This window comes from Ruegeria marisflavi (assembly GCF_025673445.1).
Lineage (GTDB): Bacteria > Pseudomonadota > Alphaproteobacteria > Rhodobacterales > Rhodobacteraceae > Ruegeria_B > Ruegeria_B marisflavi.
The window spans coordinates 110,235-165,763 of sequence record NZ_JAOVQN010000010.1 but is presented as its reverse complement, the minus strand read 5'-3'; the positions used below and the strand labels follow the sequence as shown (position 1 = coordinate 165,763).

Here is a 55,529-nt window from a genome sequence, read left to right as displayed (position 1 = left end):
GAGGTGCATGACAAGGACGACCTCGTCGCCTCGCGCGAGAGCCGCGACCTGGCCGCCGCCTTTGATGCCCCGGTACAGGCGCACCATGCCAAGGTCGACGCGATCGAGAATACCGATTTCTCGCTGACCGACACGGTGCGGCCGGGGGCTGCGGTGTCGTTTGGCGGCCGCAACTTCATCGTCTGCGTCTCGACCACCCGGTTCGAGGCCAATGGCAAGACCTATATGGGGATCTCGACACAGAGCCCGATCTACCTGGCGATGGCGGGATTGAAGGCGGGTGAGAGCTTTACCCATAACGGAGCCGAAGTCGTCATCGACGATGTCATGTGACACGGTCGCCCGGGTCCTGGCCGGCTATCGGTCGGCCGCACCCGGGTTGATCGCTCGGTTCGAGGCGCTGTCCTCGTCACAGATCCTTGCCCCGGTGGCCGATCTCTTGCCGCCGCCGCCGGGACCGGCGCTGGACATCGGGGCCGGGACGGGCCGCGACGCGGTCTGGCTGGCGCGGCAGGGATACCGCACCCGCGCCGTCGAGCCGGTGGCGTCCCTGCGCGCCGCAGGGCAGGCGCGGCACGGCGATATCATCGACTGGTTCGACGACCGTCTGCCGGACCTGCCCGTGCTGCGTTGCGCGGCACAGCGATACCAACTGGTGCTGGCCAATGGGGTGCTGCACCATCTGCCGCTCGCAGACCAGATCACCGCGATCGACAGCATGGCCTGTCTGTTGGCGCCGGGGGGGCGGTTGGTTCTGTCGCTGCGCCATGGGCCGACCCCGCCGGACCGGCCCGGGTTCGCCATCGACACGACCGCGCTGGTCCGATACGCGGAACGGCGTGGCCTCACCATCCTGCGTTGCCGCACTGGGTTGGCCTCGGCCCAACCGGAAAACCGGGCCGCCGGGGTCAGAAGGGACTGGGTGGTGTTTTCTCGCGAATGATCATCTGGGCGATGCCCGCGAAGATCAGATAGAGGCTGGTCACCACCAGCCCCCAATGCGCCCAGCTTTCGGGATGGAACCCGACCCAGGCCGCCCAGCCTGCAAAGAAGGTCCAGGCCAGCGCCATCGGCAGGGTCACCTTGCGCCAGCGCTCGGTTCGCACCGGATGCACGAATTTCAGCGGCAGGAACATCGCCACCGCCAGCACGGTCACCAGCACCAGGCTGACCCAGAAATTGGGCTCCAGCGCAAAGATCACCAGAACCACCATGTTCCAGCAGCCCGGAAAGCCGGAGAACGAGTTGTCCTTGGTCTTCATCCGGGTGTCGGCGAAATACATCGCGCTGGCGAATGTGATGACGATGATCGCGAACCAGCCGGTCCAGCCGTCCATCAGCCCGGATTTGAACAGGGCAAACGCGGGAATGAACACATAGGTCAGATAGTCGATGATCAGGTCCAACAGCACCCCGTCGAACTCGGGCGCATAGGTCTTGACGTGGTATTTCCGGGCCAGCGGCCCATCGATCCCGTCGACCACAAAGGCCACAACCAGCCAGAGAAACATCAGATCCCATTTGGCATCCACCGCCGCCAGCATCGCCAGCATCGAGAAGACGGCACCAGTGGCGGTGAAGAGATGGACGAAGAGGGCGCGGAGTTGAGGAGTCATGCCCTCCTCATGACGGAAAATCCGCCATCATGCAAACCGAGATCGCGGCCCGGCCCGCTTTGACGTCATGCTTTTGGGTGGGTGCGGTTGTAGACATCCATAAGATGCGCGGTGTTGACGGCGGTATAGGCCTGGGTTGTCGACAGCGAGGCATGGCCCAGCAATTCCTGGATCGCGCGCAGGTCGCCACCGGCCTCCAGCAGGTGGGTGGCAAAGCTGTGGCGCATCGCGTGCGGCGTGGCTGTCGAGGGCAGGCCAAGCTGCATCCGCGCCCGCGCCACCACCGCCTGGATGCTGCGCGCGTTGAGCGCGCCGCCACGGACACCGCGGAACAGTGGCGCAGCTGCCTCCTGAGGCCAAGGGCAGAGGCGCAGATAGGTGTCGACCGCGTCGCGCGCGGCGGGGATCACGGGCACCAGCCGCTCCTTGCCGCCCTTGCCGCGGATGCGCAGCGTCGCGGGCAGCGGCGCGTCACGCCCGGTCAGCGCCAGCGCCTCTGAGATCCGCAGGCCGCAGCCATAAAGAAGGGTCACCACCGCCATGTCCCGGGCGGCGACCCAAGGCTTGGCCGATTGCAACTCGACCGTGTCGATCATGGCGCGGGCGGCGTCTTCGGCCAGCGGGCGCGGCAGTTTCTTCTGGAACTTGGGCGCGCGGGTGGACAGCACGGCGGTTGGCTCGAACCCCTCGCGCTCGGCCAGCCAGCGGTAGAAACTCTTGACCGCCGACAGCTTGCGCGCCAGCGACCGGGCGCCGGTGCCATCGGCCCGCGTCCGCGCCATCCAGGCGCGCATGTCGGGCACCCCGATCCGGGCCAGCGCGCCCAGACCCTGGGGCGCGCCGTGATGGTCTGTCATGAACGCGATGAAATCGGTCACGTCGCCGCGATAGGCGGCGATGGTGTTCTCGGCCTGGCCCGCCAGCGCCGACCGGGTCTCCAGCCAGTGCTGGAGCGCGTCGCGGCAGGCGGGCGAGATCAGGCTCACGACAGCCAGCGGCGCATCGAGCGTTCGAACACACCGGCGAAGAACGCCAACAGGTCCGACCCCAGTTGCGGGGTGAACTGATGCGGATCCTCGGCCCCAAAGGCCAGCATGCCGGGCAGCCGCCCGGCGCCAAGATCAAGTTTCAGACAGGCCTCGGAGCGGATCCAGTCCGCCTGACGGCCATAGACCTGGCGCGACCCGGTCTGCATCTGCCGCAGGGTGACCTGCCGCGCGCCGGGGCCGCGCCCGCCGGTCAGGTAGCGTTCGATGAACCCCGGCTCGGCGACGCTCAGCACCTCGCCCAGCCGCTCCAGCGCCTGGCCCTGCTCGGGCTGGCCGCTCTCCAGCACCAGCCGCACCGAATCGACGCGCAGGATCTCGCCGATCTCGCCGCCGAGATCACGCAGGAAGGTCTCGAAATCGGCCGCCTCCAGCAATCGCAGTACCGCGCGGTGCACCTGGTTGGTGCCCGCGAGATTCTCATAAGCGGCGGCGATGACCGAACGGTGAGTGTCCTCCAGCCGGTCCAGCCGCGCCTCGAGCCGCTCCATCGCGATGCCGCGCAGGTCGATGATATTGCCGCCCATGGCGCGCTCGTTGGCGGCCACAAGCGCGTGCATGACATCCTTGTCATCCAGCACGGATTGCGGTTTGGCGAGGATCGCCTCGCGCAACATGTCGTCCAGTTTCGGGCTACTGCTCATTCCAGCCTCGTATTCTTGTTGGGCGGTTTTATAACACGGGATCACGGCTTTGCCGCTGAAAAAATCTACATCTGGGCAGATTTCTACCTGTGGATGCAACCCATGGGGCGGGCCGCTCCCGCCCGTCGTTGCCCGATCTGCCGATCGGGCGCCTCCCGTTGGGCCGGGCGCCGCGCTGCCGCGCGGCGCGCCGAAGAAAATTCGACGAATTTTCTTTATCCCGGTTCCGGGGGACGATCCGGTTAGAGGATCTTGATCCCCGCCGCCTTGATATCGGCCAGAAAGGCATCAAGCCCCTTGTCGGTCAGCGGATGGTTCACCATCGCCTTGATCACCGAGGGCGGCGCGGTGATCACATCGGCGCCGATCCGGGCACTGTCCAGGATATGGTTCACCGAACGGATCGAGGCGGCCAGAATCTGCGTCTCGAACCCGTAATTGTCATAGATGGTGCGGATATCCTCGATCAGCTCCATCCCGTCCAGGTTGATATCGTCGAGCCGCCCGATGAACGGAGAGATGAAGGTCGCCCCCGCCTTGGCCGCCAGCAGCGCCTGGTTGGCCGAAAAGCACAGCGTCACGTTCACCATATGGCCATCGTCCGACAGCACCTTGCAGGCCTTCAGCCCGTCCCAGGTCAGCGGCACCTTGACCGCGATGTTCCCTGCGATCTCGACCAGCTTGCGCCCTTCGGCGATCATGGTGTCTGCGTCGGTGGCGGTGACTTCGGCGGACACCGGCCCATCGACCATGGCACAGATTTCGCGGGTGACCTCGATGATATCGCGACCCGATTTCTTGATCAGCGAGGGGTTGGTGGTGACGCCATCCACCATGCCCAGGTCGTTCAGCTCGGCAATGGCGTCGATCTCGGCGGTATCAACGAAGAATTTCATGGATGCTCCTGTCAGCGATTCACGCGGGATTGCCCCTCTTAGCGCAGCCCGCCCCCGAGCGGGAGTCCCACCTGACAAATGAGAGAAGGCCCGGGCCATCGGACCCGGACCTTCTCGGACGGCTGCGTGAGTGGGGGTGCCGTCTTATCCCAAGACCGAGAACGGCTCCTCGACGCCAAAGAACACGCCCGCGTCGACCGCGATATCGGCCGCGTCGATCTTCTGGTTCAGAATGACGACCTGACCCACCTTGTCGCCGTCATGCGCGCCGCCATTGCCACCCTGGTTCGACACAAACGCCAGAATGGTGTCGACCTGGCCGTTGCCATCGAAATCGGCATAACTCGCGCTCTCCAGCTGCACTGTGTGCCCGCGGAACACCAGCGTGTCGCCCTCGGCGGCGTCGAAGTCGGTCACCACCTTGGTGCCGATGCTCTCGACCCAGTGATCATGCACATTTCCGTTTTCCCCGGCCACGCCGTTCATCGAATAGTCGATATTGCCGTTTGCACCCGTATGCTTGGCGATGATCTCGTCCTTGGCGTCGATCAGCCAGCGGAATTCGAACGTATCGGAACCACTGCCGCCTTGCAGGTAATCGGTGTCCTCGACCGGCTCATCCGCATTCACCAGCGCCCCGGCATCCTGTGCCGGAACCGCCTCTCCACCCCAGGAAAAGCCATAAAGCAGGTCGTCGCCATCACCGCCATAGAGCATGTCATTGCCCGCGCCCCCTTCGAGCGTGTCATTGCCCGCATCGCCATAGAGGGCGTCATCGCCCGAGCCGCCAAACAACAGGTCCTGCCCGGCATTGCCGTGCAGCTCGTCCGAGCCGTCGCCGCCATGCACCTCGTCGTCATTGCGCCCGCCCGACATCACATCGTCGCCCGATCCGCCGAACAGCAGATCGTTGCCGTCACTGCCCTTGATCAGATCGTCGCCTGCGCCGCCTTCGACCCTGTCATCGCCGGACCCGCCGTTCAGCGTATCATTGCCCGCGCCACCCTCGACCGTGTCATTCCCGGCCCCGGAATTGACGCTGTCGGCACCGTCCCCGGCGAGAACGATATCGTCGCCGCCATGCCCGTTGAGGGTGTCATTCCCGGCCAGACCTTCGATCAGGTCGGCGAACTGGGTGCCGTTCAGCTGGTTGGCGAATAGATCGCCCAGGATGTGTGCCATGGTGTGTTCCCGTCTGTTGAGTGTTGCCGGGCCATAGCTAGGCGCGCTCCCCCACCCCGGTCCAGATCGGGCGATATGCCAATTTATGACATATATATCAGCGGGTTATTTCCGGTCTTGCGGCGGCTTTCCGCCGAGCCCCACAGGCCGGCCTCACCCCTCCGGCAATTCCGAAAAGACCGTCTGGCTATGGCCATCCCGGCTTCCGGCGAAGGAGATCATCACCTCCGTGTTCCGCTCCAGTGGGGTTCCGAACACGTCGTGGTCATGGATGGCCAGAACCGCGATCTCACCCGCCGCATCGCGGACGGGGAACATCGACACCACGATGACACCCCCCACCGCGACCCTTCTTTGTTGCAGAAACGGGTTCAGCCGCAGCACGGCCAGCATCACCGCGCCGTCGAAAAACCCCCGCTCATCCAGCCTGTCCAGGACATGCCCGATCACATGCGCCCTGCCGAACAGAGACCCGCCTGCCTCGACGCCCTCATCGCCTTCCAACAGCGCCTCGCGCTCGAACCGTGGCGAACAGCCCAGCAGCCGGTGATCCCGGCCCCAGACCGCCACGGCCGAGCCGCTCTGCTCCAGCATCAACCGCATGGTCTGGTCCGGGCCTGCGCGGCCGGTTTCCAGCATCTCGTTCAGAATCGCCTGTTTCGCGGGCAGCGAGGGTTCGCGCGTGCCGCGCTCCCACCGGCTCACCGTCGATTGGTCGACGTTGAAATCCTGTGCCATCGCCTCTTGTTTCAAGCCGCGCCGGTGCCGGTAGGCGCGGCAGAGTTTTGCCCAGTCTTGCCCTTGCAGCAACATGTGCGGTACCCCGAACCAAATGAGACCGCCCGCTGCGCCCTGTCGATCCCAGGCCGCAGCCGCCGGGCGGTGTTGGCAGCAGGCTATCCGGGGGCATTCGGCAATGGAAGAAGGAGCGTTCTACGATGCCGGTTTCCTTGTCTCGGTCCTGACCACGCAACCGCTCGACCGTACCCTCGATTACAAGGCACCCGAAGGCGGCTGTTTCGCGGGCGCCTTTGTCGAGGTGCCGCTTGGCCCGCGCAAGGTGCTGGGCGTGATCTGGGGACCGGGCCGGGGCGATTTCGACCGCTCCAAGGTCCGTTCGGTGCTGCGGGTGCTCGATGTCCCGCCCATGCGCGAGGAAATGCGCGCCTTTCTGATCCGGGCCGCCGATTACACGCTGACACCGCTGCCCGCGATGCTGCGGCTGGCCACCCGTGCGCCGGGGCTGGGCGATCCGCCCTCGATGCGCAAGATCTACCGGCTGGGCGGGGCCGAACCCGACCGCATGACCGAGGCCCGGGCCCGCGTGCTCGCGGTGCTGCGCGACTATGGCGGGCTGGCCTTCACCCTGCGCGAACTGGCCGAGATGGCCGGGGTGACCTCGTCCGTGGTCAAGGGGCTGGTCAAACAGGGCGCCGTCCGCGAAGAGGACAGCCCCCGCGATCTGCCCTATCCGCATCTCGACCCCGATCTGCCCGGCAAGCCGCTGACCGAGGATCAGGCGGCCGCGGCCGACAGGCTGCGTGCCGGGCTGCGCAGCGGCAACTATGGCACCACGCTCCTCAAGGGCGTCACCGGCGCGGGCAAGACCGAGGTCTATCTCGAAGCGGTGGCCGAGGCGCTGCGCATGGGCCGTCAGGCGCTGGTGCTGCTGCCGGAGATTGCACTCACCGCCGTGTTCCTGACCCGGGTCGAGGCGCGCTTTGGCGCGCGCCCCGCCGAATGGCATTCGGGCGCGACCATGACCGAACGCCGCCGCATCTGGCGCATGGTGGGGCAGGGCGAGGCGCAGCTGGTGGTGGGCGCCCGCTCGGCGCTGTTCCTGCCGTTCCGCGACCTGGGCCTGATCATCGTGGATGAGGAACACGACACCTCCTACAAGCAGGAGGACGGCGTTCTTTACAATGCCCGCGACATGGCGGTGCTGCGCGCGGCAATCTGCGGCGCTCGGGTGGTGCTGGCCAGCGCCACGCCATCGCTGGAAAGCTGGGCAAATGCCGAGGCGGGCAAATACGAGCGGTTGGAGCTTTCGTCCCGGTTCGGTGCCGCCACCCTGCCCGAGATGCGCGCCATCGACATGCGGGCCGAGGCGATGACCCCCGGCACCTGGATCTCGCCCAGCTTGCGTGCGGCGGTGGCCGACCGGCTGGCCAAAGGCGAACAGTCGCTCCTTTTCATCAACCGGCGCGGCTATGCCCCGGTCACGCTCTGCCGCGCCTGCGGCCAGCAGATCGGCTGCGACCATTGCGACGCGCGCATGGTCGAACACCGGTTCCTGAAACGGCTCATGTGCCATCAGTGCGGCGAGACCAAGCCGATCCCCGACACCTGCCCTCATTGCGGCGCCGAAGGGCGGCTGGCCCCGGTCGGTCCCGGCATCGAACGGCTCGCCGAAGAGGCCGCCGCCAGTTTTCCCGAGGCGCGGCTGGCGGTGCTCAGCTCCGATCTCTTCGGCTCGGCCCGCGCCCTCAAGGAACGGATCGAACAGATCGCGGCGGGCGAGGCCGATATCGTCATAGGCACCCAGCTGGTTGCCAAGGGGCACAACTTTCCGCAACTGACGCTGGTAGGGGTGATCGACGCCGATCTGGGTCTGCAAGGCTCCGATCTGCGCGCCGCCGAACGCACCTTCCAGCTGATGCGCCAGGTGGCGGGCCGGGCGGGGCGCGCCGAGAAACCGGGCCAGGCGCTGTTGCAGACCTTCCAGCCCGACCACCCGGTGATCCGCGCCATCCTCGGCGGCGACGAGGAACGGTTCTGGCAGGCCGAGGCCGCCGAGCGGCAGACCGCGGGCGTGCCACCCTACGGGCGCATGGCCGGAATCATCCTGTCCGGCCCCGAGGCCGGGCCGGTCTTCGACCTCGGCAACGCGCTGGCGCGCAACGATGCGCCCCTGCGCCAGATCGGGGCGCAGGTCTTCGGCCCCGCACCCGCCCCCATCGCCCGCGTCCGGGGCCGCCACCGGGTGCGGCTCTTGGTCAAGGCGCCCAAGGGCGCGCCGCTGCAAGAAGCGATCGCCCGCTGGATCGCGCCGCTGCGCCTCAAGGGTGACCTGCGCCTCAGCGTCGATATCGACCCGCAGAGCTTTCTTTGACGCTTCGCGGGCCTTGAGCGCGTGCATGAGTATTTTTGACCAGAAAGAAGCAGCAGTCCGGTTCGGCTTCTTTCTGGTCAGCAATACTCCGGGGGTGAGGCCGAAGGCCGAGGGGGCAGCGCCCCCTGACCAGCCTCACCACGGCTACAGCAGCTGCTCATAGGCGCTCGTGGCCATCTGGCGCAGATCCTCGCGGGGCAGGGCGCCGGTCAGCACATATCCCAGCCCGCCATCGGCCCATTGCAGGCTTTCGGTCTGCCGGTCTCCGGCAAAGCGAAAGGCGCTGTCGCCCGCCTCTTGTTGCGCCACATAGAGGGTGATCCGCTGCCCTTGGGCATTCTCATACATGTAAAGCCCGGCGGCGCGCTCGCCCGCGGGCAGGATGCGCCCGCCCATCAGGGCAAAGCCCGAGGTTGACAGGTCCGGCGGGCTGACCGGCGCGCCGATGCGCTTGGACATCCAGCTGTCCATATGGTCGCGCTGGCTGGCCGGCACCTCGACCGGATGCACCACTTCGACGACATATGTCCTGTGCGCGGTCAGCGCCGCATCAGCCAGCGCCGGGGCGAGGGTGCCGGGCCCCAGTCGGGCATGCCCGGCCCAGCCGCCCACCAGCCCCAGCGCCAACAGGGCCATCGCCGCCAGCGCCTGTCGCAGCAGCGGTGCGCGCGGCGCCGGGGATGGGCGCAGGGCCTCGCGTAGCCGTGCGGGCACCGGTTCGGCGTGTGTCTCGCCATAAAGCGCGCGGATGTCCTCGTTCTGCCGCGCCCAGTCCAGCAGCAGCGCCTGCGCGCGCGGATCCTGCGCCAGCCGCGCCTCCAGCGCGGCACGCTCGTCCATTGGCAGCGCATCCTCGAAATAGGCGATCAGCTCTTCATCGCTCAGCGGGTCCTGGGTCATACGCCTTTACCCCTTTGGGCCGGGCCAGCAGAGGGTTCCCCGCGCCCGGTCATGGATCTCAGATTGGCCCGCGCGCGCGCCAGCCGTGACATCAGCGTGCCCTTGGGGATGTCGAGCGCCGCCGCCGCCTCGTCGAAACTGGCCCCTTCCAGCGCCACGAGCAAGAGCGCGCGGCGTTGATCCTCGGGCAGGCGGGCAATCGCGGCCTCGGTCTCGCGCAGGGCCATATGGCTGTCCTGCCCGGCGGGATGGGCCGGTTCCACCACCAGATCCTCGACCGCCACCAGATGGCCCGCGCGCGCCGCGCGGCGGCGCAGGTCGCGATGCCGGTTGATCAGGATGCGAAACAGCCAGGCCCTGAGCGCGCCGTCCGGGCGGCGGCCGGCAAGACCCGCCACCGCCCGTTCCAGACAATCCTGAACCAGGTCGTCGCCCGCCTCGCGGTCCCGCATCAGCGCATGGGCATAGCGGCGCAAGTCGGGGATCAGGGCTTCGATCTGGTCGAGGATCGCCATTCAACCGCTCCGTCGTCAGGGACGGGCCAGGTGCCAGATGCCCTTGACCCCATCACCGGTGATGTCACCGGCCTTGGCATCCTTGACCCAAGTGTAAAGCGGCATGCCCTTGTGGGTCCACTGGCGCGAGCCGTCAGCGCGCAGCACGATGCCGAACGCGCCCTGCGGCCGGGCGGTGTTCGCGGCCTCGAGCGGCGGCCATTTCGCCGCGCAATCGTCATAGCAGTTCGACACGGCGGGCGTGTCCTTGTCAAAGGTATAAAGCGACAGGCCATTGCCATCGGTCAGCACCGCGCCCTTGGCGGTGTCGCCGGTCTGGATCGCGGCGCCCGCCAGGGCGGATGTGGCAATGGCCAGCGACAGGGCGGCCAGGGCAAGGCTGGGTTTAAGGGTCATATCGGGTGTCCTTCTGATCTCATGCAACCGGCGCCTCATGCAACCGGCAGAACAAAGGACGCCACCGCGCCGTAAATAATCCCCGACCTCGCGTTTTCGTGATCGCGCGCCTAGGCGGCCCTGGAGCTGGTGGCGCGCTGGTCGATCAGGAAATCGGTGGCCATGGCCCCCACCCACATGAAAAACAGCGCCGCCCAGGCGGTACCGACAAAGATCGAACCGCCGGTCACGCCCGCACCAATCGCGCATCCACCCGCCAGCATGCCGCCGAACCCCATCAGCGCCGCGCCGATCATCGCCTTGCGCATGGTGACCGGCCCGTCAAAGGCCTGGATTTTCATCTCTCCTGCCAGCGCCGCCGCGATCATTGCGCCGATGAACACGCCCGGAACCAGCCCGACGTCGAACTCCAGTACCGCGTTGCGGTCGAGAAAGAACATCAGCGTATGCGCCGAGGGGCCGGTAAAGGTGGCGCTTTCGATCTGCACCGGTTCAAAGGCCACCTGGCTAAGCGCATAGGTCAGCACCCAGCCCAGCGCGACGGCAAACCCCACGCCCGAGGCAAAGACCAGCCTTGCGGCGCCAATCTCGTTGCGGCGCGCGATTACCAGCGCCACCACCGCGCACATCAGGCCCAGCACCAGACCGCCGTATTCCGGCAGGCCAAAGGTGGAGAGCAGGTTCATGTTGCGCCCGCCCTCGGTGATCCACAGCGCCGCCAGCTTGTCGCGCAGCGGCGACAACAGACCCGACAGGCTCATCTGCGCCACCACCGCAAAGATCAGCCCCGACACCACCGAGCGCAGGTTGCCGGTCGCCGCCAGCACCAGCAAGCGCCCCGAACATCCGCGCGCCAGCACCATACCGGCGCCGAACATCAACCCGCCGATGATCGCCCCCGACCAGCTGCCGGGCACCGCCATCATGCGGGCATCGGCGGAGTTCATCAGCCCGGTCAGCTGCGCCGCCTGCACCCAGACCAACGCGGTCGAAAAGGTCAGTAGCCAGACCGCCACCTTGTCGCCCATCTGGCCACGGGCAAACTCCACCGTGGCGGCACGCAGGCAGAAGCGGGACCGCTGCGCGGCAACGCCAAAGGTGATGCCGGTGATCAGACCGAACAGAGCGGCGGTGGGGGCTTCGCCGATGCGCTCGACAAGGCTGACGATATCCATGGCGGACTCCATCCGATTCCGGTTGATGACTTATAGAAACACATTCCGATGTTTGATTTGATTTATATCATCCCGGGCGCGAAAGCCCTGTACAAAACGGTCAAACCATGGCTCGGGACCGGTACAAAACGGTCAATTTGCAACCACGGCGGCGGTTCTGCGCATCGGCGCAAGGTCTGTGTGCGCCCCCGGCTTTCTGCTCGCCAAGGTCCTGGATTGGGCGTAGAGGAAATTTATGAGATCGCTCGTTCCCCTGTCCGAGGCGCAAAGCCTGCCGTTCTGGCGCCGCCCCATCACGCTTTTATTCGTGATGGCGATGACCATGCCCATTGCCTTCAACGCCTGGAGCGCGCTGCTCAACAATTTTGTGATCGAAGCCGCAAATTTCGACGGTGCCGACATCGGCCTTTTGCACACGGTGCGCGAGATCCCGGGCTTCCTGGCCATCGGCGTGATCGCCGTGCTGCTGGTGATGCGCGAACAGGTTTTGGGCCTTGTTTCATTGATCCTTCTGGGCGTCGCGACGGCCGTCACCGCGTGGTTCCCAAGCCTCGGTGGGCTTTTGATGGTGACGCTTTTCAGCTCGATCGGCTTTCACTATTACGAGACGGTCAACCAGTCGCTGCAACTGCAATGGCTGCCCAAGGACCGGGCGCCGCAGGTGCTGGGATGGCTGGTCGCCACCGGCTCGGCCTCGACGCTGGTGATCTATGGGCTGATCGTGCTGACCTGGGACCGGTTCGAGCTGAGCTATAACACCGTGTTCATGGCGGCAGGCGGGCTGACGGCGGTGATGGCTCTGTTCTGTCTTTTGGCCTATCCGCAGTTCGAGGCCCCGACCCCGCAGGTCAGGAAACTGGTGCTGCGCCGACGCTACTGGCTCTATTACCTGCTCCAGTTCATGGCGGGTGCCAGGCGGCAGATTTTCGTTGTATTTGCAGGGTTTATGATGGTCGAGAAGTTCGGCTTCGACGTCCATGAACTCACCGGCCTGTACCTGGTCAACCTGGTGATCAACATGATCGCGGCGCCGATGCTGGGCCGGGCGGTGGCGCGGTTCGGGGAACGGCGCACGCTGATATTCGAATATTCGGGGCTGGCGCTGGTCTTTGCCTGTTACGGCGGCATCTACTGGTTCGGCTGGGGCGTGATGATCGCGGCGGTTCTCTATGTGATCGATCATATCCTGTTCGCCCTGGCGCTGGCGCTGAAGACCTATTTCCAGAAGATCGCCGACCCTGCGGATATCGCCCCCACGGCTGCTGTGGCCTTTACCATTAACCATATCGCGGCGGTGTTCCTGCCGGTGCTGCTGGGTCTTTTGTGGGTGGTGTCACCCTCGGCGGTGTTTGGTCTGGCTGCTTTGATGGCACTGTGTTCCCTGGCGCTGTCACTGCTCATTCCCCGCCATCCCGAACCGGGCAACGAAACGGTGCTGTCGAAATACGCACCCGTCCCGGCGGAGTAGGCGCGGATGGAGCGGCGCGGGAGGTTCCTGAGCGGCTCGACCATGGGGCACGTGGTCCGGATGACCCTGACCGGCGCCATGGGCATCACCTTTGTATTTCTGGTGGATGCCGCCAATCTCTACTGGATCTCGCGGCTGGGCGAGCCGCGCCTGATGGCAGCGATTGGCTTTTCCTTTGCCATCCAGTTCCTGTCGGTCAGCGTTGGCATCGGGCTGATGATCGGAGCGGTGGCACTTGTCTCGCGCGGGATCGGGCAGGGGCGACGTGGCCTGGCCCGGCGACACGCCACCAGCGCGATGATGATCGCCTTTGGTGTCCAGAGCCTTGTTGGTCTGCTTATCTTTGTGTTTCGCGACCAGATCGTCGGCCTGTCCGGCGCAACCGGCGAGACGGCGGCGTTGGCGGCACGGTATCTAGCGATGACGGTGCCCTCGCTGGGCGTGATGGCGGCGGGAATGGTGGCCAATGGCGCGCTGCGCGCCGAAGGCGACGGGGTACGCTCGATGTCGGTAACCCTGACTTCCGGCGGGGTCGCGATGGTGATCGACCCGTTCCTGATATATGGTCTTGGCATGGGGCTGGACGGCGCCGCGCTGGGCGTCGTGCTGTCGCGCTTCGTCATGCTGGGGATGGCGTTTCGCTTTGCCACCGGGCCGCACGACCTGCTGGCGCGGCCCCGGCGGCGTGACGTGATGGGAACGCTTCGGCCGTTTATGGCGATTGCCGTCGCGGCGATCCTGACCCAATTGGCTGCTCCGGTCGGCAATTACATCCTGACCTCGGTCATGGCGCAGTTCGGTGATCAGGCAATGGCAGGCTGGGCGGTTGTCGGGCGGCTGACGGTCGTGGCCTTTGGCGGTATCTTCTCGCTGGCAGGCGCTATCGGCGGTATCTTTGGCCAGAACTTCGGCGCGCGCGAACACGCGCGTTTGCGGTCGACGTATCGGGACGCGGTGCTGTTCGGGGTTGGCTACACTCTGATCATGTGGGCGGTGCTCAGCGCGGCCGCACCGGGGATCGGCGCGGTGTTCGATCTGCAAGGCCCGGCGCAAGAGGTGCTGCGTGCCTTTACCCATGTGGGCGCGGGCGGTTTTGTGTTTGCCTCGCTGCTCTTCGTGTCGAACGCGGCGTTCAATGCACTTGGCAAGGCTCGCCGAGCAACGCTGACCAATTGGCTACGCGACGGAGTGCTGACGCTTCCGGCCGCGCTATGGCTTGCGGGTCTTTACGGGGCCGAGGGGGTGATCTTTGCCCAGGCGTTGTGCAGCCTGGTTGTCGGGCTGGGGGCGGCCTATTGGGGCTGGCGCTTCGTCATCGGGCTTGGCCGCCAGATGCTTCCACCGCTTGACCTTGCGCCGCCGCGGCCCTACGCGCATCCCGACAGATACAGGAGACGCTGATGCCCACCTTTACCGCGCTGACAACTCTGACCGGCAAATCCCAGGCCGAGGCGCTGGGCGAGGCCATGGAGAAGCTGACCCCGGAACCGACAGGCGTGGGCGTGTTTGAACTGGAGGATGACTCCGGCCTTTGGGAGGTCGGAGGGTATTTCACCGAAACACCCGACGCCGCCGGGCTGGCGCTGCTGGCGGCCGCGTATGGGGCACAGCCCTTTGTCGTGTCGGAACTGCCCGAGACGGACTGGGTCGCCCATGTCAAACGCGAACTGTCCCCGGTGGAGGCCGGGCGGTTCTTTGTTTATGGCAGCCATGATGCCGACAAGGTGACTGCCGACCGCATCCCGCTTTTGATCGAGGCGTCGATGGCCTTTGGTACTGGACATCACGGAACGACTCTCGGCTGCCTGCGCGCGCTCGATCGGTTGATCGCGCAAGGGTTCGAGGCGCGCAAGGTGGCCGATATCGGCTGCGGCACAGCCGTTTTGGCCATGGCCGCCGCACGGGTCTGGGACGGCGACATGCTGGCCTCGGACATCGACGCCGTCGCGGTCGAGGTGGCAGAGGCAAACCTGAAGGCGAACGGGATGGCGGGCAGGGTCACATGCCTGGAAGCAGCGGGATTTGATCATCCCGAGCTTGGCGCACATGCCCCCTATGACCTGATATTCGCAAATATCCTCAAAGGACCGCTTGTGGCCCTTGCCCCGGATGTCGCGGCGCATCTGCGCGAGGGTGGATACGCGATTCTGTCGGGTATCCTGAACGAACAGGCAGATGAAGTGATAGAGGTTTATTCACGGGTTGGAACCAATCTGGTGGAACGGGAAAAGATTGGTGACTGGACGACGCTGCTGCTGTCCAAAAATGTCGCAATTTAGTCCAGTTTTAGAGGCATTTTAGGCGTAGGTCTTGGTTTTGCCCAAATTTGATCGTACCTTAGTTTCAACGCTGGTGGGGGCCAGTGTATGGAGGCTGCCATGGTCGATAACCGTATCGACTTTGACCACCGGGTCCGTCGTTTGACCAAAAAGCACGAGGCCATGTCTCGTGGATACTATGGTAGGGTTCGTAAAGACGGCTTGATCGAGATGAAGCCACGGCGTAGCGGAATCAAGCTTCCGGTTCGGGCTTTGCTGCTGATCGTTGCCAGCATTTTCATTTTCAAAGGGTTTCTGCTCGCAAGTTTGGGGAGCGATACCTACGGTTACCGCGTCGAGCGACTTGCTGGCGGAACGGCGGTGGAACAGGCTGGTGCCTGGGTCATGAAGCCCGATCCGCTGAGCGTGTTTCTTGCGGAGCAAATTGGCCCGGTTCTGCGCTGAGTTTTCCCTCGGCAGAAAAAACGCCGCATGCGGACTATCGGCATGCGGCGTTTTCTTTCGCCCGAGAGGGAGGTCGGGAAATCCGGTCAGAAACCGCCTTTGCCTGCGGCAATGGCGTCGATGTCGCTGCGGGTCAGGCCGATGTCTTCCAGTTCACGGTCCGAAAGCTCAGCCAGGGCGTTGCGTGTGACGCGCGCGTCGTTCCATTCGACGATTGCGGTCGCGATTGCGTTGTAAACGGCTGCGATCCGGCCAACGAGGCCGTTCGAGCCAGTGATGGTGCGGGTGGTGTCCAGTGCAGCCATTTTCTGTGTCCTTGTCGTAGACGTTAAGTCGTGATCGTTTGTTGTAGCGGGCATCTAGGGGGTCGTTTAGAACCGCGCAAGTGCAGAAACTGCAAGGTCGGCATGCGTTTTCGACATAGGTCAAAATCACTGAAATACCTTTGAAACATTGGTGAAAATCGGCTTTCAAACATGTCGTTTTCTGCATTGCAGCATGTCGCTTTTGAGCGTGATGACGCAAACGAACCCCGAGGGGTCGAAAACGAGAGTGAGCGCAATTCCCTTGGATAATGTTCTTGTTTCGTGCTAGTTCGTGAGAAAAGTTTCAAAAAAGAGCAGAACAGGGCGGCAGCATGCGCATACTTGGCATCGATCCGGGGCTCAGGACATTGGGCTGGGGCGTGATCGAATCGAAGGGAAGCCGCCTGAGCCATGTTGCAAACGGGTTGTGCCGTTCCGACGGCGACGATCTGGGAGAGCGCCTGTTGTCGCTGCACAACCAGATTGTCGAGGTGATCGCCGAGTACCAGCCCGATCAGGCCGCCATCGAACAGACATTCGTTAACAAGGACGGTGCTGGTACGCTCAAGCTGGGCCAGGCGCGCGGAGTGGCATTGCTGACACTGGCGCAGGCCGGCCTGCCGGTGGGGGAATACGCACCGAACCGGGTCAAGAAAACGGTGGTCGGTGTCGGGCACGCCGAAAAGGAACAGATCATCCATATGGTCAAGCTGCAATTGCCGGGCTGCCTGCCCAAGGGCGCAGATGCGGCAGACGCGCTGGCCATCGCCATCTGTCACGCCTATTACGGCGGAGCGAAGGCATTGAGCCTGAGGGAGGTGCGCGCATGATCGGAAAGCTGACCGGGCGGCTGGACTATCGCGCGACCGATCATATCCTGATCGACGTGCGCGGTGTCGGGTATATTGTCTATTGCTCCGACAGGACCATGGCGGGTTTGCCGGGTGTGGGCGAGGTGGTCGCACTTTATACCGACATGGTGGTGCGCGAGGATCTGATGCAGCTCTACGGCTTTCCGTCGCTGGCGGAAAAGGAATGGCACCGGCTGTTGTGCTCGGTTCAGGGGGTGGGCGCCAAGGTGTCCTTGGCGATCCTGGGCGCGCTGGGGCCCGACGGGGTGAGCCGGGCGATTGCGCTGGGCGATTGGGCCTCGGTCAAATCGGCCAAGGGTGTGGGTCCAAAGACAGCGCAGCGCATCGTTCTCGACCTCAAGGATAAGGCGCCGGGCGTCATGGCCATGGGCGGCACGGTGACCCAGGCGATGGAGGGCGCAGTAGAGGTGATCGAGGCGCCAGAGCCGACCCGACCTGCCCGCCGGCAACCCGCTGCTGCGACCGGTGCCGCCGCCGCAACCGCGGGCGCATTGTCGGCGCTGGCAAACCTCGGCTATGGCCCGTCCGACGCGGCAGGCGCCGTCGCTCAGGCTGCGGCAGAGGCACCGGAGGCGGGAGAGGCGGCGCTGATCAAGGCGGCGCTGAAACTGCTGGCACCCAAGTCATGACATGCAGCCGAGCCAAAGGTGACCGATGATCGACGCTGACCCGACCCTGCGGCCCGAACCGCTGCCCGAGGACAACGACCGCGCGCTGCGTCCCCAGGCGCTGAGCGAGTTCATCGGCCAGGCCGAGGCGCGTGCGAACCTGCGCATCTTTATCCAGTCCGCCCGGCAACGGGGCGAGGCGATGGACCACACGTTGTTCCATGGACCTCCGGGTCTGGGCAAGACCACGCTGGCGCAGATCATGGCGCGCGAGCTGGGGGTGAATTTCCGCATGACATCGGGCCCCGTGCTGGCCAAGGCGGGCGATCTGGCGGCGATCCTGACCAATCTGGAATCACGCGACGTTTTGTTTATCGACGAGATTCACCGGCTGAACCCGGCGGTCGAAGAGGTTCTTTATCCCGCGATGGAAGATTTCGAACTGGATCTGGTGATCGGCGACGGGCCTGCCGCGCGCACGGTGCGGATCGAGTTGCAGCCCTTTACCCTGGTCGGGGCAACCACGCGGATGGGGCTGTTGACGACCCCTTTGCGCGACCGGTTCGGCATTCCGACCCGGCTGCTATTCTACACGGTCGACGAACTTTTCGAGATTGTCACCCGCAATGCCCGCAAGCTGGGCGCGCCTGCCGACGAGGCGGGCGCGCGCGAGATCGCGCGACGCGCACGCGGCACCCCGCGGATCGCCGGGCGGTTGCTACGCCGGGTCGTCGACTTCGCCGTGGTCGAAGGCGACGGGCGCATCACCCGCGAACTGGCCGATCACGCGCTGACCCGGCTGGGGGTGGATCAATTGGGCCTCGACGGCGCCGATCGGCGCTATCTGCGGCTTATCGCCGAAAATTACGGCGGCGGGCCGGTGGGGATCGAGACCCTGTCGGCGGCGCTGAGCGAGAGCCGGGATTCGCTGGAAGAGGTGATCGAGCCCTATCTGCTGCAACAGGGGCTGATCCAGCGCACGCCGCGCGGGCGCATGCTGGCGCAAAAGGCGTGGACCCATCTGGGAATTGCGGCACCTTCCGCACCGGGGCAGGCAGAGCTATTCTGAACCGGCGCCAGAAAATGGCGCGGTCTTGGGGAAGGGAACGAATGACCACGCCGGACTTTACCGCGCTTTGGCCGACTCATCTTATGCGGATCCGCTTGCCGGGGGCAGATCAGGCCAACCCGATCCTTGCCCAGCTGATCGAGCAGATGGATGCCGAGCACGACCAGATGACCACCGACTACCTGTCGGGTGATCTCTTCGCACATCCGCATCCGGCGCTGGGCTGGCTCAAGTCCTGTATCGAGCGGGCGGTTCTGGATTATGCGCGCGGCACCGGCATCGACTATCCGCTGGATTTCCGGGTGCAGGCCTGACCCAACGTGAACCGGTTCGGCGACTATCACGACCTGCACAACCACCCGCATTCCTGGCTGTCGGGCACCTATTATGTACGGGTCCCGCAAGGCGAGGACGCACCGCCGGGACGCAGCGACCGAACCCCCAACGCGATCAGTTTTTTCGACCCGCGCCCGCAGGCCAACATGCTGGCGATCAAGGGCGACCCGCAGGTCGATCCCGAACACCGGATCCTGCCGCAGGGGGGCGAAATGCTGATCTGGCCTGCCTTTCTGCATCACATGGTGCATGTAAACCTCAGCCACGAGGCACGGATATCGATTTCGTTCAACATCGTGTTGCTCTGGCGAGACGAGTACCTTCCATAACCCGGGCGGATCGGGTAGGCGGGGCACATGGACCATACCGAGATTACACGACATTTCACCCGCTCTGACGGCACCTTCCTGTTTGCGCGCTGGGGGCGTCCGATCGTGCCCATCGTGTTCGGTGTCGAGGATCAGACCCTGTCGGTGATCAAGGGCGCGTTCGAGGCTGTTGTCGCCCTAACCGGGCACAAGATGGCCGAGACCGATCCCGAGCTTGGTGCCAATTGCATGGTCTTCTTCTTTCGCGAGTGGGAGGAGTTGCTGGCCGTTCCCGATCTGGACCGGCTGATCCCCGATCTGGGGTCGCTGGTCGAGCGGCTGGTTGCGGCGGGCGCCAATCAGTACCGGGCCTTCCGCTTTGACAAGGACGGGACGATCAAGGCGGCGTTCGTCTTTTTGCGGATGGACCGGGAGATGTCGGAACAACCGGCCGAGACCCTTGCGCTGACCCAGGTTGTGCAGGTGATGCTGGCGTGGTCGGACCAGGCGTTTTCCACCCGCTCACCGCTGGCGCTGGCAGGTGACGCAACGATCCTCAGGCCCGAGATTGCCGGGCTGATCCGGGCTGCCTATGATCCGGTACTGCCGGGAGCGGCGCGGGACGCTTCCCATGCGCTTCGCCTGTTTGCCCGCATGGAGCGCGCGCAATGAGCCATATCTTTCACGTCAGGGTCTATTACGAAGACACGGACATGGGTGGCATCGTCTATCACGCCAATTACCTGCGGTATATCGAGCGGGCCCGGTCGGATTGGGTGCGCAAGTTGGGCAACGACCAGAATGCGATGCGCGATGCGGGCCTTGTCTGGGTCGTGCGTCGGATCGAAGCCGACTATCTGGCGCCGGCGAAGTTCGAGGACGAGCTGGTGATCGAGACCGATGTCGTGTCGCTGTCCGGCGCGCGGCTGACCATGTCGCAACTGGTCCGGCGCGGCGAGACCGAGGTGTTTCGCGCTACAGTGACCGCCGTCTGCATGAATGCCGAAGGCCGCCCGGTGCGGCTTCCGGCGGAGATTCGCGCATTGATGTAACATTTCGCGGCGCCACATCTGTTCTGTTGGAAATCGCCAAGAATCTGCTATAGCCTGCCGCGAAACAAGGCCAAAAAAGCGGCCGAACGGCAGAAATGAGCAGGTTCATGGAAACGGAAGCCCTGGCGCTGGCGCAGGAAATCGATTTCTCGATGTGGGGTCTCTTTGCCCGCGCGACACTTACCGTCAAGCTGGTGATGCTGTTGCTGATGGTCAGTTCGTTCTGGGCCTGGTCGATCATCATCCAGAAACACATCTCGTACCGCGCCGCCCGGCGCGAGGCGGACACGTTCGATCGCGCCTTTTGGTCCGGGGAGCCTTTGGACGAGCTCTTTGAACAGATCGGCACGCAGCCTTCGGGGCGCTCGGAGAAGATATTTGCCGCAGGCATGATCGAATGGCGGCGCTCGCACCGCAACGACGGGGGGCTGATCGCCGGGGCGCAATCGCGCATCGACCGCTCGATGGATGTGGCCATTGCCAAGGAGGCCGAGGATCTTCAACGCGGCCTGCCGGTGCTGGCGACCGTGGGGTCGACGGCACCTTTCGTGGGCCTGTTCGGCACGGTCTGGGGCATCATGCATGCCTTTATCCAGATCGCAGAACAGCAGAACACCAATCTGGCAGTTGTGGCGCCCGGTATCGCCGAGGCGCTGCTTGCGACCGGGTTGGGCCTGTTGGCAGCCATTCCAGCGGTGATCTTCTACAACAAGCTCAGCGCGGACAGCGACAGGATCCTCGCGGGCTACGAAGCGTTTGCCGACGAGTTTGCCACCATCCTCTCGCGCCAGCTGGATAGCTGAGCCATGGGCGCTGCGGTTCAACAATCGGATGCGGGCGGCGGGCGTCGCCGCGGGCGGCGGCGTGGCCGGGCCCGGCCGATGTCCGAGATCAACGTTACGCCTTTTGTGGACGTCATGCTGGTGCTGCTGATCATCTTCATGGTGGCCGCGCCGTTGATGACGGTGGGCGTGCCTGTGGAGCTGCCCAAGACCGCCGCCGGCGCGCTGCCGTCTGATGACGAGGAACCGCTGACCGTGACCATCACCGCCGAAGGTGAAGTGCAGATTCAGACAACACCAGTGGCACGGGACGAATTCATCGCGCGCCTGCGCGCGATCGCGGCCGAGCGCACCAGCGACCGGGTCTATCTGCGGGCGGATGGGAACATTCCCTATGCGCAGGTCATGCAGGTGATGGGCGCATTGAACGCGGGTGGGTTTTCCAATGTGGGGCTTGTCACGGATACCGGCGGCCCCCGCCTTGACGGCAGCGGAGAGTGAGGCAGCGGGTTGCAGACCGGCACCAAGATCTCTGGTATTGCCCATGTCACTCTGGTTGCATGGGCCTTTCTGGGCGGTGCCTTCCGCTCGGAACCGTTGCCCTTTGAGATTCAGGAAGTCTCGGTGATTTCGGCTGAGGAATTCGCCGCGCTCAGTGCGCCGCGCGAGGAGCCTGAGATCATCCAGAACCCGGCGGAACCCGCCCAACCCGTGGCACCGACGGAACAAGCCGTACCGGTCGAACCCGTACAAGAGCCTGAGCCGGTGGAAACCCGTCCCGAACCCGAGCCGGTCCCCGCGCCCGAACCGGAGCCAGTCCCCGAGGCCGTTGCCCCCACGCCGGAACCCGCGCAACCCGCCGAGGCTCCAAGCCTGGAGCAACCGGAGCCCGAGACAGTTTTGCTGCCGGAGCCACCCGGTAAACGGCCCAAACCGCGCCCGGTCGAGCGCGTCGCCCCCGAGCCGGTGGCACCGCCGCCGCCCGATGCCCGGCCCGATCCGGTGGAAACCCCGCCGGTCAGTGCCGAGCAGGGGGCCGAAGCGCCTCAACCGGAACAGCAGGCCACCGCGCCCGAGGAAGCGACGGACCGGATCACGCCTGAGGCAGAGCCGACCACCGAAGTCGCGCCGTCGCGGTCGCCACGGCCCAAGACGCGGCCGCAACCTACCCAGACCGCCGCGGCGAAACCGGAAACCAAACCTGCTGCCGCGCCCGCAGCGAAGCCTGTGGAAAAACCGGCAGAAAAACCGGCTCCGACCCCGAACGCCGCGGTGAACGCGGCGCTGGCCGAAGCTTTGGCCGAGGCCTCCGAACCGGCAGCGGCACCGGCCCCCAGCGGGCCGCCGCTGACCAGCGGTGAAAAAGACGCGCTGCGCGTGGCGGTGTCCGAGTGCTGGAACGTCGGGTCACTTTCCACCGAGGCCCTGAACACTACCGTTGTGGTGTCGGTGCGCATGAACGCCGATGGAACGCCGGATACCGGGACGATCCGGATGATCGAAAGCTCGGGCGGATCGTCAGGTGCGGCGAAACAGGCCTATGAGGCTGCCCGCCGTGCTATTATCCGGTGCGGGGCCAAAGGCTATGAACTTCCCAGTGAAAAATACGATCACTGGCGCGATATCGAAATGACATTCAATCCCGAGAGGATGCGGATCAAATGATGAGATTTCTGACCAGCCTGCTTGTCGGCGCTACATTGCTTGCCGCGCCGGTGTATGCGCAGAACCAGCCGCTCAGGATAACCATTGACGAGGGAATCATCGAACCCTTGCCATTGGCGGTTCCCAATTTTGTGCCTGACGGTGTCGCGGCGACCGAATACGCCACCCAGATCGCCCGGGTCGTGGCGGCAGACCTGACCGGCAGCGGATTGTTCCGGGAAATTCCATCGAGCGCCTATATCAGCCAGGTCACCAGCTTTGATGCGCCGGTTCAGTTTGCCGACTGGAAAGCCATCAATGCGCAGGCGCTGGTCACCGGCAGTGTCAGCCTGTCCGGGGATCGGTTGACGGTTCGGTTCCGGCTGTGGGACGTGTTCGCGGGAACGGAACTGGGCAGCGGTCTGCAATTTGCGGGGACCACCGACGGATGGCGCCGGATGGCGCACAAGGTTGCGGATGCGGTTTACAGCCGGATCACCGGCGAGGGCGGCTATTTCGACAGCCGAGTCGTGTTCGTGTCCGAAAGCGGCCCCAAGGATCAGCGCCGCAAGCGGCTGGCAATCATGGATTATGACGGCGCAAATGTGCAGTATTTGACCGACAGTTCCTCTATCGTGCTGGCGCCACGCTTCTCTCCGACCGGGGACCGGGTGCTCTACACCAGCTATCAGGGCGGTTTTCCGCGCATCCATATCCTCGACGTAGGCCGGGTGGAGCAGCGGGTGTTGCAAAGCCAGGAAGGTACTATGAGTTTTGCGCCGCGCTTCTCGCCCGACGGGCAGACGGTGCTGTTCTCACTGGCGCAGGGCGGAAATACCGACCTTTACACCATGAACATCGCCAGCGGGCAAAGCGCGCGCCTAACCAGCGCACCGTCGATAGAGACCGCGCCCAGCTATTCACCCGACGGCAGCCGTATTGTGTTTGAAAGCGACCGTTCGGGCACGCCACAGCTTTACATCATGTCGGCATCAGGCGGCGAAGCGCAGCGGATCAGCTTTGGTCAGGGCCGCTATGGCACCCCGGTCTGGTCGCCGCGCGGTGATCTGATCGCCTTTACCAAGCAGAACAAGGGGCGGTTCCACATTGGGGTCATGCGCACCGACGGCAGCGAAGAACGCCTGTTGACCGCGTCCTTCCTGGACGAAGGTCCGACCTGGTCGCCGAACGGGCGCGTCATCATGTTCACCCGCGAAACGCAGGGTGCGGATGGGCGTGCCTCGCTCTACTCGGTAGATATCTCTGGTCGCAACCTGCGCCCGGTCCGGACTCCGGACGGCGGCAGCGACCCGACATGGTCGCCGCTTCTGCAATAATACCCGGTTTTCCCCACCTGCACCCGCGTTCACATGGGGCAGGGGGTGTGGTATGAAAGCCTTAACAACAAGGACACATGAGGCACTTGGAATGAACTTATTGAGCAAGCTTGCAGCCGCGGCCGCCCTGGTGGCTCTGGCGGCCTGCACCAACCCCGACAGCCTTGGCGGCGACGATGCGGTCAATCTGAACAATGGTGTCGGTGGAACCGGCCTGGCCAGTGACCCGACTTCGCCGGCCTATTTCCAGCAGGCCATCGGCGACCGGGTCTTGTTTGCGGTGGACCAATCCACACTGAGCGACGAGGCGCAATCGATCCTGTCGGCACAGGCGCAATGGCTGCTGACCAACACGGATTACACCGCCACAATCGAAGGCCATGCCGACGAGCAGGGCACGCGCGAGTACAACCTGGCGCTGGGTGCGCGCCGGGCAAATGCCGCACGCGAATTCCTGGTTTCGCGCGGGGTTTCCGGGGCACGCCTGAAAACCGTCAGCTATGGAAAGGAACGTCCAATCGAGATTTGCAGCGACGAGGGTTGTTATGCCAAGAACCGCCGCGCGGTGACGGTTCTGACTGCCGGATTGACAGGGTGACCCAATGAGACTGGCGGCGTTGGCATTCGGGCTCTCGCTTGTTCTGACGGGACAGGCACCGGCACAGGAACAGCAGACACTGGCGGATATCCGCCAGGAGCTGACGGTTCTGCATGTCGAAATTCAGCGGCTGAAACGTGAATTCTCGACGACCGGGGCGCCAACGCCCAACCTGTCTGGCAACACTGTCCTGGAACGCGTTGATGCGATCGAGACTGAATTGCAGCGCCTGACCGGCCTGACCGAGCAACTTAATGCACGAATCGACCGCATCGTATCCGATGGCACCAACAGGGTCGGTGATCTAGAGTTCCGGTTGTGCGAACTCGAAACCAATTGCGATATCGGAAAATTGTCCGAAACATCGACTTTGGGTGGGACCGCACCCTCGGTTTCGGCGCCAACGCCGTCTTCGCCACAAACTCAGACCGAGCTTGCCGTAGGTGAACAAGCCGAGTTCGAGGCGGCGAGACAGGCTTTCGAAGCGGGGGATTATCGCACGGCGTCCGACCTTTTGAACAAGTTCGACCAGTCCTATCCCGGTAGCCCGCTGGCGGCAGAGGCGAGTTTGACGCGCGGCAAGGCACTTGAAGCCCTGGGTGACACCAGAGAAGCAGCGCGGGCATACCTCGCCAGTTTCACTGGTGACAGCACGGGTCCCGTTGCTGCCGAGGCGCTTCTTAAGTTGGGCTCCTCGCTGGGCAAGCTCGGCCAGACCAGCCAGGCCTGTGTGACGCTTGGAGAGGTGTCAGTGCGGTTCCCAAATGCGGCAGCAGTCGCAGATGCGGGACGCGAAATGTCTTCTCTGGGTTGCTCTTGACGAATACCGGGGCAGAGCTTCTTTCGGTCCTCAGGGCACAGTTTCCTGCCCAGCCGCCAAAACGGCTGGGCATTGCCGTATCCGGCGGTGGGGATTCGGTGGCCCTGTTGCATCTGGCCAGACGATGCTTTGCAGATGAAGATGTGGAGCTGTTCGCCGCAACGGTTGACCATGGCCTACGCCCAGAAGCCGCCGACGAGGCGCAATGGGTGAAGCGGCTGGCGACAGATTTGGGAATCGTCCATGAGACGCTGACCTGGCGGGGATGGGACGGAAACGGCAACCTGCAAGATCACGCGCGCAGAGCGCGTTATGAATTGCTGACCCAATGGGCGCAACGCAACCAGATCGTGACCCTTGCGCTGGCCCACACTGCAGATGACCAGGCCGAAACCCTGTTGATGCGGCTTTGTCGCGCTGCGGGGGTTTCCGGACTTTCGGCCATGCCGAGCCGGCGGATGCAGGATGGCGTGGTGCTGGTCCGGCCACTTCTGAGCGTCACCCGCGAGACGCTTCGGAACTTTCTAAACGCGGAGAAACTGAACTGGTGTGAAGACCCTTCGAACATGGACACCCGGTACGAGCGCATCCGGGTTCGCAAGGTCCTCGATTCGCTGCGCCCGCTTGGTCTGGATGCCAGAGTCCTGACCGAAGTCGCCGGAAACATGGCGCGGGCACGCGAGGCGCTGGATTGGTACACTTTCCTTGCCGCGAAGGATCTGGCCCTGATCGATGCAGGCGATGTGCTGCTGGATTTGCGCGGGTTCCGCACTCTGCCGGAAGAAATTGCCCGCCGGTTGCTGCTGCACGTGGTCGGCTGGATCAGCGGCGATCGGTACCCGCCCCGGCGGGCGGCGGTGGCCGAGGCCATGGCGGCGATCCGTCACGAGCGCTCTGCTCAATTGGGAGGCTGCCTGATCCTGAATCAGGGCAGACGAGCGCGGATTTGCCGCGAATACAAGGCGGTCGAAGACTTGCAGGTTCAGTTGGGCGAGCTTTGGGATGGCCGTTGGGTGTTGTCCGGGGCGGTACTGCCGGAGGCAGAGATCAGACCACTGGGGCCACAAGGGTTGTCCCAATGTCCGAACTGGCGCGAAACCGGTCGTCCACATGCGGCATTGCAGTCAACACCGGCAATCTGGCAGGGCGAAAGCCTGATCGCCGCGCCATTGGCCGGAGAATCAAGGGGATGGGCGGCTCGGTTGAAGAGTGGGGAAGAAGACTTCTATGCTTCCCTTTTATCGCATTGAACCTCGCCCGATCATCTCTATTTTAAGGGTCAAGCTGGCCGTACCTCCGTGCGGCTGGAAAGTATTGGGAGAATGTCCTTGGGCAACGCACGCAACATCGCCTTCTGGGTCGTCCTGTTTCTGTTGATCCTCGCCTTGTTCAACCTGTTCAGCGGGTCGGGCGGAACACTTCAGAGCCAGGAGAAGACCTATTCCGAATTCGTCAGTGCCGTGGATGCGGGCAATGTGACCAAGGTGACGCTGGATGGCGAGCAGATCAGGTATCGTACTGCTGATGGTCGCGACTATGTCACCATCAAACCGGGCGATGCCGAGGTAACGACCCTACTAATCAACAAGGACATTCCAGTCCGCGCCGAGAAACAGCAGCAGTCGGGGTTTCAGTCCTTTCTGATCACGCTGCTGCCCTTCCTGTTGCTGATCGGCGTCTGGGTCTATTTCATGAACCGGATGCAGGGCGGTGGGCGCGGCGGTGCCATGGGCTTTGGCAAGTCACGCGCCAAGCTCTTGACTGAGAAGCATGGCCGCGTGACCTTTGACGATGTCGCAGGTATCGACGAGGCCAAGGAAGAGTTGGAAGAGATCGTCGAGTTCCTGCGCAACCCGCAGAAATTCTCGCGTCTCGGTGGCAAGATCCCCAAGGGCGCGCTGCTGGTGGGCCCTCCGGGTACCGGCAAGACGCTGCTGGCGCGCGCGATTGCGGGGGAGGCGGGTGTGCCCTTCTTCACCATCTCCGGTTCAGACTTCGTCGAGATGTTTGTGGGTGTCGGTGCCTCCCGCGTGCGCGACATGTTCGAACAAGCCAAGAAGAACGCGCCCTGCATCGTCTTCATTGACGAAATCGACGCCGTTGGCCGCCATCGTGGCGCCGGTTACGGCGGTGGCAATGACGAGCGCGAGCAGACCCTGAACCAGCTCTTGGTCGAGATGGACGGGTTCGAGGCCAATGAGGGTGTCATTATCCTGGCTGCCACCAACCGTAAGGACGTGCTGGACCCCGCGCTGTTGCGTCCGGGCCGGTTTGACCGCCAGGTCACCGTCGGTAATCCCGATATCAAGGGCCGCGAAAAGATCCTTGGCGTACATGCGCGCAAGACCCCTCTGGGCCCTGATGTCGATCTGCGCATTATCGCGCGTGGCACGCCGGGCTTTTCGGGGGCCGATCTGGCCAACCTTGTGAACGAGGCGGCGCTAATGGCTGCCCGTGTGGGTCGGCGTTTCGTGACCATGGAGGATTTCGAGAACGCCAAGGATAAGGTCATAATGGGGGCCGAGCGCCGCTCGATGGTGCTGACTCAGGACCAGAAGGAAAAGACCGCCTATCACGAGGCCGGTCACGCGGTGGTGGGCCTTGCCCTGCCGATGTGCGACCCGGTCTACAAGGCCACGATCATCCCGCGCGGCGGCGCGCTGGGCATGGTGGTCAGCCTGCCTGAGATGGACCGGCTGAACTGGCATCGCGACGAATGCCAGCAAAAACTGGCGATGACTATGGCGGGCAAGGCCGCAGAGATCCTCAAATACGGCGAAGATCACGTGTCCAACGGCCCGGCGGGCGATATCCAACAGGCCAGCCAACTGGCGCGCGCCATGGTGATGCGCTGGGGCATGTCCGACAAGGTCGGCAATATCGACTATGCCGAAGCGCATGAGGGATATTCGGGCAATACCGCTGGCTTCTCGGTCTCGGCCCATACCAAGGAACTGATCGAGGAAGAGGTCAAGCGCTTCATCCAGCAGGGCTATGATCAGGCGCACGCGATCCTGACCGAGCGTCATGATGAATGGGAACGCCTGGCCCAGGGTCTTCTGGAATACGAAACGCTGACCGGGGACGAAATCAAACGCGTCATGCGGGGTGAGCCGCCCACTGCCGGGGACGACGATGACGGCAACACGGACAAGGGCAACGCCGCCAGCGTGACTGCGATCCCCAAGACCAAGCCGAAACACGCGCCGCGCGGGGGGATGGAACCCGAACCAACGGCCTGATATCAGGCGACAGGAAAAGCCCGGCACATGCCGGGCTTTTCTTTTCGAACGGGGGCAACTTCTGTCAGAACCGGCGGACAAACGCGCAGGGAGACAGGGCCGGATGCCGGTATTGAAAGACAGTGGGTTTTCGGGGCGGATCGAATGGCTGGGCCATGTTCCGGCGGGCTCAAGCCTCCGAGCCATGGCAGTCGAGGAGCTTGCTCTCGGATTTGATGGCATCGACGGAGGTCGTCATGCGGGAACCAATCGCGGGTCCTGCACCCGGGTGCGAAACCTCTACCCACGAGGCACCGAGATACGGAACGTCAGGCAACTCGCTGTGCTGGCGGCAGAAGAGCTGGAGGTGATCTCGGCCGAGATGGGGTTGCCTCTACTTGATCCCGCGCTGCTGGGCGACAATGTGGTTCTGCGCGGCATACCTGATTTTACCCATGTGCCACCGTCGTCGAGGCTTCAGTCCGCGACCGGTACTACCCTGACCATCGACATGGAAAACCGACCATGCGTTCTGCCCGGACGCGAGATCGAGGTCGAAGACCCCGGACATGGCGCCGCCTTCAAACCGGCCGCAGAGGGGCGGCGAGGGATCACGGCTTGGGTCGAAAGGCCAGGTAAACTGGCCATTGGGGATCAACTGACCCTGTTCGTCCCCGATCAGCGCGCTTGGCGCCCCTGACGGCCCCGAGTTTCCGATCTGCGCCCGGCGAAATCGGGTCGCGACGTTTCACGTCGCGAAAATGTCGGAATCCACATCATGCCGAGCGATTTGCGACGTTACTCCTGTGCCCAAGACCGGCGCGTGCGCGTCGGTACACCGGAACACCAAGCAGGGATTGCACCCATGGCCTATAAATCCGACATCGAAATCGCCCGCGAGGCAAACAAGAAACCGATCCTGGAGATCGGTGCAAAGCTGGGTATCGCCAGCGAGGATCTGCTGCCCTATGGCCATGACAAGGCGAAGGTCAGCCAGAACTTCATCAACTCGGTACAGGACCGCGAGAACGGTAAATTGATCCTGGTGACCGCGATCAACCCGACCCCGGCAGGCGAGGGCAAGACCACCACCACCGTGGGTCTGGGCGATGGTCTGAACCGTATCGGGAAAAAGGCGATGATCTGTATTCGCGAAGCCTCTCTCGGGCCGAACTTCGGCATGAAGGGCGGGGCAGCCGGTGGCGGCTATGCGCAGATCGTTCCGATGGAAGAGATGAACCTGCACTTCACCGGCGACTTCCACGCAATCACCAGCGCCCATTCGCTGCTGTCGGCGATGATCGACAACCACATCTATTGGGGCAACGAGCAGGATATCGACACCCGCCGTGTGGCGTGGCGCCGTGTTGTCGACATGAACGACCGCGCGCTGCGTCAGATCACCTGCTCGCTGGGCGGCGTGTCGAACGGTTTCCCGCGCGAAGCAGGCTTTGACATCACCGTGGCCTCGGAAGTGATGGCGATCCTGTGTCTGGCCAATGACCTGAAAGACCTTGAAAAGCGCCTGGGTGACATCATCGTCGCCTATCGCCGCGACAAGACCCCGGTCTATTGCCGCGACATCAAGGCCGAAGGCGCGATGACCGTTCTCTTGAAAGACGCGATGCAGCCGAACCTGGTGCAGACGCTGGAGAACAACCCGGCCTTTGTGCATGGTGGCCCCTTTGCCAACATCGCGCATGGCTGCAACTCGGTCATCGCCACCAAGACCGCGCTCAAGGTTGCCGATTACGTGGTCACCGAAGCAGGCTTTGGCGCTGACCTGGGTGCCGAGAAGTTCATGAACATCAAGTGCCGCAAGGCGGGCATCGCCCCGTCGGCCGTGGTGATCGTCGCCACCGTGCGCGCGATGAAGATGAACGGCGGCGTCGCCAAAGCCGATCTGGGCGCCGAGAACACCGAAGCGGTCAAGAAGGGCTGTGCCAACCTGGGTCGCCACATCGAGAACGTGAAGTCCTTTGGCGTGCCGGTGGTCGTGGCGATCAACCATTTTGTCACCGACACCGAGGCTGAAATCCAGGCGGTCAAGGATTACTGCACCGCGCATGGCGTCGAGGCAGTGTTGTCGCGCCATTGGGAACTGGGCTCGGAAGGATCTGAAGAGCTGGCGCGCAAGGTAGTGGCCTTGGCCGACTCGGGTGTCGCGCATTTCGCGCCGATCTATCCCGATGAAATGCCGCTGTTCGAAAAGATCGAAACCATCGCCAAGCGCATTTATCGTGCCGATGAGGTTCTGGCCGACTCGAAGATCCGCGGTCAGTTGAAGGAATGGGAAGAGGCCGGATACGGCAACCTGCCGGTCTGCATGGCCAAGACCCAGTACAGCTTCACCACCGATCCGAACCGCCGTGGTGCCCCCACCGGCCACTCGGTTCCGGTGCGCGAGGTTCGGCTGAGCGCCGGTGCCGGATTTATCGTGGTGGTCTGCGGCGAGATCATGACCATGCCGGGTCTGCCCCGGAAGCCTGCCGCCGAAACCATCCGTCTGAATGACGCAGGGCAGATCGAGGGCTTGTTCTAAGCCGTCAAATACGTCAACTCGTGGCCCGGGATCACCCCGGGCCACAGGAGATTCTGATGCCACCTCTGACACCGCCGGAACAATGTCATTCGATGCGGGACCTCAGAACAGAGATCGACAGGTTCGACCGCCAATTGGTCGAGATGCTGGCGCGGCGCGCGACCTATATCGACCGCGCCGCAGAACTGAAGCCGGCAGAGGGCCTTCCGGCTCGTATCCCGGACCGGGTCGAAGCGGTGGTGCAGAACGTGCGCAAAGAAGCGCTGTTCAAGGGGCTGGATCCGGATCTGGCCGAACAGCTGTGGCGCATTTTGATCGATTGGTCCATCGCCCGCGAAGAACGCGTGCTTGGGGCTGCATAAGGGCTGGTACGGCCACGGTTCGTGATTTAGGAGAGGGACAAGCATGGTAGCGCAAGTCATCGACGGAAAGGCCTTTGCAGCCAAGCTGCGGGCGCAAGTGGCTGAACAGGTCGCCACGCTGAAAGAGGCGCATGGGATTACCCCCGGCCTTGCGGTCGTCCTGGTGGGAGAGGATCCGGCCAGCCAGGTCTATGTGCGCTCCAAGGGCAAGCAGACGGTCGAAGTCGGCATGAACTCTTACGAGCACAAGCTCGATGCCTCGACCTCGGAAGAGGATCTGCTGGCGTTGATCGACCGCCTGAACAATGATCCGGAGGTTCACGGCATTCTGGTGCAACTGCCCTTGCCGAAACACCTTAACGAAGACCTAGTAATCAACGCCATTGACCCGGCCAAGGACGTTGATGGGTTCCACATCTCGAACGTGGGACTTCTGGGAACCGGACAAAAGAGCATGGTGCCCTGCACGCCGCTCGGCTGTCTGATGATGCTGCGCGACCATCACGGCAGCCTCAGCGGTATGGATGCCGTGGTGATCGGGCGCTCGAACATCGTAGGCAAGCCGATGGCACAGCTCTTGCTGGGCGACAGCTGCACCGTGACCATTGCGCATTCGCGCACCAAGAACCTGGCGGAAGTTGTACGTCGCGCCGATATCGTGGTGGCCGCTGTTGGTCGGCCTGAAATGGTGCCCGGCGACTGGATCAAACCCGGCGCCACAGTAATCGACGTCGGCATCAACCGGATCGAGCGGGATGGAAAAACCAAGCTGGTGGGCGATGTCGACTACAACAGCTGCGCCGAGGTTGCCGGTGCCATCACGCCCGTTCCTGGTGGGGTCGGCCCAATGACCATCGCCTGCCTGCTGGCCAATACATTGACCGCATGCACCCGTGCTAACAACCTGCCTGAACCAAAGGGCCTGACCGCCTGAGTGTTGCAACCGCGGATCAGGGTCGGCAGTCTGTATTGTCACGCCGGCCTTGACGCCAATTTCCGTTGTCCTGCGTGCGGCGCGGGTTAAGCATTTGAAACAAGACAAAACACGATCAACTCAGGGGTGTGACTTTCTTGCGCCGCCTGACGCCAAATAGCTGCAATCTATGCAATTGTAGGGGGCGTGCTATTTGTGGCAGGGATTGATTTGCGGTATGACGGTTTTCCGCGTCAGACTAGTTCACATAAGTTATTCATGATTGCCACACTGAGATCATTTCTGAGTGCCGACAAACGGGGTCTGATCGGACCGGCATTCGTGTTCTTGTCCCTTCTGGCCAGTATTTCTGATCCGTTTGGCGGGCATGGCATGCCCTTTTGGCAGCGGTTCCTGTTCTGGTTGCTGGTTCTGGGGGTCGCAGGCGGTATCGCCCGATTGAGCCATACCGTGGTCGAGCGATACGCACCGGGGGCGGCGCTTTTGCGCAAGGATCTGCTGATCGTCATCCTGGTAACGCTTTTGTTCACGCCTGCGCTGTGGGTGTTGATTCGCCTGCTCGCGATGCCCACCGCGGACGCTGCCCCGGACATGTGGAGCATGGCGCGCTACGGTACCATCTTTGCCTCGGGCCTGATCATCCTGCGGCGGGGCCTGCCAGGACCGGCAGAGCCGGAATTGGAAGTGTCGCAACCCCGCATCTACAAGCGCCTGCCCGATGGGTTCTCGGAGCAAATCCTGCGCCTTACGGTCCGCGATCACAGTGTCGATGTGGTGACTGATCAGGGGGTCCACACGATCCGATCGCGGTTCGGCGATGCGATAGACGAGATGGTCCCGATCACCGGCCATTGTACCCACAGGTCCCATTGGGTGACGGATGCAGCAATTGAGAGTGTCGAGCGCAGCGGTGGAAAGATCCATCTTCGTTTGACCAATGGTGATCTGGTCCCGGTCAGCCGCAAGTACCGCCCCGGACTGGAGGAGGCAGGTATCATCTGATCCGTGGCTCAGCGCGGCATTGGCACGGCATGCGGGGTGGCGCCGGTGACAATCGCCAGCGCCTCGGGCCGCATCAGTTGGGCCAGAACCGGCGCATCGCTGCGCAACCCGCCGGTATAGGTGCCATAGGCGGGCAGCACGATTCGCGCGGTGTCGACAAGAAACGCCGGGCGCGACAGGCTGCGACCGCGCAGGCGCAGCGCCGCCTTGGGGTGGTAATGACCCGAGATCTCGCCCTGTGCCCCCGGCTGGGCGATATGACGAAACAGCAGCGGTCCAAGTGTCAGTTCGGCCAGATGCGACCCTCCCATGGCCACCGGGCTGGGATCGTGGTTGCCCTCGATCCAGATCCAGCGCAGCCCGGCTTGGAGAGTGGCGATGCGCAGGCGGGCGGGTTCGGGCAGGGCGCGGGCGGCCTCGGTATCGTCGAAACTGTCGCCCAAGCAGATCACCGTCTCGGGCGCGGTGCGCTCCAGATCGGCGGCAAACCTGTCCAGCGTATCGGCCACCTCATAGGGCGGCAGCGGGGTGCCGCCGCGCCGGGCGATGCGCTCGGATTTCCCCAGATGCAGGTCTGAGACACACAAGAGCCGCCGTGCGCCCCACCACAGCGCGCCAGTGCCCAGCGCGGTGAGCCGTTCCCCGGCAAAGGTGAAATCGTATCCGTTCATGATGTGTTCTTTGCGCGGGACGCCGGATTGCGCAAGTCCTTTCAGACCGAGAGACCGGCGTCGACCAGCAGACGGGCGCTTTCCTCGGCCAAGAGACGCTCTTCGGCGGCGCCCTGCACCGGCACCTTGCCGACCTCGAGAAACAGCGGCGCGGCGAGTGGTGTTACCCGGTCCAGCCGCACCAGGTCGATCCTGTCGCCAACGCGAGCGATCATTTCCTCGATCCGGCCAAAATCGACCAGACCACGCATCGCCTCGGCCCGGGTGATCTGCATCATCAGGTGGCCGGGGTCGTATTTCTGCAAGGTGTCATAGAGGATATCCGAGCTGAAGGTCGCCTGCCGCCCGGTCTTGCGCTGACCACCCAGATTGCGCTCGATCAGCCCGGCGATGGTGGCTGAGGCGCGAAAGGTGCGTTTCATCACCGCGTTACCGGCCAGCCACTGGTCCAGCCCGGCGCGCAGGCTGTCGATTTCGAAGAGCGGCGCCGGGTCGGTCGTAGCCTCGAGCCCCCAGATCAAGACCGCGTAATCGGTGGCGACAAAGCCCAGCGGGTTCAGGCCCGTCTCCTCCATCCGTTTGGTCAGCAACAGGCCCAGCGTCTGCATCGCGTTGCGCCCGGCAAACCCGTAGACGCACAGATGTTCGCGCCCATCCTGGGGGAAGCTTTCGACCAGCAGTCGCCCGCGTTCGGGCAGGCGCGAGACCCGGCGTTGCAGGGCCAGCCAGTCAGCGGTGTGGCGCGGAAGCTGGGGCCAGTCCGCCCGCGCGAACAGGTCAAGGATACGGGCGCTGAGCTGGGTCGAGGTGGCGAATTTGGTGCCCATGAAGGTGGCGATCTTGGGCTTCTTGTCGGCGCGGCGGCTGACCTCGACCACCATATCGCGCAGGCCCTCGTACCGCACGATCTGGCCGCCGATCAGAAAGGTATCGCCAGGGGTGAGCGAGGCAGCAAAACCCTCCTCAATCTCACCCAGCGGCTTGCCGCCACGATTGCGCCGGAGCCGTACCTTAAGCGTGTCGGTGTCCTGGATGGTGCCGATGTTCTGGCGGATCCGCTGGGCGCTGCGCGGGTCGCGCAACTGCCATTGACCGTCGGGGCGCTGTTGCAGGCGCTGCCAGCGGTCATAGGCGCGCAGGGCATAGCCGCCGGTGGCACAGAAATCGAGACAGGCGTCGAATTCGGATCGGGCAAGGTCGGCATAAGGCCCGGCCGAGGTCATCTCGGCAAAGAGTGCATCGGCGTCGAAGGTTCCGGAACAGGCGGCGATCAGGATATGCTGGCACAGCACGTCATGCGGACCGGGGCCGCGCGGTTCGCCATCAAGCGTATGGGCGCGTACCGCTTCGAGCGCGGCTATGCATTCCACCACCTCGAACCGGTTGGCGGGCACTAGCAGCGCCTTGGACGGGGCATTGTAGCGGTGATTGGCTCGTCCGATCCGCTGTACCAGCCGTTTGACGTTCTTCGGTGCGCCGATCTGGATCACCAGATCCACATCGCCCCAGTCGATCCCTAGGTCGAGACTGCCGGTGCAGACGATGGCGCGCAACTCGCCCCGCACCATCGCCGCCTCGACCCGCTCGCGCTGGGTCCGGTCGAGACTGCCGTGGTGGATACCGATGGGCAGCCCGTCGTCGTTGGCCAGCCAGAGGTTGTGAAAGAAGATCTCGGCCTGGGCGCGGGTGTTGTGAAAGATGAGCGTCGTCTTGTGCCGCCGGATCTGGTCTAGCACAGCAGGGATCGAATAGGCCGCACCGCCGCCGGACCAGGGCGGCATTTCCTCGGTCTCCAGCATGGCGATATCGGGGTCGGGGCCGGGATCGGCCAGCAGGATTTCGCAAGGGTCGGGGTGACGGGCGAGAAAGCGGGCAATGGCCTGCGGGTCCTCGACCGTGGCCGACAGGCCCATCCGGCGCAGATCGGGGCAGAGCGTTTGCAACCGCGCCAGCGCCAGCATCAGCTGGTCGCCCCGCTTGCTTTCGGCCAGGGCGTGGATCTCGTCGACCACCACGCGGCGCAGCCCGGCGAACATGCGCGGCGCGTCCTCGTATGAGGTGAGGAGCGCCAGGCTTTCAGGCGTGGTCAGCAGGATATGGGGCGGGTCGGCGCGCTGGCGTTTCTTTTGCGTGGCCGAGGTGTCGCCGGTGCGATCCTCTATCCGGACGGCCAGGCCGATCTCGTCTACCGGGGTGCGCAGGTTGCGCTTGATATCGGCGGCCAGCGCCTTGAGCGGAGAGACATAGAGCGTGTGCAGGCCCTGATGCTGTCCCTTTGCCAGCTCGGCCAGCGTGGGCAGAAACCCGGCCATGGTCTTGCCGCCACCGGTGGGGGCGATCAAGAGGGTCGCGGGACGGTCCGCGCGATCAAACATCGCCTGCTGATGGGGGTGGACAGACCAGCCCTTGGCAGTGAACCAGTTGGTGATGGTCGCTGGGAGTTGCGGCATGGCGGTGACACTATCACCTGCCTCGGGCAAGGGAAGGGGGCGCTGCCCCCGCCGCCCGTGCAGGGTGACTCCCCGGGGATATTTTCAGCAAGAGGAAGGGCGTGGCTGCAATTTGCGGATCAGCTCTTGTACCGCGCGGGGCAGGGTGGTGTCGGCACCCGTCGGCGCGGCGTCGAGCGCGCTTTCGACATCCTTGACCAGGATGCCGATCGTGTTGTCCTCGCTTAGCCCGTCGCGGGCGAATTCGATCTGGTCGAAATTGCTGGCGAACCAGTTCTGGCCAGAGCTGGTGTGGATGAGGGCAAGCAGCGCGGCCTCGTCAAGGCCCGCGGCGTCGGCCCAGTCCAGCACCAGCCGCGTCATGGCCGTATTGGCGGCGGCGAGCAGGTTGTTAAGCACCTTGGCTTGCATACCCGATCCAAAGGGCCCCATGCGGTGAAAATGGCTGCCCATCGCGTTGAAGAGTGGTTGGACGGCATCCAGATCCGCAGGGTTGCCGCCCAGCATGAAGGACAGCCGCGCATCCTGAGCCGCGACTTGCGCGCCGGACATCGGCGCGTCGATCAGAGCGATATGGTCCGGCACGCGCGCCCGAAGGTCACGCACATAGCGGGGCGACAGGGTGGAGCAGAGGATGACGCAATCCAAGTGTTTTGCATCAATCAGTCTCTGATCCGTGAACAATACCTGTTCAGTTTGCGGAATGTCCCGAACAACGGTGATAAGTGTCCTCAGGCCTTGCGAAAATGCCGCAATGTTATCGGTAATCTGGTGGCTGGTGCCGGTAAAATCGCTGGGTGGGCGGATATCGAAGCCTTGCGCCTGCAACCCGGCGCGTCGCAGGGCGGCCAGCATCGGCGCCCCCATGCGGCCACAGCCCGCGACCCCGATCATTTCACGATCTTCTCGTCCTTGACGAACATGTTGGCCCAGGCGCGGTCGATCAGGTCGGGGCTCATCTGATAGGGGATGCCCTCGAACTCGCAGATGGCGATCATCTGGTCGATCAGGAAGACCGGCTGATAGTTGGCATAGATGTTGTCGATGGTCGGGTATTTGGCCTTGAGCAGATGCACCAGCGCCTTTTCATCCAGCGGCACGCCCTTCTTGCGGGCGACCATGGCGAAGATTTTCAGGAAGTTTTCCTGGTTCGGGCCGTCGATCTTGATCTTGAAGAAGATCCGGCGCAGCGCTGCCTGGTCAAAGATCTCGTTGGGGTGAAAGTTGGTCGAGAAGATCACCAGCGTATCGAACGGCACCTCGAATTTCTCGCCCGATTGCAGGCCCAGAATGTCCTTGCCCTCTTCCAGCGGCACGATCCAGCGGTTGATGATCGCCTGTGGCGGCTCGGCCTGGCGGCCAAGGTCGTCGATGATGAAGATGCCGCCGGTGGATTTCAACTGCAAGGGCGCCTGATAGGTGCGTGCGGTGGGATTGTAGACAAGATCGAGCATCGACAGCGACAACTCGCCCCCGGTAATCACGGTGGGGCGCTCGCACATCACATACCGGCTGTCGAACCGGGCCCGGCGGCGCAGTTGGGTCGGGTCGTCGGGTTCTTGTTCGATGGCAGTGTGCACGATCGGGTCATAAACGGTAATGACCTGCCCGGAGTATTCGATGGCGCGGGGCACATAGACATTGTCACCCAATGCGTCGCGGATGCCATTGGAGATCGAGGATTTACCGTTCCCCGGCGGCCCATACATCAGAATCGAGCGACCCGCGCTGACTGCGGGGCCGAGATGACCTAGCAGGCTGTCGGGCAGCACCAGGTGCCCCATGGCCTTGACCAGTTGGTCGCGGGTGACCTGGATGTTGCGAATAGATTGGCGTTTGACCTGTTCTCGGTAGAGTTCAAGCGGTACCGGCATGGCGCCGAAGTACTCCGATTGGCTGAGGGCGTCGAGCGCCCGAGCTTTACCGGCATCAGTCAATTGATAGCCCATCTCGTTGCCATTGTTGGCATTGAGCGTGCCCGTTGCCTCGAGCAGCTTTTGTGATCGGGCCATATCGACGAGTTCTTGTGTCACTGTAACCGGTAGGCAGATGGCCTCGGAGATTTCTGATACGTTTTCGACGGTCTTACGAAAGATCGTCTTGAGCAGAATGTCCCGCATCATGACGATGGGGAGTTGCATTTCTGACATCCGTTTCGGAGCGGGAGGCGCCAGAACGGCGGTAGGCTGCATGTTCATAGTCGAGACCTGAAGAATTTCCATGGCTGGTCAGTGAAGCGATCACTTCGACAATCAGATTGTCTGATCAATGTGGCAGCACAAGGGCGGGCAAAGGGCAGGTTATGCACTTAGGTTCCGTGGATTACACCAAGCACGAGATAGGCCGCTAGGCTTCCGCCCAAAGCCAAGCCCATCGGGAATTTTTTGCCTGTATCCCAGCTTTTCCAGTTGGGCGCGATCCGCCGCAATGGTGAATGTTTGGCAATGCGGTGGGTGACGAAGGCTCCAAGCAAACCAGCAGTAAGCAAGCCTGTCGCGAGCGTCAGGTCGCCTGTCCATACAAAAGGCGCTGCGGCCGCGGCAAACTTTGCGTCGCCGGCCCCCAGCGCCCCGGCGGCATTCAGCAATATGCCAATCAGCAACACCACAGGCAGGTGCAAAAGTTGCCAGACATAGGTCGGCAATGCCAGCGGGATCGGGCCTATGCGACCCGAGACCCACTCGCTGGTGAACGGTGCATAGGCAATCAGGCCAACAAAGACGAAAACCGCAGCCAATGTGACAACGGCATGGTTGCGGATCTTCATCTCTCGCAGGTCTGTATAGGCAACATAGAGGCAGATCGGCAGTACAAAAGGTACAAACCAAACCGCCGCCTGGGCGGGGATGACCATCGGATCAGCCGATTTCAAGCGCACGCAAGGAACGCACCGCATCCTCGAAATGCTGGGGATGGGTGTCTATCGCCTCGCGAAGCAAGGATTTTCCTGTTGTGATGTCACCCTGTTTGACCGCGGAAAGTGCCATCGTGTGCAACAATTGCGCCCGCTCGGTTTGGGTCATCGGTACCACCGGCAGCGTATAGTTGCGCTGGGCGCTCCGGGCCAGAACCAGATTGTTCTTTGCGGTAAAAAGGCTACTATCCTGGCGAAGGGCTTCACCGAAAAGGCGCTCGGCCTCGGCGAAGTCGCCGCGCGTCAGCTTGGAGTATCCCCAGTTGTTCATGACACCGGCAGGCCGCGTCGTCAGGCCGACAGCTGTCTCGTAGAAGGTGTCGGCGTTTTTCCACTCGCGATTAGAATCCGCGACCATCGCTTCCAGCCGGTAGCGGTTGAAAGTTTCGTGCGTGGGCGGCACGGAATCCAAAATTTGCTCGGCGCGCTCCCACTCGTTGTTGCGGATCAGGGCGTCGGCATAGTCGATCGAGTCGTCTGGAATGGTGCCGTCCATCTTAACGACCTTGCCCCAGACGGCCACGGCTTCTGTATTGCGATGAGCTCGCGTCAGGGACTTGGCCAATCCGCGTTGCAGGTCGATGCGGTCAGCGTTGCCCTCCAAAGCGCGCTGAAAGTAGTCGACGGCCTCGTTAGGGTCCGCGACCGTCAGCATCACATCGTTCAAATTGGTTTCATCCACGACGTTGACGTCCTGGAATGCTCGGTCGACTGTTTCTTCAGCATTTTCTGAACATGCTGAAACTGTCAGACTGCCTGCCAGCATAACCGGAATCAGGATAAGGTGGCGCATTTTTGCGTCCTTTTGCTGCTCTTGCCCTCGTTAAGGTGTCTTGCGGATCACAAAGTCTCCTTGTCCCCGCTGCACCAATTTATATTCTTCTTGTAGTTGCTCATTATTAACAACATTTTCCGATTTTGCGAGCGCTATCCGCAAATTGTCCCGGATTGAGTCACTTTCGCCATTGTCGAGCGCATAGGCTTTTTGAAAAACCTGCTTTGCTTCGGCCAGTTCGCCTTTTTCCATCAGGAGCACGCCAAGGTTGTTCCAAGCTTCCGGCCAGTCTGGCGCATCGTCAACAGCGCGGCGCAACATCGGTTCTGCTTGCCCAAAGCGTCCCAGGCCCAGATTTGCCGTGCCGATCCCGGTCAAGATCTCGGGTGTCATTCCTTCGTCCAGCGCGGCGCGTGTGAAGCTGTCCAAGGCAAGTTCATATTCACCCGCCGCCATCAGTCGCTGCCCTACTTCTACGCCGCTGACCGCCTCCTTTCGATGGTCGACACCTGGTGGAAAGGGGGTGTCGGGCAGTGCCGTTGCATCATCCTTCGTGCAACTGGCCACCGTCACTGCCGCGACGATGGCCATAGTTTTGAACAATTTCGGTGTGGCTGGTTGCCCACCCTGTTGTTTCATCTTGTCATTTGCTCATGTTACCCAGATCCATGATACCTTTTGCCGACGGGCCGACAAGGATGATCAGCAAGGGCGGCACGGTCAGCATCATTGTGGCGAGTGTCATTTTCGTTGGCAACTTGTTTGCGGCCTCTTCGGCGCGCATGACGCGCTTGTCCCGCATTTCTCCGGCATAGACGCGCAATGCCTCGGCGATAGAGGTACCGAATTGGGATGACTGGATCATCACGGTGACGAAAGAGGACACGTCGATCACGCCGCATCGGGTCCCCATGTCGCGCAGCACCTTGTCCTTTTCCTTGCCTGCTTTCATCTCATAGGCGACGATTTCGAATTCGTCGGCCAGGTCGGGGTAGGACGCACGCAACTCGCGCGCAACACGAACGATCGACTGGTCAAGGGACTGGCCGGCTTCGACACAGACCAGCATCATGTCCAGCGCGTCCGGGAAGGCGCGTGTAATGTTCTCCTTACGGGTATCGACCCGGCGGGTAATCCAGTACTTGGGCAGAAAATATCCAACGGCGCCGGGTCCGAGAACGCGGATCAGCATCGCTTGACCGTCATAGTTCTGCTCGCCGTTGATGATAGTCACGTAAATGACACCCAGAAGCAACCCGACCAGTCCAAGCGCCATTTGGGCGAAATGGAAGAAGCGGACCGCATCCTTGGATTGGTAGCCTGCCTGCCGCAGTTTCAGTTGCATAGCCGACAACTGGTCGGCGTCCTGCGGCTCAAGAAAGGTTGCGAAACGTTGAAGCTGCTCGTTGCGGCCGGCTTGGCGCAGCTGCTCCTTTTTCGATTTCTGCGGCGTTTTCGGATTTTGATCCCGCTTTAGCTTCTTCAGCGGATCTTCGGGCTGGTTGAGCATCAGCGGGATCGTAAGCAGGATCATAAATAGACCAAGTCCGCCCACCACGATGAGGGGTCCAAATTCACCCAGATTGGCGGTGATGAAATCGTTCACTGTATTCAGCAATTCCATGTCGATCTCCTCACACCTTGATGTTGGTCAGCATGCGCATGACAAACAGGTTCGCGGTTAGCAGGATGCCCACGACAAAACAGGCAGGGATGAACAGTTCGTGATCCTGCACGCCGTCATAATAGCCGGGGTCGTTGATCAGGATTACCATGAGTGCGACCAGAGGAAAGGCGGACAGGAACTTGCCAGACCATTTCGCTTCGGCCGTGATGGCCTTGACCCTGCGGAACAGGCGAAAACGGGCGCGGATCACCTTGGCCAGACCCGCCAGAACCTCCGCTAGGTTTCCGCCCGACTGCTGTTGGATGGTGACCGCGACCGAGAGGAAGCGGAGATCCTGCATGTCCAGGCGTTCGGCCATCTCCTTGAGTGCCTCGCCGATCTCGCGACCATAGGCGGATTCGTCCGCGATGATGCCGAATTCGGTTGCAATTGGGTCTTCCGATTCCTTGGCAACGATCTGGATAGCCGAGACGAACGGGTGGCCGACACGCAAGGAGCGCACCATCAGTTCCACTGCGTCGGGCAGCTGTTCTTCGATCATGCTAAGGCGTTTATTGGCCTTGTGATTGACCCAGATGTAGACCGCCCCGATCCCGATCGCGACCGAGATGGCGGCGCGGATCTTGACCTCGGTCTGGGTGCCGACGCTGAGCCCGACAAAGGCGATACAGGCTAAAAGAACCATAATCATGATCAATTGCCGCGGGGTGAAGGCGATCGCTGCCTTCTGTGCCTTTTCCGCCAACAGGGAATACAGCGGGATGGACTGCGATTTCATGTGTTGTTGCATCTCCTTGCGGAGTTGCTCCAGCACCTGTTCGCGACCGGCGCCCTTGTCGAGCATTTCTAGCCGGCGGTTCACCCGGCTGTTCAGGCTGATAGATTTGCCAAAGGCCACCAGGTACAGGCCTTCGACCAGTACAAGGACCCCGACAAAGATCAGGCCGTAGATAATTGGTTCGGCGCTCAGTTCCATAGACTGGTTCCTTACATGGTGGTCGGTTCGTAGATCGAAGCCGGCAGGTCGTAGCCCCACATGCGAAACCGCTCCGAGAAATGGCTGCGCACACCGGTGGCGGTGAAATGGCCGATGATCTTGTTATCAGGAGTCAGTCCCACCCGCTGATAACGGAAGATTTCCTGCATTGAGATGACGTCGCCCTCCATCCCGGTGATCTCGGTGATCGAGGTCATACGGCGGCTACCGTCTTGAAGGCGACTAGCCTGGACAATCAGGTTGACGGCGCTTGAAATCTGGCTGCGCACGGCCTTGATCGGCATTTCAATCCCGGCCATAGCGATCATGTTTTCCAGACGGCTGACACCATCGCGGGCAGAGTTGGCGTGGATCGTCGTCATCGAACCGTCATGGCCAGTGTTCATGGCCTGCAACATGTCGATGACTTCCTCGCCGCGCGTTTCGCCAACGATGATGCGGTCGGGGCGCATCCGCAGCGCGTTCTTCAGACAGTCCCGCGGAGAAACCTCGCCCTTGCCTTCGACGTTTGGCGGGCGGCTTTCCATCCGGCCTACATGGGTCTGTTGCAGCTGGAGTTCCGCGGTATCCTCGATTGTCAGGATACGTTCGGAATTGTCGATGAAACTGGACAGCGCGTTCAGCGTGGTGGTCTTGCCCGAACCAGTACCGCCCGACACGATGACGTTCAGCCGGGTGGCGACGGCGGCTTGAAGATAGGCCGCCATCTCTTCGGTAAAGGCACCGAACTTGACCAAATCGTCTATGCCCAGCTTGTCCTTTTTGAACTTTCGGATCGACACCAGCGAACCGTCGACCGCAATCGGCGGCACCATCGCGTTGAAACGTGAGCCATCGGCAAGGCGGGCGTCGACATAGGGGTTTGATTCATCGACCCGACGACCCACAGCGGACACGATCTTGTCGATGATACGCAGCAGATGCCGTTCATCTTTGAACGTGATGTCAGTCAGTTGCAGCTTGCCCGCCCGCTCGACAAAGATCTGGCGCGGTCCGTTCACTAGGATATCGTTTACCGTTTCATCCTGTAGCAGGGTTTCCAAGGGGCCCAGCCCGGTTACCTCGTCATACAGCTCTTTGTTGAGTTGCGCGCGGTCCTCGCGATTCAACACGATGCCCTTTGTTTCAAGCATCTCGCTGGTGATCGAGGTAATCTCGGACCGAAGTTCCGCCTCAGACGCGTGCTCCAGCGCCGCAAGGTTTAGGTTTTCAAGCAGATCGCGGTGTAGCTCGATCTTGATCTCGCTCATCCGCTCCTTGCGCTTGCGCTCTCGATCCATGGGGAGCGCTTCGGCTGCCGACTTCTGCGCGGGTTTGCGAAGGCTGGCGGACTGTTTGACGTCGGATTTCGCTGCCTGCAAATCTTGTTTCGGCGCAGCTAATGCAGCGACTGGCTCTGCCTTGTCGGCTTTCCTGTATCTTGAAAACACGTTCGACCCCCTCGTCTATGGTGTTTAGGCTGCTTTTGCGTCGTTACGGCCAAGTTCGTGCAGTGACTGAGCGAGTTTGGCAATTTCCCGGCGCAACGGATTCTTCGGCGCCGAGGACGCCAGAGGCAGCCCATGATCCGCACCTTGGGTGACCTGCTTGCCACCGTCTGGCAGTTGCAGGTCGATGGAAATCCCCAGGGATTCGCCCATCCGCTTAACCCGGCTCTTGCCGCTCAGGTCGGTGAACTTGGGTGCCTTGTTCAGCGCAAAGCGAAGCTTGTTGAACGGCAGGTCTTCGGACTGAAGCGCGCGCTTCATCCGAAGCGCATTCTGGGCCGACCGCATGTCCAGTTCGATCATAGCAAAATACACATGTGCGGCTTGAAGCACTGTTTCCGACCACTGAACCAGTGTCTTGGGCATGTCCACAACAACATAGTCAAAATGCGCCCGCGCCATTTCGATGACGCGCGAGATGTCCTCGGGTGTGATGATGTCTAGTGGTACCATGTCCGACGGAGCCGTCAGAACTTGAAGCTTGTTTTCGAAACTCAAAAGTGCCTGACCGAACACCTCTTCGTCCATGTTGGCGGTCTCAGACAACATCTCGAAAACCGCATCCCGGCGGGGCAGATCCAGATAGGTCGAAACCGAGCCGTATTGCATGTCGAAATCCATCAGACATACACGCGGTGCTTCCTCACCACCGATGTTGGCGAGTTCCCATGCCATGTTTACGGCCATGGTTGTTGCACCGGTGCCGCCCGCCAGGCCATGAACTACGATCAAAGCCCCTTCGCGGGATGCACCCTTGTTCAGGTGGGCCGTGCTGTGGTGCGTTTGCTCGGGTTGCGGTTCCGGTTCACTCAACCGGTCGATGGCTGACTGCAGTTCCCTTTCGGGAAGCGGGTAGGGTACAAACTCGTCTGCGCCTTTGCGGAGCAGTTGGTGCAAAGAGGCCGGAGTGACGTCTTCGGCGATCAAGATCACCTTGATCCCGCGGGATTTTGCTTGGGTTATGATCTCACCCATGAGGACCAGATTGTCTTCGTCACTGGAATCAATTGCGAGTGCGATGAATTCCAGTGCTTCCGCATCGGGCTGGCCGAAAAAAGCCAACGCCTCGGCAAACCCGAGGTCGCCCCAGTTTTCGCCCATCGCGGCTTCCATATCCTCGATCAAAAGGTCGAAGTTCTGCACGTCTCTGCTGACCGTACAGGCCAGGATCGGTGTTGTTTCCGGTTGCGGCATTGCGCTGCTCATTGCCTTATCCTCTTTACGGGGCGGGAGGCAGACGCAGATGTTGTTCGGCAATCTGGCCCGTCATTTCCCGCATGCGACCGGGGATTCTGGTCGCACGTCACCTATTGGAAGCAATGTCGCGGGTAAGTTGGGCGAGATTTGGGCCGAAAAGAACCAATTGTAGGGAATGGGGCGACGATGTCGCCCGATTCAACCTTATTGTTCGAACGCGCTAGAGCTTGTTTCGATCTTGATCGATGTCTTCGGTTCAGCGCTCTTGATGTATTCGCGGTAAATAACCTGGGCGTATTTCCCGTCGAGAATGTTCTGGTGCTTGTCCACGAAGCCAGAAACTTGCGTCACCGTGCGCCGGTTCCGACGCTCGCGGTCGCTGGTTTGAACCAGGGGTTGTGTTTCGCCATAGGAAACAACGGCTTCCAGGCGGGATCGGCTGATCCCCTGGCTGGCAAAGTATGACACGACCGCCTGTGCGCGGCGCATGCCGAGGCTCTTGTTGTATCCGGCAGAGCCCACCGCGTCCGTGTGCCCATAAACACGGAATCGGACCTCGGGAAACTGGCGGATCCAGTCGGCTTGTAGGGTAAGGGTCTGTTGTGCTGCTGCATCCAACTGCGCACTGTCAAAGGCAAAGTTGATCTGAGTGGGCACTTCGCGGGCGAACCGGTCGGCCAGTGTCTGCGCATAACTGCGCTCGCCGTTCATCATCTGTACGTTGTTTAACGTGGCATTGCCGAACGTACCAGAATCCACCTGGTATCCCGCTTCAAGGCCGCAGGCGGAAACAGCCCCAGCCAATCCCAGACATACAAACCATTTCCGCATCGGTTTCATCCTTTGATCACTCCAATACGTAGCCGTAGGAGCCGCTGAAATCCTGCCGGGCCACCTCGGATGCGGCGCCGCTGCGCGCGCGCTCCGTTCGGGACGTCTTGCCGCGCAAGAAGAGGTCCGTTTCGCTTGGTGGTTTGACACGATCAGTGGGCAGTGCCAGCGCTTCGCCCCGTGTCGGCGAAACCAGATGAGCAGTGATGATGATCACTAGTTCGGTTTGAGAACGCTGATAGTTGGCGCTGCGGAAAAGCGCGCCCAAAACAGGGACATCGCCGATCCAGGGAAGCTGAGAATTGTTGTCCAGGAACTCGTCTTCGATCAGGCCGGCGATTGCAAAACTCTCACCATCGCGCAGTTCAACAGTGGTCGAAGTTTCGCGGCGCTGGAACGCAGCGATGTCAAAGCCGTTCACGGTGACCGAGTTGTTTGGATCCAGGGACGATACTGCCGCCAGAAGCTCCAAATTTATCAGATCTCCATCTACCACTCTAGGAATAAACGACATTTCCACACCGAAAGGCTTGTACTCGACAGAGAAAAGTCCGTCGCGTTGGGCAACAGGGATGGGGTACTCGCCGCCAGCGAGGAATTTTGCCTCTTGCCCAGAAAGAGCAGACAAATTGGGCTCGGCCAGGGTCCGCACGACACCTTTCCGCTCCAGCGCTTCAAGAAGCAAGCGAACCTGAGTTGCGCCAGCACTGAAACCAAAGAGTATAGCTCCGGTATTGGCGTTCAAGGCAGGGATGTTGCCACCGATTGCATTGGTCAGCGCAGGTTGGTTGTTCAGCGTATTGATGCCGCCGATTGTATTGCCGCCACTAAAGCCCAGTGAAGCGCTCAGAGATTTGGAAACTGCGCGTTGCATTTCGGCAAAGCGCACTTTGAGCATGACTTGCTGAACCCCCGCCACGCTCATAAGGTTCGATACCCGTTCTGGCGCATATCGCTCAGCAAGATCCAGAGCGCGTTGCAGGCGCGCTGAACTGGAAACTGTGCCTGACAACACAATGCCGTCATTGGCGGTGCGCACCTCAATCCGCTCATTTGGCAGGATTTGCTTCAAACGTTCCTTGAATTCTGTCACGTCGGCCGAAACCTGAACGTTGACATTGGTGATCAGGCGGCCACCGGCATCAAACAGGGTGAGTGTCGTCAAGCCGGGCGACTTGCCCAGAACATAGATTGTGCGATCAGAAAGTGATGAGATATCAGCAATACCGGCATTTGCGATGGATAGTTCCGCAAAGGGTACTTCGCTTTCGACAACAATGGCACGGTTCATCGGGACAGCAAGCGTTTCGGCCATGCCCTTTTTTACCACGCGCAGATCCTGCGCCAAGACTGTCCCTGAAACGGGGACCCATACCAGCGCAAGCCCAGTAAGGGCCGCCTTGATCAAACCGTCAATTTTCATGTGACCTGCCTTTCCGATCACGCCTCACGTCCGGGTCTTTTTGCCCGCTCTTTGGCTCAGTGTGCGCGACTTGCCGTTTTTTTGCAAGAATCAATGCTTTTGAGTCTTTTCTTTATGTGTGGATTGAGCAACAAGACAAAAACGACCGCGCCTGTGCACGGTCGTTTTTCGTTGTCGGACCCGGTTTCAATTTGTGCAGGGGATCGGAATGTCCACGACATCTGCGCCGCGACGGGTTCGAATTGTACAAACCTTCTCTTCTGCCGCCTCCGGAGCAGATTTCAGCTCGCCTAAGCCCAAAAGGCTCCGCTGGTTGACCTCTACGGCCGAGACCACGGTGTCATCGTCGACGCCAACGAGGGCCAGCGACAGACGACCGGTTGTTTGCGCTTGTGCCAGTGCGGCGACCTGTTCGGGACGCGCGGCAACCGTCACGGTCCGCGCAATGGTCGCGCCGGTCACATCTCCGCCAGCGGATTGATCGACGGCCACGATTTGTATGCTGCTCTGAATCAGGCGGGTGATTTCGCCCTGAATGCCCTCAAGAGTGCCGTTCAATCCACCGGTCCAATAGACATCCACGCGGTCACCCGGACGCAAGAACCCCGACACACCCGAAGCAACGTCTACTTTGATCGCGAAGGCGCGCATGCCGCGTTCGAGTTGCGAGGTCAAACCTGCATCCTCGCCGGGCTTGGTCACCTTGACGGCCATGATCGCCTCATCTTTTTCGATCGCCCGCAGTACGAACCGGTATTCTTCCTCCCGGTCCGAAAAAAGCTTTGCCGCTTCGGTGAAAGTACCTTCGGGAATGGAATTGACAGGCCATTTCACCACCCGAACATCTTCCTTCGTGAGGCGTTCGCCATAGCGCAGGGGGCGTGCAGCAACAATCACTTCCTGTGTAGGAACGATCTGAGCACGCGCCTGGCGTTCGCGTGCGAGCTCGCTTTGATACGCCGAAATATAGTTCCGGGCCATCATCACCGCGCCTCCGGCGAGTGCGACGCCCACGATCAGAACCAGTCCAAAAACTGCTCGCATCCTATCACCTCTTTTCCGCACCCGCCCGAACGTCAGAACGATCGCCGGAATTTGCGGGTTTCAACTTGATATTTCTGGACGGCAATTGTGTCAGAATGAGGGTCCCAACTTGTTGGTTGTTTGCCGATTGAGAACAATTGCGGTCATCTGTCCAGCAAGGTGCAGACAGGGTCAGAGACCACTGTCTACTGTCACCCCGCCGATAGTAGTAGAAACGGCTAACGAAACGTCCCCAGTTGGACCATTGATCGCCGAATAGGCGATTCCGGCTAGCGACACGACTGCGGCGGTCAATACCACCCAATCGACCGTGACGGCGCCGTCTTCTTCACTTGCGAAGAGCTTGTAGCGTTTCAGCATGGCAGTACCTCCGTCGCGTTGAGTTCAGAAAAAAGGGCCACGCCTTGTGAAAAAGACGCGGCCCCGTTTCGGTGTAGCCTGCTAAGCGATTACAGGCCGGTATCCGGCGTCACGCTGCCCAGCTCGGTGTTGATCGCGGTCGACAGAGTGCCGGTACCGGTCGAGATGCCGTTGTAGGCGACGGCGGCCAGGGCTACGACAGCTGCGGTCAGCACGACCCAGTCAACGGTCACTGCGCCATCTTCGTCTTTACGGAAGTTTTTGATGAACTTGATCATGGTTAGTCCCTCCTAAGGATCACAAGAGTGTTTCTCAACCTCGCCGTCCGTCTGAACCTGCTCTCTCTCGTTGGCTCATGTCCGTCGCGGTATGGGTGTATATTTGCCGGTCAGCCGTGGCAGGATTTGGGCCAAAAGCAGAAATTTTCTGCCCGAATTTAACTTTTCCCTCACTTTTCCGGTAAGTCTTTGAATTTAAGGAAAAAGAAATTTTACCAATGTTGCGAGCACTGGTTGTGTCGATGCCGAAAGGCTTCAAATGAGGCAAAATCGCCGCAATCTGGCAGGTTTTTCTGGATTTTGACCCCGTTGTTCCGCACAAACTGGCAAAAAAGCATATCTAGAGGCGAGCAGATGGACCTCAGATACATCGTGATGATTGCGGGAATCGCCCTGGTGGCGCCGCCTATGGTTGTTTTGGCAGACACCCCGGCACCTTTTCCCGAGGTAAAATCCAAACGGATCAAGGCTCCGGCGCCTGGAAGCCGGCCGCGCGTGGATGTTCAGATCACGGCCGAAGAACACGCCTTGGCGCCGGTTGGCGGTCGCGGACGGCCAATCGAGGACTCTGAACCTGCCGAGACTGCAATTGCCGCCAGCCTGCCGGCACCTGACAAGCAAGGCCGATATGCATGGTTCTGGGACAAGGTATCGCCGGCGCTGGATCAGTCGGCCCCGGGTCGAATCGACGAGATACTTGTGACTTTGTCCGGCGGTGGGGTGGATGCCCCGCGCATGCAGACCCTGCAGGAGATCGCCCGGGCGCAGGGGCGTTCGATTCTACGCTCGACCATCGGGACCGAAGTTTCCCCGGCCCTTGTCCTGGCGGTGATCGCGGTGGAATCGGCGGGTAAATCAGATGCCGTCAGCCGGGCAGGTGCCCAGGGGCTTATGCAACTGATGCCTGCTACAGCCGAGCGCTTTGGCGTATCCAACAGCCTGTCTCCGGACGAGAATATCGCGGGTGGTGTCAAATACCTGAACTGGTTGATGGGAGAGTTCGGGCGCGATCCTGTGATGGTTCTGGCCGGTTACAACGCGGGCGAGGGGGCCGTACGCCAGCACAGCGGTGTTCCGCCCTTTGCCGAGACCCGGGATTATGTGCCAAAGGTTCTGGCCGCCTACCAGGTGGCCCGCAGCCTGTGCGCGACCCCACCGCAACTGATCACCGACGGTTGCGTGTTCACGGCCATGCAATAGAAAAGGCCCGCCGGTTCGGGCGGGCCTGTCACAATACCTGCGTCGATCAGTTGACCAGCGTTGCCTCGGTCGCGGCGCGAAATTCCTCTTCGCTGACGCCGTCGGCCAGTTCAACGATTTTCAGACCGCCTTCGACCACGTCCAGCACACCAAGGTTGGTGATTATGCGATCGACCACGCCCTTGCCGGTCAGCGGCAGGGTGCATTCCTTCAGCACCTTCGACTCGCCGTGCTTGTTGGCATGGTCCATGACCACCACCACACGTCCGACACCTGCCACCAGATCCATCGCGCCGCCCATGCCCTTGACCAACTTGCCGGGGATCATCCAGTTCGCCAGGTCGCCATTCTCGGCCACTTCCATCGCGCCCAGGATCGCCATGGCGATCTTGCCCCCCCGGATCATCGCGAACGACGTTGCGCTGTCGAAGTAAGCGGTTTGCGGCAGTTCGGTGATGGTCTGCTTGCCCGCGTTGATCAGATCGGGATCCTCGTCACCCTCAAACGGGAAAGGGCCCATGCCCAGCATGCCGTTTTCCGATTGCAGGGTCACGTTCACACCTTTGGGGATGTAGTTTGAAACCAGCGTCGGAATGCCGATGCCGAGGTTCACATACCAACCGTCCTGAAGCTCTTGTGCCGCGCGGGCGGCCATCTGGTTGCGGTCCCAAGCCATTATGCGGTCTCCTTCTTGCGCACGGTGCGCTGCTCGATGCGTTTTTCATGCTCGCCCTGGATCAGGCGGTGCACATAGATGCCGGGCAGGTGGATGCAATCAGGGTCGAGCGAGCCGGTCGGCACGATCTCTTCCACTTCGGCCACGCAGATCTTGCCACAGGTTGCGGCGGGCAGGTTGAAGTTGCGCGCGGTCTTGCGGAACACCAGGTTGCCGGTCTCGTCCGCTTTCCAAGCCTTGACGATCGACAGGTCGGCAAAGATGCCTTCTTCGAGGATATAGGTCTGACCGTTGAAGTCCTTGTGTTCCTTACCATCCGCGATAACGGTGCCGACACCGGTCTTGGTATAAAAGCCCGGGATGCCCGCGCCGCCAGCGCGCATACGCTCGGCTAGGGTGCCCTGCGGGTTGAATTCCAGTTCCAGCTCGCCAGAGAGGTACTGGCGCATGAACTCGGCATTCTCGCCCACGTAAGAGCTGATCATCTTCTTGACCTGCTTGGTCTGCAACAGGATGCCGATGCCGAAATCGTCGACGCCGGCATTGTTCGAGGCAAAGGTCAGATTCTTGACGCCGGATTCCTTGATCGCCTGAAGCAGCAATTCGGGAATGCCGCACAGGCCGAACCCGCCGGCCGCGATCAACATGCCATCCCGGAGCACCCCGTCGAGTGCTTCGGTGGCGTTGGCATAGACTTTTTTCATGGAAACTCCCCCAAAGACTTGGTGATTGCGCTGGTTTTGCCGCCGCGTCAGCGCGGAGTCAATGAGCCGTGCAACAGGGGGTATTTCTACCTAATGAAATGGCCCGGCGTCAAAGCCGAGCCAGTGCAGCTTAAGATTTAGCGGCTTTCTTGGGCGCGGCTTTTTTCGCAGTCTTTTTGCCGCTTCCAGATTTCGTGGCTTTTGCCGCGATCAGTTGTACCGCCATCTCCATCGTCACATCCGCCGGCTCCACGTCCTTGGGCAGGGTGGCGTTGACCTTGCCCCACTTGACATAAGGCCCATAACGTCCGCTCAGAACGTTGACCGCCCCGCCCAGTTCCGGATGTTCGCCGAGTTCCTTGAGCGGGGTTGCCGCGGCGCCACGCCCGGCGCGGCCTGCGGCCTTTTGTGCCAGGACTTCGACCGCCCGGTTCATGCCGATGGTAAAGACCTCGTCCACCTCCTTGAGGTTGGCATAGAGCGCCCCATGTTTCACAAAGGGGCCGAACCGCCCGATCCCCGCCTCGATCATGACACCATCTTCGGGGTGGGTGCCGACCTCGCGTGGGAGATTAAGCAGCATCAGCGCTTTTTCGAGGTCAACATCATCGGTCGACCAGCCACGGGGCAGGCTGGCGCGCGGCGGCTTCTTGTTCTCTTCGCTGACTTCGCCGCGCTGGACGTAGGGCCCGAACCGACCCGCCTTGAGCCAGATCTCGTCGCCGCCATCCTCGCCCAGCAGTCGCTCGGCACTGTCATCGGCGTCGCCGCTCAGCGGGCGGGTATAGCGGCATTCGGGATAGTTGCCGCAGCCGACGAACCCGCCTGTGCGCGAAGTTTTCAGATGCAACTGGCCGGTGCCGCATTTGGGGCAGATCCGTGGATCGGACCCATCCTCGCGCGGCGGATAGAGCTGAGGCGCCAGCGCCTCGTCCAGCTTGTCGAGCACTTCGGAGATGCGCAGCTCGGATGTTTCGCTGATCGCCGCCGAGAAATCGCGCCAGAACCGGCCCAGCAGGTCCTTGTAATCGCGCGAGCCCGCGCTGACGTCATCCAGTTGCTCTTCCAGATTGGCGGTGAACTCGTAACCCACATACTGGTGGAAGAAGTTCAGCAGGAAGATGGTGACGATGCGGCCTTTTTCCTCGGGGATCAGGCGGTTCTTGTCCTTGCGGACATATTCGCGGTCCTGGATCGTGGTGATGACCGAGGCATAGGTCGAGGGTCGGCCGATGCCCAGCTCTTCCATCCGTTTGACCAGCGTCGCCTCGGTATAGCGCGGCGGCGGCTGGGTGTGATGTTGCAGCGCCAGCACAGCCTCGTTCTCGGACAGAATCGCCTCTTTGGCGATCTTGGCACCCTCGGTCAGCGGGGCATCTCCGGTAGCCTTGGCGAACTGATCGGCCAGCGAGGTCTTGGCAAAGACCGCCTTTTCCCCCATCGAGATCTGGGGCAGGCGCTTGTCCTCGTCATTCTCGACATCGTCGCGCCCCTCTTCGTAGACGCGCAGGAACCCGTCGAACAGCACCACCTGGCCGGTGGCGCGCAGGCCGACCTGGCCATCGGCACTGCCGATCTCGACCGTGGTCCGCTCCAGCCGGGCGGCGGCCATCTGACAGGCGATGGTGCGTTTCCAGATCAGGTCATAGAGACGGCGCTGATCCTCGTCTTTCAGCTTCAGCGCGGCGGCATCCTTGCGCATGTCGGTGGGGCGGATGCATTCATGCGCCTCTTGCGCGTTCTTGGCCTTGTTCTTGTACATGCGCGGGCTGTCGGGCACGTATTCGGCCCCGAACCGCTCGGCAATGGCGTCGCGGGTGGCCATGACCGCCTCGGGTGCCATGTCGATGCCGTCGGTCCGCATATAGGTGATGTGCCCGGCCTCATAGAGGCGCTGCGCCGCGCTCATGCAGTGGCGCGCGCCCATACCGAATTTGCGGCTGGCCTCTTGTTGCAGGGTCGATGTCATGAAAGGCGCAGAAGGGTTGCGCGCCGCCGGTTTCGCCTCGACCGACTGGATGCTCAGCGCGCGGCTGGTGATCGCCTGCACCGCCAGTTCGGCCTGGGTGGCGTTGGACAGGTCCATCTTTTCGAGCTTGTTGCCCGCCAGCGTGACCAGACGCGCTTCATAGGCCTGACCGCGCGGGGTTTCCAGCAGCGCCTTGACCGACCAGTATTCCACCGGCTTGAAAGCCTCGATCTCCATCTCGCGCTCGACGATCAGGCGCAGGCAGACCGATTGCACCCGGCCCGCGCTGCGCGCGCCGGGCAGCTTGCGCCACAGCACCGGGGACAGGTTGAAGCCCACCAGATAATCCAGCGCGCGACGGGCCAGATAGGCCTCGACCAGCGGCATGTCGACCTGGCGCGGGTTCTGCATCGCCTTGGTCACCGCGTCCTTGGTGATGGCGTTGAAGGTGACGCGGCTGACGGCGGTGCCCTTCTTGATCGAACGGCGCTTGGTCAGCGCCTCCTGCAGGTGCCAGCTGATCGCCTCGCCCTCGCGATCGGGGTCGGTGGCGAGGATCAGTTCGTTGTCCTGGGCCAGGGCGTCGGCGATTGCCTTGACATGCTTGCGACTGTCGGCAGCGACCTCCCAGGTCATGTCGAAATCGTGCTCGGGATCGACCGATCCGTCCTTGGCAGGCAGGTCGCGCACATGGCCATAAGATGCCAGAACCGTGTAGTCCGAGCCGAGATATTTGTTGATCGTTTTTGCCTTGGCAGGGGATTCTACAACAACAACAGGCATTTAGATAGGAACCTCATTCATCGGACACGGCGCGTTCTATGGCGGGGCAACATGTGGGGTGCAAGCCCCGATTGTCAATCGGTGCTGTTTGGGCGCAGTTGTTCCGAGTGTCAGTGGCGGGTGGTACCGGCCTGTCGCGGCCTTGGGCAGGTGTCGGGCAGGGGTCAGTTGACGCGCGACAGCAGCCCGCCGGCCTGACGGTTGATCCTGCCTTCCAGTTCAAGATCGACCAGCACCGGGGCGACCTCGCCCGGGCTGGCGGCCAGATCGCGGATCAGCTGATCCTCGGCCACCGGCGAGGGACCAAGCCGGTCGAGGATCAGGCTGTGCAGCGCCGCGGTCTCGCGCAGGCTGCGTTTGGGGGGCGGTGCCGGCTGTTGCATCAGGTCGCACAGATCGGGTTGCGATCGCGGCGCCGTCAGGGCGGGAAGGGCAACGATCACGTCTTCGGCATTGCGCACCAGATGGGCGCCGTCACGGATCAGCATGTTGCAACCGGCGGCGCGGGCGTCGAACGGGTGACCGGGCACCGCCAGAACCTCGCGCCCCTGATCCAGCGCGTCGCGCGCGGTGATCAGGCTGCCGGATTTGGCGGCGGCCTCGACCACCACCACCGCCTGGGCCAGGCCCGAGATGATACGGTTGCGGCGCGGGAAATGGCGGGCCTGCGGGGTCAGG

The 55,529-nt window shown here is 62.2% G+C and carries 59 protein-coding genes (2 of these 59 cut by a window edge); 28 read left to right on the top strand and 31 right to left on the bottom strand.

Annotated features, from left to right (window positions below):
* On the top strand, window positions 1-333 hold the 3' portion of the coding sequence (locus OEZ49_RS11720) for a hypothetical protein (RefSeq protein ID WP_164128903.1). Its footprint begins 126 nt before the window's first position; 333 of the gene's 459 nt are visible here — the last part of the coding sequence; its start codon lies beyond the left edge, outside the window; the stop codon is at window positions 331-333.
* Window positions 323-943: a class I SAM-dependent methyltransferase gene (locus OEZ49_RS11715; RefSeq protein ID WP_263388476.1), complete on the top strand. Its 621-nt coding sequence runs from the start codon at window positions 323-325 to the stop codon at window positions 941-943. The genes OEZ49_RS11720 and OEZ49_RS11715 overlap by 11 nt, the downstream gene beginning before the upstream one ends.
* On the opposite strand, the gene OEZ49_RS11710 is transcribed toward OEZ49_RS11715, so the two are convergent.
* From OEZ49_RS11710 to OEZ49_RS11685, 6 genes are all read right to left on the bottom strand, one after another.
* Entirely contained in the window at window positions 909-1,616 is a 708-nt protein-coding gene (locus tag OEZ49_RS11710; RefSeq protein ID WP_263388475.1) for a CDP-alcohol phosphatidyltransferase family protein, read from the bottom strand. The genes OEZ49_RS11715 and OEZ49_RS11710 overlap by 35 nt on opposite strands.
* A gap of 65 nt (window positions 1,617-1,681) precedes the next feature.
* A complete protein-coding gene (locus OEZ49_RS11705) occupies window positions 1,682-2,602 on the bottom strand; it encodes a tyrosine recombinase XerC (RefSeq protein WP_263388474.1) in 921 nt (306 codons plus the stop codon).
* Window positions 2,599-3,306, bottom strand: a complete 708-nt coding sequence (locus OEZ49_RS11700; RefSeq protein WP_263388473.1) for a DUF484 family protein — start codon at window positions 3,304-3,306, stop codon at window positions 2,599-2,601. The genes OEZ49_RS11705 and OEZ49_RS11700 overlap by 4 nt, the downstream gene beginning before the upstream one ends.
* 242 nt (window positions 3,307-3,548) lie before the next feature.
* Window positions 3,549-4,202 carry a fructose-6-phosphate aldolase gene (fsa, locus tag OEZ49_RS11695; RefSeq protein WP_263388472.1) on the bottom strand — a complete coding sequence of 218 codons (654 nt, stop codon included), beginning with the start codon at window positions 4,200-4,202 and terminating at the stop codon, window positions 3,549-3,551.
* A gap of 144 nt (window positions 4,203-4,346) precedes the next feature.
* A complete protein-coding gene (locus OEZ49_RS11690) occupies window positions 4,347-5,384 on the bottom strand; it encodes a calcium-binding protein (protein ID WP_263388471.1) in 1,038 nt (345 codons plus the stop codon).
* A gap of 153 nt (window positions 5,385-5,537) precedes the next feature.
* The gene (locus OEZ49_RS11685) at window positions 5,538-6,197 is read right to left on the bottom strand and encodes a helix-turn-helix domain-containing protein (protein ID WP_263388470.1); all 660 of its coding nucleotides are present in this window, start codon (window positions 6,195-6,197) and stop codon (window positions 5,538-5,540) included.
* A 103-nt stretch (window positions 6,198-6,300) separates the two neighbouring features.
* On the opposite strand from OEZ49_RS11685, the gene OEZ49_RS11680 reads away from it, so the two are divergent.
* Window positions 6,301-8,496 carry a primosomal protein N' gene (locus OEZ49_RS11680; RefSeq protein ID WP_263388469.1) on the top strand — a complete coding sequence of 732 codons (2,196 nt, stop codon included), beginning with the start codon at window positions 6,301-6,303 and terminating at the stop codon, window positions 8,494-8,496.
* A gap of 144 nt (window positions 8,497-8,640) precedes the next feature.
* On the opposite strand, the gene OEZ49_RS11675 is transcribed toward OEZ49_RS11680, so the two are convergent.
* The 4 genes from OEZ49_RS11675 to OEZ49_RS11660 form a co-directional block, all read right to left on the bottom strand.
* Window positions 8,641-9,396, bottom strand: coding sequence for an anti-sigma factor family protein (locus OEZ49_RS11675; RefSeq protein WP_263388468.1), 756 nt, complete (start codon window positions 9,394-9,396; stop codon window positions 8,641-8,643).
* A complete protein-coding gene (locus tag OEZ49_RS11670; protein ID WP_263388467.1) occupies window positions 9,393-9,911 on the bottom strand; it encodes a sigma-70 family RNA polymerase sigma factor in 519 nt (172 codons plus the stop codon). The genes OEZ49_RS11675 and OEZ49_RS11670 overlap by 4 nt, the downstream gene beginning before the upstream one ends.
* A 15-nt stretch (window positions 9,912-9,926) precedes the next feature.
* Complete coding sequence (locus tag OEZ49_RS11665) at window positions 9,927-10,307, bottom strand: COG4315 family predicted lipoprotein (protein ID WP_263388466.1); 381 nt, start codon at window positions 10,305-10,307, stop codon at window positions 9,927-9,929.
* Between the two features lie 110 nt (window positions 10,308-10,417).
* Complete coding sequence (locus tag OEZ49_RS11660; protein WP_263388465.1) at window positions 10,418-11,482, bottom strand: YeeE/YedE family protein; 1,065 nt, start codon at window positions 11,480-11,482, stop codon at window positions 10,418-10,420.
* A gap of 235 nt (window positions 11,483-11,717) precedes the next feature.
* On the opposite strand from OEZ49_RS11660, the gene OEZ49_RS11655 reads away from it, so the two are divergent.
* The 4 genes from OEZ49_RS11655 (at window position 11,718) to OEZ49_RS11640 (ending at window position 15,673) form a co-directional block, all read left to right on the top strand.
* On the top strand, window positions 11,718-12,950 hold the full coding sequence (locus tag OEZ49_RS11655; RefSeq protein ID WP_263388464.1) for an MFS transporter: 1,233 nt from the start codon (window positions 11,718-11,720) through the stop codon (window positions 12,948-12,950).
* A 6-nt stretch (window positions 12,951-12,956) separates the two neighbouring features.
* Window positions 12,957-14,351, top strand: coding sequence for an MATE family efflux transporter (locus OEZ49_RS11650; RefSeq protein ID WP_263388463.1), 1,395 nt, complete (start codon window positions 12,957-12,959; stop codon window positions 14,349-14,351).
* Entirely contained in the window at window positions 14,351-15,229 is an 879-nt protein-coding gene (locus tag OEZ49_RS11645; RefSeq protein ID WP_263388462.1) for a 50S ribosomal protein L11 methyltransferase, read from the top strand. The genes OEZ49_RS11650 and OEZ49_RS11645 overlap by 1 nt, the downstream gene beginning before the upstream one ends.
* A gap of 99 nt (window positions 15,230-15,328) precedes the next feature.
* Window positions 15,329-15,673 (top strand): hypothetical protein, encoded by a 345-nt coding sequence (locus OEZ49_RS11640; protein ID WP_263388461.1) that lies wholly within the window; start codon window positions 15,329-15,331, stop codon window positions 15,671-15,673.
* Between the two features lie 86 nt (window positions 15,674-15,759).
* Here OEZ49_RS11640 and OEZ49_RS11635 read toward each other — a convergent pair whose 3' ends face one another.
* Window positions 15,760-15,978: a DUF1127 domain-containing protein gene (locus tag OEZ49_RS11635; protein ID WP_263388460.1), complete on the bottom strand. Its 219-nt coding sequence runs from the start codon at window positions 15,976-15,978 to the stop codon at window positions 15,760-15,762.
* A gap of 332 nt (window positions 15,979-16,310) precedes the next feature.
* Here OEZ49_RS11635 and ruvC point away from each other — a divergent pair, with 332 nt between their 5' ends.
* From ruvC to OEZ49_RS11535, 20 genes are all read left to right on the top strand, one after another.
* A complete protein-coding gene (gene ruvC / locus OEZ49_RS11630) occupies window positions 16,311-16,808 on the top strand; it encodes a crossover junction endodeoxyribonuclease RuvC (RefSeq protein WP_263388459.1) in 498 nt (165 codons plus the stop codon).
* Complete coding sequence (gene ruvA / locus OEZ49_RS11625; RefSeq protein WP_263388458.1) at window positions 16,805-17,479, top strand: Holliday junction branch migration protein RuvA; 675 nt, start codon at window positions 16,805-16,807, stop codon at window positions 17,477-17,479. Before ruvC ends, ruvA begins: the two co-directional genes overlap by 4 nt.
* Before the next feature lie 25 nt (window positions 17,480-17,504).
* Window positions 17,505-18,527, top strand: a complete 1,023-nt coding sequence (gene ruvB, locus OEZ49_RS11620; RefSeq protein WP_164128884.1) for a Holliday junction branch migration DNA helicase RuvB — start codon at window positions 17,505-17,507, stop codon at window positions 18,525-18,527.
* Between the two features lie 41 nt (window positions 18,528-18,568).
* Window positions 18,569-18,841 carry a hypothetical protein gene (locus OEZ49_RS11615; RefSeq protein ID WP_263388457.1) on the top strand — a complete coding sequence of 91 codons (273 nt, stop codon included), beginning with the start codon at window positions 18,569-18,571 and terminating at the stop codon, window positions 18,839-18,841.
* Between the two features lie 6 nt (window positions 18,842-18,847).
* Entirely contained in the window at window positions 18,848-19,192 is a 345-nt protein-coding gene (locus OEZ49_RS11610) for a 2OG-Fe(II) oxygenase family protein (protein ID WP_263388456.1), read from the top strand.
* Between the two features lie 27 nt (window positions 19,193-19,219).
* Complete coding sequence (locus OEZ49_RS11605) at window positions 19,220-19,843, top strand: hypothetical protein (protein WP_164128882.1); 624 nt, start codon at window positions 19,220-19,222, stop codon at window positions 19,841-19,843.
* The gene (gene ybgC / locus OEZ49_RS11600; protein ID WP_263388455.1) at window positions 19,840-20,223 is read left to right on the top strand and encodes a tol-pal system-associated acyl-CoA thioesterase; all 384 of its coding nucleotides are present in this window, start codon (window positions 19,840-19,842) and stop codon (window positions 20,221-20,223) included. Before OEZ49_RS11605 ends, ybgC begins: the two co-directional genes overlap by 4 nt.
* Window positions 20,224-20,330: 107 nt before the next feature.
* Window positions 20,331-21,026 (top strand): protein TolQ, encoded by a 696-nt coding sequence (gene tolQ / locus OEZ49_RS11595; protein ID WP_263388454.1) that lies wholly within the window; start codon window positions 20,331-20,333, stop codon window positions 21,024-21,026.
* 3 nt (window positions 21,027-21,029) lie between these two features.
* Window positions 21,030-21,506 carry a protein TolR gene (tolR, locus tag OEZ49_RS11590; protein WP_093030886.1) on the top strand — a complete coding sequence of 159 codons (477 nt, stop codon included), beginning with the start codon at window positions 21,030-21,032 and terminating at the stop codon, window positions 21,504-21,506.
* A 9-nt stretch (window positions 21,507-21,515) separates the two neighbouring features.
* The gene (locus OEZ49_RS11585) at window positions 21,516-22,670 is read left to right on the top strand and encodes an energy transducer TonB (protein ID WP_263388453.1); all 1,155 of its coding nucleotides are present in this window, start codon (window positions 21,516-21,518) and stop codon (window positions 22,668-22,670) included.
* Window positions 22,667-23,986, top strand: coding sequence for a Tol-Pal system beta propeller repeat protein TolB (gene tolB / locus OEZ49_RS11580; RefSeq protein ID WP_263388452.1), 1,320 nt, complete (start codon window positions 22,667-22,669; stop codon window positions 23,984-23,986). Before OEZ49_RS11585 ends, tolB begins: the two co-directional genes overlap by 4 nt.
* 91 nt (window positions 23,987-24,077) lie before the next feature.
* Window positions 24,078-24,584, top strand: a complete 507-nt coding sequence (gene pal, locus OEZ49_RS11575) for a peptidoglycan-associated lipoprotein Pal (protein ID WP_263388451.1) — start codon at window positions 24,078-24,080, stop codon at window positions 24,582-24,584.
* 4 nt (window positions 24,585-24,588) lie between these two features.
* Window positions 24,589-25,404 carry a tol-pal system protein YbgF gene (gene ybgF / locus OEZ49_RS11570; RefSeq protein WP_263388450.1) on the top strand — a complete coding sequence of 272 codons (816 nt, stop codon included), beginning with the start codon at window positions 24,589-24,591 and terminating at the stop codon, window positions 25,402-25,404.
* Window positions 25,401-26,654 (top strand): tRNA lysidine(34) synthetase TilS, encoded by a 1,254-nt coding sequence (tilS, locus tag OEZ49_RS11565; RefSeq protein ID WP_317853168.1) that lies wholly within the window; start codon window positions 25,401-25,403, stop codon window positions 26,652-26,654. The genes ybgF and tilS overlap by 4 nt, the downstream gene beginning before the upstream one ends.
* Window positions 26,655-26,732: 78 nt before the next feature.
* A complete protein-coding gene (gene ftsH, locus OEZ49_RS11560; protein ID WP_263388448.1) occupies window positions 26,733-28,646 on the top strand; it encodes an ATP-dependent zinc metalloprotease FtsH in 1,914 nt (637 codons plus the stop codon).
* 103 nt (window positions 28,647-28,749) lie between these two features.
* The gene (locus OEZ49_RS11555) at window positions 28,750-29,325 is read left to right on the top strand and encodes an MOSC domain-containing protein (protein WP_263388447.1); all 576 of its coding nucleotides are present in this window, start codon (window positions 28,750-28,752) and stop codon (window positions 29,323-29,325) included.
* A 165-nt stretch (window positions 29,326-29,490) separates the two neighbouring features.
* Window positions 29,491-31,167: a formate--tetrahydrofolate ligase gene (locus OEZ49_RS11550; protein WP_263388446.1), complete on the top strand. Its 1,677-nt coding sequence runs from the start codon at window positions 29,491-29,493 to the stop codon at window positions 31,165-31,167.
* A 56-nt stretch (window positions 31,168-31,223) separates the two neighbouring features.
* On the top strand, window positions 31,224-31,529 hold the full coding sequence (locus tag OEZ49_RS11545) for a chorismate mutase (protein WP_263388445.1): 306 nt from the start codon (window positions 31,224-31,226) through the stop codon (window positions 31,527-31,529).
* 43 nt (window positions 31,530-31,572) lie between these two features.
* The gene (gene folD / locus OEZ49_RS11540; RefSeq protein WP_263388444.1) at window positions 31,573-32,463 is read left to right on the top strand and encodes a bifunctional methylenetetrahydrofolate dehydrogenase/methenyltetrahydrofolate cyclohydrolase FolD; all 891 of its coding nucleotides are present in this window, start codon (window positions 31,573-31,575) and stop codon (window positions 32,461-32,463) included.
* Window positions 32,464-32,721: 258 nt separating this feature from the next.
* Window positions 32,722-33,465: a LytTR family DNA-binding domain-containing protein gene (locus OEZ49_RS11535; RefSeq protein WP_263388443.1), complete on the top strand. Its 744-nt coding sequence runs from the start codon at window positions 32,722-32,724 to the stop codon at window positions 33,463-33,465.
* An 8-nt stretch (window positions 33,466-33,473) separates the two neighbouring features.
* On the opposite strand, the gene pdeM is transcribed toward OEZ49_RS11535, so the two are convergent.
* The 16 genes from pdeM to OEZ49_RS11455 form a co-directional block, all read right to left on the bottom strand.
* On the bottom strand, window positions 33,474-34,136 hold the full coding sequence (gene pdeM, locus OEZ49_RS11530) for a ligase-associated DNA damage response endonuclease PdeM (RefSeq protein WP_263388442.1): 663 nt from the start codon (window positions 34,134-34,136) through the stop codon (window positions 33,474-33,476).
* 41 nt (window positions 34,137-34,177) lie between these two features.
* Window positions 34,178-36,586, bottom strand: a complete 2,409-nt coding sequence (locus OEZ49_RS11525) for a ligase-associated DNA damage response DEXH box helicase (RefSeq protein ID WP_263388441.1) — start codon at window positions 36,584-36,586, stop codon at window positions 34,178-34,180.
* 84 nt (window positions 36,587-36,670) lie between these two features.
* Entirely contained in the window at window positions 36,671-37,480 is an 810-nt protein-coding gene (locus OEZ49_RS11520; protein WP_263388440.1) for an NAD(P)-dependent oxidoreductase, read from the bottom strand.
* A complete protein-coding gene (locus tag OEZ49_RS11515) occupies window positions 37,477-38,784 on the bottom strand; it encodes a P-loop NTPase family protein (protein WP_263388439.1) in 1,308 nt (435 codons plus the stop codon). Before OEZ49_RS11515 ends, OEZ49_RS11520 begins: the two co-directional genes overlap by 4 nt.
* A gap of 110 nt (window positions 38,785-38,894) precedes the next feature.
* The gene (locus OEZ49_RS11510; RefSeq protein ID WP_263388438.1) at window positions 38,895-39,440 is read right to left on the bottom strand and encodes a prepilin peptidase; all 546 of its coding nucleotides are present in this window, start codon (window positions 39,438-39,440) and stop codon (window positions 38,895-38,897) included.
* 4 nt (window positions 39,441-39,444) lie between these two features.
* Window positions 39,445-40,293 carry a tetratricopeptide repeat protein gene (locus OEZ49_RS11505; protein WP_263388437.1) on the bottom strand — a complete coding sequence of 283 codons (849 nt, stop codon included), beginning with the start codon at window positions 40,291-40,293 and terminating at the stop codon, window positions 39,445-39,447.
* A gap of 30 nt (window positions 40,294-40,323) precedes the next feature.
* On the bottom strand, window positions 40,324-40,866 hold the full coding sequence (locus OEZ49_RS11500) for a tetratricopeptide repeat protein (protein ID WP_263388486.1): 543 nt from the start codon (window positions 40,864-40,866) through the stop codon (window positions 40,324-40,326).
* Between the two features lie 52 nt (window positions 40,867-40,918).
* The gene (locus OEZ49_RS11495; RefSeq protein WP_263388436.1) at window positions 40,919-41,899 is read right to left on the bottom strand and encodes a type II secretion system F family protein; all 981 of its coding nucleotides are present in this window, start codon (window positions 41,897-41,899) and stop codon (window positions 40,919-40,921) included.
* A 10-nt stretch (window positions 41,900-41,909) separates the two neighbouring features.
* Window positions 41,910-42,878 (bottom strand): type II secretion system F family protein, encoded by a 969-nt coding sequence (locus OEZ49_RS11490; protein ID WP_263388435.1) that lies wholly within the window; start codon window positions 42,876-42,878, stop codon window positions 41,910-41,912.
* Between the two features lie 11 nt (window positions 42,879-42,889).
* Complete coding sequence (locus OEZ49_RS11485; RefSeq protein WP_263388434.1) at window positions 42,890-44,329, bottom strand: CpaF family protein; 1,440 nt, start codon at window positions 44,327-44,329, stop codon at window positions 42,890-42,892.
* Window positions 44,330-44,353: 24 nt separating this feature from the next.
* Window positions 44,354-45,592 carry an AAA family ATPase gene (locus OEZ49_RS11480; RefSeq protein ID WP_263388433.1) on the bottom strand — a complete coding sequence of 413 codons (1,239 nt, stop codon included), beginning with the start codon at window positions 45,590-45,592 and terminating at the stop codon, window positions 44,354-44,356.
* A 195-nt stretch (window positions 45,593-45,787) separates the two neighbouring features.
* On the bottom strand, window positions 45,788-46,414 hold the full coding sequence (locus OEZ49_RS11475) for an OmpA family protein (protein WP_263388432.1): 627 nt from the start codon (window positions 46,412-46,414) through the stop codon (window positions 45,788-45,790).
* Window positions 46,415-46,430: 16 nt separating this feature from the next.
* Window positions 46,431-47,837: a type II and III secretion system protein family protein gene (locus OEZ49_RS11470; RefSeq protein ID WP_263388485.1), complete on the bottom strand. Its 1,407-nt coding sequence runs from the start codon at window positions 47,835-47,837 to the stop codon at window positions 46,431-46,433.
* A 186-nt stretch (window positions 47,838-48,023) separates the two neighbouring features.
* Complete coding sequence (cpaB, locus tag OEZ49_RS11465; protein ID WP_263388431.1) at window positions 48,024-48,881, bottom strand: Flp pilus assembly protein CpaB; 858 nt, start codon at window positions 48,879-48,881, stop codon at window positions 48,024-48,026.
* Window positions 48,882-49,052: 171 nt separating this feature from the next.
* The gene (locus OEZ49_RS11460) at window positions 49,053-49,241 is read right to left on the bottom strand and encodes a hypothetical protein (protein ID WP_263388430.1); all 189 of its coding nucleotides are present in this window, start codon (window positions 49,239-49,241) and stop codon (window positions 49,053-49,055) included.
* Window positions 49,242-49,330: 89 nt separating this feature from the next.
* Entirely contained in the window at window positions 49,331-49,519 is a 189-nt protein-coding gene (locus OEZ49_RS11455) for a hypothetical protein (RefSeq protein WP_263388429.1), read from the bottom strand.
* Between the two features lie 354 nt (window positions 49,520-49,873).
* On the opposite strand from OEZ49_RS11455, the gene OEZ49_RS11450 reads away from it, so the two are divergent.
* Complete coding sequence (locus OEZ49_RS11450) at window positions 49,874-50,719, top strand: lytic transglycosylase domain-containing protein (protein WP_397545661.1); 846 nt, start codon at window positions 49,874-49,876, stop codon at window positions 50,717-50,719.
* A 46-nt stretch (window positions 50,720-50,765) separates the two neighbouring features.
* On the opposite strand, the gene OEZ49_RS11445 is transcribed toward OEZ49_RS11450, so the two are convergent.
* From OEZ49_RS11445 to dprA, 4 genes are all read right to left on the bottom strand, one after another.
* Complete coding sequence (locus OEZ49_RS11445) at window positions 50,766-51,395, bottom strand: CoA transferase subunit B (RefSeq protein WP_263388428.1); 630 nt, start codon at window positions 51,393-51,395, stop codon at window positions 50,766-50,768.
* Window positions 51,395-52,099 carry a CoA transferase subunit A gene (locus OEZ49_RS11440; RefSeq protein ID WP_263388427.1) on the bottom strand — a complete coding sequence of 235 codons (705 nt, stop codon included), beginning with the start codon at window positions 52,097-52,099 and terminating at the stop codon, window positions 51,395-51,397. Before OEZ49_RS11440 ends, OEZ49_RS11445 begins: the two co-directional genes overlap by 1 nt.
* A 130-nt stretch (window positions 52,100-52,229) precedes the next feature.
* Complete coding sequence (gene topA, locus OEZ49_RS11435; RefSeq protein ID WP_263388426.1) at window positions 52,230-54,851, bottom strand: type I DNA topoisomerase; 2,622 nt, start codon at window positions 54,849-54,851, stop codon at window positions 52,230-52,232.
* A 164-nt stretch (window positions 54,852-55,015) separates the two neighbouring features.
* On the bottom strand, window positions 55,016-55,529 hold the 3' end of the coding sequence (gene dprA / locus OEZ49_RS11430; RefSeq protein WP_263388425.1) for a DNA-processing protein DprA. The gene runs 635 nt beyond the window's last position; 514 of the gene's 1,149 nt are visible here — the last part of the coding sequence; its start codon lies off the right edge, out of view; its stop codon occupies window positions 55,016-55,018.

Bases quoted from the DNA above. Each gene is read 5' to 3' on its own strand.
- OEZ49_RS11715 (WP_263388476.1), top strand. From the start codon at position 323: ATGTCATGTGACACGGTCGCCCGGGTCCTGGCCGGCTATCGGTCGGCC.
- OEZ49_RS11710 (WP_263388475.1), bottom strand. From the start codon at position 1,616: ATGACTCCTCAACTCCGCGCCCTCTTCGTCCATCTCTTCACCGCCACT.
- OEZ49_RS11700 (WP_263388473.1), bottom strand. From the start codon at position 3,306: ATGAGCAGTAGCCCGAAACTGGACGACATGTTGCGCGAGGCGATCCTC.
- fsa (WP_263388472.1), bottom strand. From the start codon at position 4,202: ATGAAATTCTTCGTTGATACCGCCGAGATCGACGCCATTGCCGAGCTG.
- OEZ49_RS11690 (WP_263388471.1), bottom strand. From the start codon at position 5,384: ATGGCACACATCCTGGGCGATCTATTCGCCAACCAGCTGAACGGCACC.
- OEZ49_RS11685 (WP_263388470.1), bottom strand. From the start codon at position 6,197: ATGTTGCTGCAAGGGCAAGACTGGGCAAAACTCTGCCGCGCCTACCGG.
- OEZ49_RS11680 (WP_263388469.1), top strand. From the start codon at position 6,301: ATGGAAGAAGGAGCGTTCTACGATGCCGGTTTCCTTGTCTCGGTCCTG.
- OEZ49_RS11675 (WP_263388468.1), bottom strand. From the start codon at position 9,396: ATGACCCAGGACCCGCTGAGCGATGAAGAGCTGATCGCCTATTTCGAG.
- OEZ49_RS11670 (WP_263388467.1), bottom strand. From the start codon at position 9,911: ATGGCGATCCTCGACCAGATCGAAGCCCTGATCCCCGACTTGCGCCGC.
- OEZ49_RS11665 (WP_263388466.1), bottom strand. From the start codon at position 10,307: ATGACCCTTAAACCCAGCCTTGCCCTGGCCGCCCTGTCGCTGGCCATT.
- OEZ49_RS11660 (WP_263388465.1), bottom strand. From the start codon at position 11,482: ATGGATATCGTCAGCCTTGTCGAGCGCATCGGCGAAGCCCCCACCGCC.
- OEZ49_RS11655 (WP_263388464.1), top strand. From the start codon at position 11,718: ATGAGATCGCTCGTTCCCCTGTCCGAGGCGCAAAGCCTGCCGTTCTGG.
- OEZ49_RS11650 (WP_263388463.1), top strand. From the start codon at position 12,957: ATGGAGCGGCGCGGGAGGTTCCTGAGCGGCTCGACCATGGGGCACGTG.
- OEZ49_RS11645 (WP_263388462.1), top strand. From the start codon at position 14,351: ATGCCCACCTTTACCGCGCTGACAACTCTGACCGGCAAATCCCAGGCC.
- OEZ49_RS11640 (WP_263388461.1), top strand. From the start codon at position 15,329: ATGGTCGATAACCGTATCGACTTTGACCACCGGGTCCGTCGTTTGACC.
- OEZ49_RS11635 (WP_263388460.1), bottom strand. From the start codon at position 15,978: ATGGCTGCACTGGACACCACCCGCACCATCACTGGCTCGAACGGCCTC.
- ruvC (WP_263388459.1), top strand. From the start codon at position 16,311: ATGCGCATACTTGGCATCGATCCGGGGCTCAGGACATTGGGCTGGGGC.
- ruvA (WP_263388458.1), top strand. From the start codon at position 16,805: ATGATCGGAAAGCTGACCGGGCGGCTGGACTATCGCGCGACCGATCAT.
- ruvB (WP_164128884.1), top strand. From the start codon at position 17,505: ATGATCGACGCTGACCCGACCCTGCGGCCCGAACCGCTGCCCGAGGAC.
- OEZ49_RS11615 (WP_263388457.1), top strand. From the start codon at position 18,569: ATGACCACGCCGGACTTTACCGCGCTTTGGCCGACTCATCTTATGCGG.
- OEZ49_RS11605 (WP_164128882.1), top strand. From the start codon at position 19,220: ATGGACCATACCGAGATTACACGACATTTCACCCGCTCTGACGGCACC.
- ybgC (WP_263388455.1), top strand. From the start codon at position 19,840: ATGAGCCATATCTTTCACGTCAGGGTCTATTACGAAGACACGGACATG.
- tolQ (WP_263388454.1), top strand. From the start codon at position 20,331: ATGGAAACGGAAGCCCTGGCGCTGGCGCAGGAAATCGATTTCTCGATG.
- tolR (WP_093030886.1), top strand. From the start codon at position 21,030: ATGGGCGCTGCGGTTCAACAATCGGATGCGGGCGGCGGGCGTCGCCGC.
- tolB (WP_263388452.1), top strand. From the start codon at position 22,667: ATGATGAGATTTCTGACCAGCCTGCTTGTCGGCGCTACATTGCTTGCC.
- pal (WP_263388451.1), top strand. From the start codon at position 24,078: ATGAACTTATTGAGCAAGCTTGCAGCCGCGGCCGCCCTGGTGGCTCTG.
- ybgF (WP_263388450.1), top strand. From the start codon at position 24,589: ATGAGACTGGCGGCGTTGGCATTCGGGCTCTCGCTTGTTCTGACGGGA.
- OEZ49_RS11555 (WP_263388447.1), top strand. From the start codon at position 28,750: ATGCCGGTATTGAAAGACAGTGGGTTTTCGGGGCGGATCGAATGGCTG.
- OEZ49_RS11550 (WP_263388446.1), top strand. From the start codon at position 29,491: ATGGCCTATAAATCCGACATCGAAATCGCCCGCGAGGCAAACAAGAAA.
- OEZ49_RS11545 (WP_263388445.1), top strand. From the start codon at position 31,224: ATGCCACCTCTGACACCGCCGGAACAATGTCATTCGATGCGGGACCTC.
- folD (WP_263388444.1), top strand. From the start codon at position 31,573: ATGGTAGCGCAAGTCATCGACGGAAAGGCCTTTGCAGCCAAGCTGCGG.
- OEZ49_RS11535 (WP_263388443.1), top strand. From the start codon at position 32,722: ATGATTGCCACACTGAGATCATTTCTGAGTGCCGACAAACGGGGTCTG.
- pdeM (WP_263388442.1), bottom strand. From the start codon at position 34,136: ATGAACGGATACGATTTCACCTTTGCCGGGGAACGGCTCACCGCGCTG.
- OEZ49_RS11525 (WP_263388441.1), bottom strand. From the start codon at position 36,586: ATGCCGCAACTCCCAGCGACCATCACCAACTGGTTCACTGCCAAGGGC.
- OEZ49_RS11520 (WP_263388440.1), bottom strand. From the start codon at position 37,480: ATGATCGGGGTCGCGGGCTGTGGCCGCATGGGGGCGCCGATGCTGGCC.
- OEZ49_RS11515 (WP_263388439.1), bottom strand. From the start codon at position 38,784: ATGAACATGCAGCCTACCGCCGTTCTGGCGCCTCCCGCTCCGAAACGG.
- OEZ49_RS11510 (WP_263388438.1), bottom strand. From the start codon at position 39,440: ATGGTCATCCCCGCCCAGGCGGCGGTTTGGTTTGTACCTTTTGTACTG.
- OEZ49_RS11505 (WP_263388437.1), bottom strand. From the start codon at position 40,293: ATGCGCCACCTTATCCTGATTCCGGTTATGCTGGCAGGCAGTCTGACA.
- OEZ49_RS11500 (WP_263388486.1), bottom strand. From the start codon at position 40,866: ATGGCCATCGTCGCGGCAGTGACGGTGGCCAGTTGCACGAAGGATGAT.
- OEZ49_RS11495 (WP_263388436.1), bottom strand. From the start codon at position 41,899: ATGGAATTGCTGAATACAGTGAACGATTTCATCACCGCCAATCTGGGT.
- OEZ49_RS11490 (WP_263388435.1), bottom strand. From the start codon at position 42,878: ATGGAACTGAGCGCCGAACCAATTATCTACGGCCTGATCTTTGTCGGG.
- OEZ49_RS11480 (WP_263388433.1), bottom strand. From the start codon at position 45,592: ATGAGCAGCGCAATGCCGCAACCGGAAACAACACCGATCCTGGCCTGT.
- OEZ49_RS11475 (WP_263388432.1), bottom strand. From the start codon at position 46,414: ATGCGGAAATGGTTTGTATGTCTGGGATTGGCTGGGGCTGTTTCCGCC.
- OEZ49_RS11470 (WP_263388485.1), bottom strand. From the start codon at position 47,837: ATGAAAATTGACGGTTTGATCAAGGCGGCCCTTACTGGGCTTGCGCTG.
- cpaB (WP_263388431.1), bottom strand. From the start codon at position 48,881: ATGCGAGCAGTTTTTGGACTGGTTCTGATCGTGGGCGTCGCACTCGCC.
- OEZ49_RS11460 (WP_263388430.1), bottom strand. From the start codon at position 49,241: ATGCTGAAACGCTACAAGCTCTTCGCAAGTGAAGAAGACGGCGCCGTC.
- OEZ49_RS11455 (WP_263388429.1), bottom strand. From the start codon at position 49,519: ATGATCAAGTTCATCAAAAACTTCCGTAAAGACGAAGATGGCGCAGTG.
- OEZ49_RS11450 (WP_397545661.1), top strand. From the start codon at position 49,874: ATGGACCTCAGATACATCGTGATGATTGCGGGAATCGCCCTGGTGGCG.
- OEZ49_RS11445 (WP_263388428.1), bottom strand. From the start codon at position 51,395: ATGGCTTGGGACCGCAACCAGATGGCCGCCCGCGCGGCACAAGAGCTT.
- OEZ49_RS11440 (WP_263388427.1), bottom strand. From the start codon at position 52,099: ATGAAAAAAGTCTATGCCAACGCCACCGAAGCACTCGACGGGGTGCTC.
- topA (WP_263388426.1), bottom strand. From the start codon at position 54,851: ATGCCTGTTGTTGTTGTAGAATCCCCTGCCAAGGCAAAAACGATCAAC.